53 protein-coding genes and 1 pseudogene (2 of these 54 cut by a window edge) are annotated in these 56,680 nt (G+C 71.3%); 10 read left to right on the top strand and 44 right to left on the bottom strand.

Going from position 1 to position 56,680, the window contains the following annotated elements:
- Nucleotides 1-389, bottom strand: partial view of a ribosomal protein S18-alanine N-acetyltransferase gene (rimI, locus tag ACIOD2_RS17335; protein ID WP_400538923.1) — the 5' portion only. Its footprint begins 91 nt before the window's first position; the window shows 389 of its 480 coding nt (coding positions 1-389); the start codon lies at nt 387-389; its stop codon lies beyond the left edge, outside the window.
- Nucleotides 386-1,051, bottom strand: a complete 666-nt coding sequence (tsaB, locus tag ACIOD2_RS17340) for a tRNA (adenosine(37)-N6)-threonylcarbamoyltransferase complex dimerization subunit type 1 TsaB (RefSeq protein ID WP_400538925.1) — start codon at nt 1,049-1,051, stop codon at nt 386-388. Before tsaB ends, rimI begins: the two co-directional genes overlap by 4 nt.
- Before the next feature lie 124 nt (nt 1,052-1,175).
- On the opposite strand from tsaB, the gene ACIOD2_RS17345 reads away from it, so the two are divergent.
- Both ACIOD2_RS17345 and ACIOD2_RS17350 read left to right on the top strand, forming a co-directional pair.
- Nucleotides 1,176-2,603, top strand: a complete 1,428-nt coding sequence (locus tag ACIOD2_RS17345; protein WP_400538927.1) for an acyl-CoA synthetase — start codon at nt 1,176-1,178, stop codon at nt 2,601-2,603.
- Nucleotides 2,596-3,924, top strand: coding sequence for a carboxyl transferase domain-containing protein (locus ACIOD2_RS17350; protein WP_400538929.1), 1,329 nt, complete (start codon nt 2,596-2,598; stop codon nt 3,922-3,924). Before ACIOD2_RS17345 ends, ACIOD2_RS17350 begins: the two co-directional genes overlap by 8 nt.
- On the opposite strand, the gene ACIOD2_RS17355 is transcribed toward ACIOD2_RS17350, so the two are convergent.
- The 9 genes from ACIOD2_RS17355 to glmS form a co-directional block, all read right to left on the bottom strand.
- Nucleotides 3,908-5,698: a P-loop NTPase fold protein gene (locus tag ACIOD2_RS17355; RefSeq protein ID WP_400538931.1), complete on the bottom strand. Its 1,791-nt coding sequence runs from the start codon at nt 5,696-5,698 to the stop codon at nt 3,908-3,910. The genes ACIOD2_RS17350 and ACIOD2_RS17355 overlap by 17 nt on opposite strands.
- On the bottom strand, nt 5,695-6,156 hold the full coding sequence (gene tsaE, locus ACIOD2_RS17360) for a tRNA (adenosine(37)-N6)-threonylcarbamoyltransferase complex ATPase subunit type 1 TsaE (RefSeq protein WP_400538933.1): 462 nt from the start codon (nt 6,154-6,156) through the stop codon (nt 5,695-5,697). Before tsaE ends, ACIOD2_RS17355 begins: the two co-directional genes overlap by 4 nt.
- The gene (locus tag ACIOD2_RS17365) at nt 6,153-7,250 is read right to left on the bottom strand and encodes an alpha/beta fold hydrolase (protein ID WP_400538935.1); all 1,098 of its coding nucleotides are present in this window, start codon (nt 7,248-7,250) and stop codon (nt 6,153-6,155) included. Before ACIOD2_RS17365 ends, tsaE begins: the two co-directional genes overlap by 4 nt.
- Nucleotides 7,247-8,365 (bottom strand): alanine racemase, encoded by a 1,119-nt coding sequence (gene alr / locus ACIOD2_RS17370; RefSeq protein WP_400538937.1) that lies wholly within the window; start codon nt 8,363-8,365, stop codon nt 7,247-7,249. Before alr ends, ACIOD2_RS17365 begins: the two co-directional genes overlap by 4 nt.
- A 29-nt stretch (nt 8,366-8,394) precedes the next feature.
- A complete protein-coding gene (locus ACIOD2_RS17375; protein WP_400538939.1) occupies nt 8,395-9,486 on the bottom strand; it encodes an ABC transporter ATP-binding protein in 1,092 nt (363 codons plus the stop codon).
- Between the two features lie 3 nt (nt 9,487-9,489).
- On the bottom strand, nt 9,490-10,920 hold the full coding sequence (xylB, locus tag ACIOD2_RS17380) for a xylulokinase (protein WP_400538941.1): 1,431 nt from the start codon (nt 10,918-10,920) through the stop codon (nt 9,490-9,492).
- Entirely contained in the window at nt 10,910-11,743 is an 834-nt protein-coding gene (locus ACIOD2_RS17385; RefSeq protein WP_400538943.1) for a DeoR/GlpR family DNA-binding transcription regulator, read from the bottom strand. The genes xylB and ACIOD2_RS17385 overlap by 11 nt, the downstream gene beginning before the upstream one ends.
- A 78-nt stretch (nt 11,744-11,821) precedes the next feature.
- Nucleotides 11,822-13,258, bottom strand: coding sequence for an NAD(P)H-hydrate dehydratase (locus ACIOD2_RS17390; protein WP_400538945.1), 1,437 nt, complete (start codon nt 13,256-13,258; stop codon nt 11,822-11,824).
- 15 nt (nt 13,259-13,273) lie between these two features.
- The gene (glmS, locus tag ACIOD2_RS17395) at nt 13,274-15,136 is read right to left on the bottom strand and encodes a glutamine--fructose-6-phosphate transaminase (isomerizing) (protein WP_400538947.1); all 1,863 of its coding nucleotides are present in this window, start codon (nt 15,134-15,136) and stop codon (nt 13,274-13,276) included.
- A gap of 208 nt (nt 15,137-15,344) precedes the next feature.
- On the opposite strand from glmS, the gene ACIOD2_RS17400 reads away from it, so the two are divergent.
- A complete protein-coding gene (locus tag ACIOD2_RS17400) occupies nt 15,345-16,169 on the top strand; it encodes a dienelactone hydrolase family protein (RefSeq protein ID WP_400538949.1) in 825 nt (274 codons plus the stop codon).
- Between the two features lie 493 nt (nt 16,170-16,662).
- Here ACIOD2_RS17400 and ACIOD2_RS17405 read toward each other — a convergent pair whose 3' ends face one another.
- The 5 genes from ACIOD2_RS17405 to ACIOD2_RS17425 form a co-directional block, all read right to left on the bottom strand.
- A complete protein-coding gene (locus ACIOD2_RS17405) occupies nt 16,663-17,124 on the bottom strand; it encodes a hypothetical protein (RefSeq protein ID WP_400538951.1) in 462 nt (153 codons plus the stop codon).
- Nucleotides 17,125-17,154: 30 nt separating this feature from the next.
- Complete coding sequence (locus ACIOD2_RS17410; RefSeq protein ID WP_400538953.1) at nt 17,155-19,707, bottom strand: hypothetical protein; 2,553 nt, start codon at nt 19,705-19,707, stop codon at nt 17,155-17,157.
- Nucleotides 19,707-20,018, bottom strand: coding sequence for a hypothetical protein (locus ACIOD2_RS17415; protein WP_400538955.1), 312 nt, complete (start codon nt 20,016-20,018; stop codon nt 19,707-19,709). The genes ACIOD2_RS17410 and ACIOD2_RS17415 overlap by 1 nt, the downstream gene beginning before the upstream one ends.
- A gap of 142 nt (nt 20,019-20,160) precedes the next feature.
- On the bottom strand, nt 20,161-20,421 hold the full coding sequence (locus tag ACIOD2_RS17420) for an acyl carrier protein (RefSeq protein ID WP_400538957.1): 261 nt from the start codon (nt 20,419-20,421) through the stop codon (nt 20,161-20,163).
- The gene (locus ACIOD2_RS17425) at nt 20,414-21,973 is read right to left on the bottom strand and encodes a fatty acyl-AMP ligase (protein ID WP_400538959.1); all 1,560 of its coding nucleotides are present in this window, start codon (nt 21,971-21,973) and stop codon (nt 20,414-20,416) included. The genes ACIOD2_RS17420 and ACIOD2_RS17425 overlap by 8 nt, the downstream gene beginning before the upstream one ends.
- 30 nt (nt 21,974-22,003) lie before the next feature.
- On the opposite strand from ACIOD2_RS17425, the gene ACIOD2_RS17430 reads away from it, so the two are divergent.
- The gene (locus ACIOD2_RS17430) at nt 22,004-22,882 is read left to right on the top strand and encodes a cytochrome P450 (RefSeq protein WP_400538961.1); all 879 of its coding nucleotides are present in this window, start codon (nt 22,004-22,006) and stop codon (nt 22,880-22,882) included.
- On the opposite strand, the gene glmM is transcribed toward ACIOD2_RS17430, so the two are convergent.
- From glmM to rplM, 3 genes are all read right to left on the bottom strand, one after another.
- Nucleotides 22,879-24,213 (bottom strand): phosphoglucosamine mutase, encoded by a 1,335-nt coding sequence (gene glmM, locus ACIOD2_RS17435; protein ID WP_400538963.1) that lies wholly within the window; start codon nt 24,211-24,213, stop codon nt 22,879-22,881. The two genes, ACIOD2_RS17430 and glmM, sit on opposite strands and share 4 nt — an antisense overlap.
- 188 nt (nt 24,214-24,401) lie before the next feature.
- Complete coding sequence (gene rpsI, locus ACIOD2_RS17440; protein ID WP_400538965.1) at nt 24,402-24,992, bottom strand: 30S ribosomal protein S9; 591 nt, start codon at nt 24,990-24,992, stop codon at nt 24,402-24,404.
- A gap of 14 nt (nt 24,993-25,006) precedes the next feature.
- Nucleotides 25,007-25,459 carry a 50S ribosomal protein L13 gene (rplM, locus tag ACIOD2_RS17445; RefSeq protein ID WP_284745421.1) on the bottom strand — a complete coding sequence of 151 codons (453 nt, stop codon included), beginning with the start codon at nt 25,457-25,459 and terminating at the stop codon, nt 25,007-25,009.
- 263 nt (nt 25,460-25,722) lie between these two features.
- Here rplM and ACIOD2_RS17450 point away from each other — a divergent pair, with 263 nt between their 5' ends.
- Both ACIOD2_RS17450 and ACIOD2_RS17455 read left to right on the top strand, forming a co-directional pair.
- On the top strand, nt 25,723-26,616 hold the full coding sequence (locus ACIOD2_RS17450) for a hypothetical protein (RefSeq protein WP_400538967.1): 894 nt from the start codon (nt 25,723-25,725) through the stop codon (nt 26,614-26,616).
- A gap of 42 nt (nt 26,617-26,658) precedes the next feature.
- Nucleotides 26,659-27,378 carry a DUF4333 domain-containing protein gene (locus tag ACIOD2_RS17455; RefSeq protein WP_400538969.1) on the top strand — a complete coding sequence of 240 codons (720 nt, stop codon included), beginning with the start codon at nt 26,659-26,661 and terminating at the stop codon, nt 27,376-27,378.
- An 81-nt stretch (nt 27,379-27,459) separates the two neighbouring features.
- Here the strand turns inward: ACIOD2_RS17455 and ACIOD2_RS17460 are convergent, their stop codons facing one another.
- The 5 genes from ACIOD2_RS17460 to eccCa form a co-directional block, all read right to left on the bottom strand.
- Nucleotides 27,460-27,750 carry a WXG100 family type VII secretion target gene (locus ACIOD2_RS17460; RefSeq protein WP_400538971.1) on the bottom strand — a complete coding sequence of 97 codons (291 nt, stop codon included), beginning with the start codon at nt 27,748-27,750 and terminating at the stop codon, nt 27,460-27,462.
- Nucleotides 27,751-27,806: 56 nt separating this feature from the next.
- On the bottom strand, nt 27,807-28,133 hold the full coding sequence (locus ACIOD2_RS17465) for a WXG100 family type VII secretion target (protein ID WP_400538973.1): 327 nt from the start codon (nt 28,131-28,133) through the stop codon (nt 27,807-27,809).
- A 254-nt stretch (nt 28,134-28,387) separates the two neighbouring features.
- Complete coding sequence (locus tag ACIOD2_RS17470) at nt 28,388-28,744, bottom strand: hypothetical protein (protein ID WP_400540381.1); 357 nt, start codon at nt 28,742-28,744, stop codon at nt 28,388-28,390.
- 14 nt (nt 28,745-28,758) lie between these two features.
- A complete protein-coding gene (locus ACIOD2_RS17475; protein ID WP_400538975.1) occupies nt 28,759-30,789 on the bottom strand; it encodes a type VII secretion-associated protein in 2,031 nt (676 codons plus the stop codon).
- 94 nt (nt 30,790-30,883) lie between these two features.
- The gene (gene eccCa, locus ACIOD2_RS17480) at nt 30,884-34,897 is read right to left on the bottom strand and encodes a type VII secretion protein EccCa (RefSeq protein WP_400538977.1); all 4,014 of its coding nucleotides are present in this window, start codon (nt 34,895-34,897) and stop codon (nt 30,884-30,886) included.
- A 393-nt stretch (nt 34,898-35,290) separates the two neighbouring features.
- Between eccCa and eccD the strand changes: the two genes are divergently transcribed.
- Both eccD and ACIOD2_RS17490 read left to right on the top strand, forming a co-directional pair.
- Nucleotides 35,291-36,655 carry a type VII secretion integral membrane protein EccD gene (gene eccD, locus ACIOD2_RS17485; protein WP_400538979.1) on the top strand — a complete coding sequence of 455 codons (1,365 nt, stop codon included), beginning with the start codon at nt 35,291-35,293 and terminating at the stop codon, nt 36,653-36,655.
- A 20-nt stretch (nt 36,656-36,675) separates the two neighbouring features.
- Entirely contained in the window at nt 36,676-38,310 is a 1,635-nt protein-coding gene (locus ACIOD2_RS17490; RefSeq protein ID WP_400538981.1) for a S8 family serine peptidase, read from the top strand.
- A 24-nt stretch (nt 38,311-38,334) separates the two neighbouring features.
- Here ACIOD2_RS17490 and ACIOD2_RS17495 read toward each other — a convergent pair whose 3' ends face one another.
- From ACIOD2_RS17495 to eccB, 3 genes are all read right to left on the bottom strand, one after another.
- Entirely contained in the window at nt 38,335-39,465 is a 1,131-nt protein-coding gene (locus ACIOD2_RS17495; RefSeq protein WP_400540383.1) for a WXG100 family type VII secretion target, read from the bottom strand.
- The gene (locus tag ACIOD2_RS17500) at nt 39,465-39,782 is read right to left on the bottom strand and encodes a hypothetical protein (protein ID WP_400538982.1); all 318 of its coding nucleotides are present in this window, start codon (nt 39,780-39,782) and stop codon (nt 39,465-39,467) included. Before ACIOD2_RS17500 ends, ACIOD2_RS17495 begins: the two co-directional genes overlap by 1 nt.
- 65 nt (nt 39,783-39,847) lie before the next feature.
- Nucleotides 39,848-41,500 (bottom strand): type VII secretion protein EccB, encoded by a 1,653-nt coding sequence (gene eccB, locus ACIOD2_RS17505; protein WP_400538984.1) that lies wholly within the window; start codon nt 41,498-41,500, stop codon nt 39,848-39,850.
- Between the two features lie 576 nt (nt 41,501-42,076).
- Here eccB and eccE point away from each other — a divergent pair.
- Complete coding sequence (gene eccE, locus ACIOD2_RS17510) at nt 42,077-43,312, top strand: type VII secretion protein EccE (protein ID WP_400538986.1); 1,236 nt, start codon at nt 42,077-42,079, stop codon at nt 43,310-43,312.
- A complete protein-coding gene (locus ACIOD2_RS17515; protein WP_400538988.1) occupies nt 43,309-44,034 on the top strand; it encodes a hypothetical protein in 726 nt (241 codons plus the stop codon). The genes eccE and ACIOD2_RS17515 overlap by 4 nt, the downstream gene beginning before the upstream one ends.
- 78 nt (nt 44,035-44,112) lie before the next feature.
- Here the strand turns inward: ACIOD2_RS17515 and ACIOD2_RS17520 are convergent, their stop codons facing one another.
- The 17 genes and pseudogenes from ACIOD2_RS17520 to ACIOD2_RS17600 all read right to left on the bottom strand — a co-directional run.
- Nucleotides 44,113-44,460 carry a DUF6355 family natural product biosynthesis protein gene (locus tag ACIOD2_RS17520; RefSeq protein ID WP_400538990.1) on the bottom strand — a complete coding sequence of 116 codons (348 nt, stop codon included), beginning with the start codon at nt 44,458-44,460 and terminating at the stop codon, nt 44,113-44,115.
- Between the two features lie 78 nt (nt 44,461-44,538).
- A complete protein-coding gene (gene truA / locus ACIOD2_RS17525; RefSeq protein WP_400540385.1) occupies nt 44,539-45,372 on the bottom strand; it encodes a tRNA pseudouridine(38-40) synthase TruA in 834 nt (277 codons plus the stop codon).
- 319 nt (nt 45,373-45,691) lie between these two features.
- A pseudogene (rplQ, locus tag ACIOD2_RS17530) lies at nt 45,692-46,115 on the bottom strand (50S ribosomal protein L17); the annotation flags it as partial.
- 44 nt (nt 46,116-46,159) lie between these two features.
- On the bottom strand, nt 46,160-47,230 hold the full coding sequence (locus tag ACIOD2_RS17535) for a DNA-directed RNA polymerase subunit alpha (RefSeq protein ID WP_004558887.1): 1,071 nt from the start codon (nt 47,228-47,230) through the stop codon (nt 46,160-46,162).
- A gap of 93 nt (nt 47,231-47,323) precedes the next feature.
- On the bottom strand, nt 47,324-47,929 hold the full coding sequence (rpsD, locus tag ACIOD2_RS17540; protein ID WP_284745404.1) for a 30S ribosomal protein S4: 606 nt from the start codon (nt 47,927-47,929) through the stop codon (nt 47,324-47,326).
- A 23-nt stretch (nt 47,930-47,952) separates the two neighbouring features.
- Nucleotides 47,953-48,360 carry a 30S ribosomal protein S11 gene (gene rpsK, locus ACIOD2_RS17545; protein WP_004558885.1) on the bottom strand — a complete coding sequence of 136 codons (408 nt, stop codon included), beginning with the start codon at nt 48,358-48,360 and terminating at the stop codon, nt 47,953-47,955.
- Nucleotides 48,361-48,378: 18 nt separating this feature from the next.
- Entirely contained in the window at nt 48,379-48,564 is a 186-nt protein-coding gene (locus ACIOD2_RS17550; protein WP_323329534.1) for a hypothetical protein, read from the bottom strand.
- Nucleotides 48,561-48,941: a 30S ribosomal protein S13 gene (rpsM, locus tag ACIOD2_RS17555; protein WP_004558883.1), complete on the bottom strand. Its 381-nt coding sequence runs from the start codon at nt 48,939-48,941 to the stop codon at nt 48,561-48,563. Before rpsM ends, ACIOD2_RS17550 begins: the two co-directional genes overlap by 4 nt.
- 205 nt (nt 48,942-49,146) lie before the next feature.
- A complete protein-coding gene (gene rpmJ / locus ACIOD2_RS17560; protein WP_004558882.1) occupies nt 49,147-49,260 on the bottom strand; it encodes a 50S ribosomal protein L36 in 114 nt (37 codons plus the stop codon).
- Nucleotides 49,261-49,294: 34 nt separating this feature from the next.
- Nucleotides 49,295-49,516 (bottom strand): translation initiation factor IF-1, encoded by a 222-nt coding sequence (gene infA, locus ACIOD2_RS17565; RefSeq protein WP_004558881.1) that lies wholly within the window; start codon nt 49,514-49,516, stop codon nt 49,295-49,297.
- Between the two features lie 264 nt (nt 49,517-49,780).
- On the bottom strand, nt 49,781-50,557 hold the full coding sequence (gene map, locus ACIOD2_RS17570; protein WP_400538997.1) for a type I methionyl aminopeptidase: 777 nt from the start codon (nt 50,555-50,557) through the stop codon (nt 49,781-49,783).
- Between the two features lie 44 nt (nt 50,558-50,601).
- A complete protein-coding gene (locus ACIOD2_RS17575) occupies nt 50,602-51,156 on the bottom strand; it encodes an adenylate kinase (RefSeq protein ID WP_323329532.1) in 555 nt (184 codons plus the stop codon).
- Nucleotides 51,153-52,460, bottom strand: a complete 1,308-nt coding sequence (secY, locus tag ACIOD2_RS17580; RefSeq protein WP_400538999.1) for a preprotein translocase subunit SecY — start codon at nt 52,458-52,460, stop codon at nt 51,153-51,155. The genes ACIOD2_RS17575 and secY overlap by 4 nt, the downstream gene beginning before the upstream one ends.
- 284 nt (nt 52,461-52,744) lie before the next feature.
- On the bottom strand, nt 52,745-53,374 hold the full coding sequence (locus ACIOD2_RS17585) for a LysE family translocator (RefSeq protein ID WP_400539001.1): 630 nt from the start codon (nt 53,372-53,374) through the stop codon (nt 52,745-52,747).
- Nucleotides 53,375-53,415: 41 nt separating this feature from the next.
- On the bottom strand, nt 53,416-54,198 hold the full coding sequence (locus ACIOD2_RS17590) for a hypothetical protein (protein ID WP_400539003.1): 783 nt from the start codon (nt 54,196-54,198) through the stop codon (nt 53,416-53,418).
- A 46-nt stretch (nt 54,199-54,244) separates the two neighbouring features.
- On the bottom strand, nt 54,245-54,970 hold the full coding sequence (locus ACIOD2_RS17595) for a hypothetical protein (protein ID WP_400539005.1): 726 nt from the start codon (nt 54,968-54,970) through the stop codon (nt 54,245-54,247).
- 1,087 nt (nt 54,971-56,057) lie between these two features.
- A protein-coding gene (locus ACIOD2_RS17600; protein ID WP_400539007.1) for a hypothetical protein crosses the window boundary here: on the bottom strand, nt 56,058-56,680 show its 3' portion. 10 nt of this gene lie beyond the right edge of the window; only the last 623 of its 633 coding nucleotides appear in the window; its start codon lies beyond the right edge, outside the window; the stop codon is at nt 56,058-56,060.

Below are 56,680 nucleotides of genomic sequence, written 5' to 3' on the forward strand. Positions count from 1 at the left end.
AGCCGTTCGAAGCCGTGCGTCTCGTACAAGCCGAGCGCGGTCGTGTTGTCCGTGCGGACCTCGAGGAACACCGGCGCCTCGAACTCGTCGGCGCGGTTCAGCAGGGCCCGCAGCAGCGCCTTGCCGATCCCCTGGCCCTGGTACTCGGGCGCGACGCCGATGGTGTGCACGGTCGCCTCGTACTCGCCGCGGCGCCGCCCGACGACGGCCAGCCCGCCGTAGCCGAGCACCTCGTCGCCGTCGTCCGGCCGGGCGGCCAGGTAGAAGTGGCCGATGTCCAGCTCGGAGTGGAACGCGCGGGCGTTCCACGGGTCGTCACCGGGGAAGAGGATCTTCTCGATCTCGACGCAGCGGGTGATGTCCTTGCGGCGCAGGGGATCGAGTCTCACGGCGTGGTCACCCGTTTCGGCGCCGCGGGCTCAGCGGCGTCGGGGCGCCGCAGGTACAACGGCGTCAGCGGAGCGGGCGTTTCCTTCGCGAGCAAGGCGCTACGAGCTGCCTTCACCAGCCCGGCGGGCGACGGGAAGCGCGGCTCGATCGGCTGGACGTCGAGCACCTCGCCGTACAGGATCGCGCCGTCGCCGGCCGCCGCCTTGACGTCGGTCTCGAGGTCGGCGGGGCGCTGGACGCCGGGGCCGTCCGTGCGGGCACCGGAACTGTCGTAGGCCGCCCAGTAGACCTCGCGCCGGCGAGCGTCGGTGAGCACGAGGAACGGCTTCGCACCCGGGACGACGTCGGCGGCGATCGCGTCGAGGCTGCAGACCGGGTACACCGGGAGGCCGAGCGCGTGGCCGAAGGCGGCCGCGGTGGCCATGCCGGCGCGCAGGCCGGTGAACGGCCCGGGGCCGACGCCGACGACGATCGCGTCGAGATCCTTGAGGGTGACGCCGGCGGCTTCGGCCGAGGCCAGCGCGTGCGGCGTGATCAGCTCGCCGTGGGCGCGCGGGTCGACCGTTACGCGGTCGCCGCGCGTCTCGACCCGGTCGCCGTCCAGTGCGACGACGCCCGCGGTGACCGCCGGGGTCGAGGTATCGATCGCCAGTACCAACACGGTGTCCCAGCCTACGACCAGGCCGGGAGGGCTGTGAAACCGGTCGCTGCGAGGGGTAGATCAGCACGGTAACGTGCGAATCGGGGTTCGCAGGAGCGAGTCCCCCGAGCTGGAGGTCCCCGCGGTGCCCGACCCGTTGTTCCCCGCCCTCACGTCAGCCTCGGGCAAAGAAGCCCTCCGCTTCGGCGATCAAGCCCTCACCTACGCCGAGCTCGCCGCCGTCGCCGGCAGCCTCGCCGCCGAGCTCCCCCGCGGCCGCGTCGCCGTCTGGGCGACACCGACCCTGCACACCAGCGTCGCCGTCGTGGCCGCGCTGCTGGCCGGCGTCCCCGCGGTGCCGGTCAACCCGAAGATCGGCGAGCGCGAACTCGCGCACATCGTCGCCGACAGCGAGCCGCAGCTGGTGCTGGCCGAGCCGGGCGTCGAGCTGCCCGCCGGGCTCGCCGGCCTGCCGCGGCGCGACATCCCGCTGACCGGCCCGGCTACGCCAGTGCAGGAAGAGCCGGACGCCGAAGCGCCCGCGCTGATCGTCTACACGTCGGGCACCACCGGGCCGCCCAAGGGGGTCGTGCTCCCCCGGCGCTCGATCGCGACCACGCTGGACGCCCTCAAGGACGCCTGGGCGTGGACCGCGGACGACGTCCTGGTGCACGCCCTGCCGCTGTTCCACGTGCACGGTCTGATCCTCGGCATCCTCGGCCCGCTGCGGCGCGGCGGCTCGGTCCGCCACCTCGGCCGGTTCTCGACCGACGGCGTCGCGCGTGAGCTGAAGGCCGGCGCGACCATGATGTTCGGCGTCCCGACGATGTACCACCGCATCGCCGGCGAGGTCGGCGGCGACGGCGCGCTGGCCGACGCCCTGCGCGGCGCGCGGCTGCTCGTCTCCGGCTCGGCGGCGCTGCCGGTGCACGACCACCAGCGGATCACCGAGGCGACCGGCCAGCAGGTCGTCGAGCGCTACGGCATGACCGAGACGCTGATGAACACGAGCGTCCGCGCGGACGGCGAGCGCAAGCCCGGCACGGTCGGCGTCCCGCTCGGCGGGGTCGGCCTGAGGCTGATCGGCGACGCCGGCGAGGTGATCAACGACGTCGAGACCGTCGGCGAGATCCAGGTGCGCGGGCCGAACCTGTTCACCGAGTACCTCAACCGCCCGGACGCCACCGCCGCCGCGCTGGCCGACGGCTGGTTCCGCACCGGCGACATGGCCACGCGCGACGCCGACGGGTACGTCAAGATCGTCGGGCGCAAGGCGACCGACCTGATCAAGAGCGGCGGCTACAAGATCGGCGCGGGTGAGATCGAGAACGCGCTGCTGGAGCACCCGGGCGTCGCCGAAGCGGCCGTCACCGGCGAACCGGACGACGACCTCGGCGAGCGGATCGTCGCCTGGATCGTGCCGGAGGGTTCGCCGCCGCCGTCGGCCGACGAGCTGGCCGACCACGTCGCCCGGCTGCTCGCGCCGCACAAGCGCCCGCGGGTCGTCCGGTACCTGGACGCGTTGCCGCGCAACGACATGGGCAAGGTCCTGAAGCGGGCGCTCGGTGACTAGGCGGCCGGCGCGCGAGGTCGTCGACGCGATTTCGACCGGCTTCGAGGAGTTCACGACGCCGCTGCGCGAGGAGCCCGCCGACGGGCCGATCGAGTGGCCGGGTTACCGCGAAGCACGCTCCGCCGCCGAAGAGCGCACCGGCGAGAAGGAGTCGGTCGTCTGCGGGACGGCGAAGATCGGCGAGGCCGAAGCCGTCGTCATCGCGTTCGAGTTCGGTTTCCTCGGCGGCTCGCTCGGCCAGCGCACCGGCGACCGGATCGAGGCCGCGTTCGCGCACGCCCGCGACGCGCGGCTGCCGGTGGTCTCGCTGGTCGCGACCGGCGGAAGCCGGATGCAGCAGGGGATGCGCGCGCTCATGCAGCTGCAACGGGTGGCCCGGGCAGCGGCCCGGACGCGGGCGGCGGGCGTCCCGCAGATCGCGGTGCTGCGCGACCCGACGACCGGCGGCGGCTGGGCGACGCTCGGCGCGGGCGCCGACGTCATCCTCGCGCTGCCCGAGGCCCAGGTCGGGTTCGCGGGCTCGCGGGTGCGTCCGTCCGGCTCGCCCGAGGCGTACACGGCGGAGGCGAAGCTCGCGTGGGGCCAGGTCGACGCCATCGTCGCGCCCGAGGACCTCGGGACGGCGCTGGAACGCTGGCTGCGGCTGCTGACGTCCCCGTCGAACGCCGCGGCGCCGCCTCCGGGTGCCCTGCGCGAGGCCGCGTTGCCGGACACGGGCTGGGAAGCGGTCCAGGCCGCGCGTTCCCCGCGCCGGGCCCGGGCCGTCGAGTACCTCGACGCGTACTTCGACTGGCGCGAGGACATCAGCGGCGACCGCTGCGGCGGTGTCGACCCCGGCGTCCGCTGCGGCTTCGGCTGGCGCAACGGCCGCACGATCGCGTACGCGGCCCAATGCGGCACACCGACGCTGCCCGCGGGCTTCCGCACGTCGGCCCGCCTGGTCCGGCTCGCGTCCCGGCTGGCGATCCCGGTGCTGACCCTGGTCGACACCCCGGGCGCGGCCAACGACGCGGCGGCCGAGCAAGCGGGCGCGGGTGGCGCGATCGCGGACCTGTTCGAGGCGGTCGCGACGGCCTCGGCCCCGGTGACGACGCTGGTGATCGGCGAGGGCGGCTCGGGCGGCGCACTGGCGTTCGCGGCCCCGGGCTCGACGTGGGTGACCCCGGACGCGTACTTCTCGGTGACGTCGCCGGAAGCCGCGGCGGCGATCCTGAAGCGGCCGGCGTCGGAGGTCCCGGGGCTGGCCAACCAGCTGCGGCTGCGGCCACAGGACCTGGTGCAGCTGGGCGTGGCGCGGGCGGTGGTCAGCCCGGCCGAGTAGCGACCAGCTCCGCCAGCCAGCGCACGACCTCGTTCTCGTCGTTCGTCGGACCGTCCGCACGCAGTTCGCGGATCCGGTTCTGCAGCGCCAAGCCCGGTATCTTCCCGGAGAAGAACAGCACCGGGCCTTCGTAGCCTTCGCGGCGGAAGCCGGCCAGGTCGTCGATGCCCGCGTCGTCGTCGGTACCGCGCCGGAAGTCCGACAGCAGCGCGTCCGGGGAGGACAGCCGGAACGCCGCCACGGCCTCCGCGGTGGTGGTGGCCAGATCGACGCGGACCCCGGACGACGAGAGGTACCTGGCCAGCTCCGTGTTGTTCGCCGGCTGGTCGTCGACCCACAGGATCCGGAGGCCGTCCAAGACCGGCCGGTCCGGCTCGCCCGCCGGCAGCCGGACGCGGATGGCCCGCCGGCCCCGCAGCGGCGGAACGAACGGGATCGGCTCCGGCGGCCGGTCCACCGGTGCCTGGGTCACGGCGAGCGGACGACGTTGCAGCTGCTCCATCAGGCTCTCGGTGGTCTCGCCGAAGCTCTCCAGCAAAGCCACGAAGTCCCGGTCGGTGGCGAGTGCCGGGTACTCGGCCGGCAGCTCTCCTTCCAGTTCGCGCAGCTCGTCCGCGCTCTGCGGCGGGCGCAACCCCTTCGAGGCGAAAAAGGCCGCCCAGTCGTCCGGCACCACCTGACCGCCCTGCTTCACCTCCGTGCGGAACCGGTGGTACACCAGGAACTCGCGGATCAGGTCGACGTTGCGGGGGTTGGTCAGCAGGCGGTAGAAGGCCGGGTAGAAGTGCTGCAGCATGATCACCTTGACCAGGTTCTCCAGGCCGATCGCGTCCCAGGAGCGGTTGAGGTGGTACTCCAGCACGAAGCTGTTGATCAGCCGCTTGATCCGGCGCGGGTTCCGGCCGGACCGCTCGATGATCAGGTCCTTCAACGGCTTGTCGAACAAGCCGCTCGTCTTCGACCGGTCCAGGTAGCCGTCCACCAGCTTCAGCGCCTGCTCCGGCGAGGGTGCCGGGATGCGGTAGCTGATCTGGACGATCTTCTCCAGGTACTCCACCGCCGCCGCGGGATCGCCGACACCGGCGGACTCCTGGACCGCTCGCCACAGCGCGCTCTGGTCGCAGGCCAGCACGAAGACGATGCCCGGCACGTCGAGGTAGAGCTTGATCGCCTCGCACACCTCGACGACGCGTTCGCTCGCGCAGCGGTCCAGGTCGTCGACGAACACCACCAGCAGCCGCCCGCCCGAGCTGCCGCCCTTCGCCAGCCACGCCCTGAAGGCGTCGCGCAGGACGCCCTTGATCTGGTTGCGGGCCTGCGCGTCCAGCGACATGCGCTGCCACACCTCGTCGACGACCCGGCCGAGCCCGAAGAAGCTGCCCACGAGCAGCGCGAGCCCGCGCACCCCGCCGAGCAGGTGGGCGCGCTTCGACATCGACCGCAGGACCCGCCGGATGATGTTGCGGTCGAAGCCCAGCAGCACCGACTTGATCAGGCCTTCCAGCGCACTGGCCTTGCCGGACGTCCACGCGTTGAACCACACCGTCGACACCGCGGGCTCGGCGGCCAGCGTCGTCTCCAGCCGGTGCAGGAGGCTGCTCTTGCCCATTCCCCACGCCGCGTCCACGGACAGGGTGAACGGCGCCGCATCCCGCGAATCGACGACGAGGTCGGCGAGGCCCTGCGCGACCTGGGTGATCTTGAGCAGGTCTTCGTCCGCGCCGTCCCCCAGCGGCGCGTCGTTGAGCACGACGAAACGCCGTGCCCGGCTCACGAGCGGGCCAGCTCCGGGACCCGGTCGGCCCACGAACCGTGCGGCTCCAAGGCCACCTCGCGGACGTCGTCCTCGCGGCGGTCCAGCCTGACCACCAGGTAGTCCGACGACAGGCGCTCCGCCGAGCCCTCGCCCCACTCGACGACGATCGCCGAGCGTTCCAGGTCCGTGTCCAGGTCCAGGTCGTCCAGCTGGGACAGGTCGCCGCCGAGGCGGTAGGCGTCCACGTGGACCAGGGGGACTCCCGCGGCGCCCGCCGGGTGGACGCGGGCCAGGACGAACGTCGGGCTGCTCACGCGGCCGCCGACGCCGAGGCCGTCCGCGATGCCGCGGGTCAACGTGGTCTTGCCCGCGCCGAGGGGGCCGGCGAGCAGGACCAGGTCACCCGCGCGCAGGGAACGGCCCAGGGACCGCCCGAACTCCATCGTGTCTTCGGGCGTCGGGAACACAAACGTCAACGCTGCCACCACCAGTTCCGCCGGGACGAGTCTTCGCCGTCCACACCGGAACAGCGTTGCAGTAAGTCGATCAGGTGGCTGGTCACCAGCTCGGGCTGCTCCAGCAGCACCATGTGCCCGGCACCGCGCACGCGCACCAGCTCCGCGTCGGGCAGCTCGGACGCGATCCGCTCGGCGTGCGCGAACGGCGTGAAGCGGTCCGAATCACCGCCGATGACCAGCACTTCCGCGTGCTTCAGCCCGGCCAGCGCCGCGTAGCGGTTGTGGCTGCCGAGCGTGTCGACGAAGTTCACCAGGCCGCGCACCGGCGTCACTTCCAGCATCTCGAGCATGAAGTCGACGAGCCGGGGCGCGACGTCACGGCTGCCGAACGCCAGCCGCCGCACGGCCTGCCGCGTCAGCTGGCCGCCCGCCGCGCGGACGAACTCCACCAGCCCAGGCTGCCACCCGGCGAGGCCGCCGGCGGCGCGGGTGAGCGGGTTGTACTTCGAGAGCAGCGAACGCGGCAGCCCGCGCGCGCCCACTTCGCCGGCCGCCGTCGCGATGAAGGCGACACCCTCGACGCGCTCTTCGAACAGCGAAGGGAACTCCGCGGCCAGCTCCATGATCACCATGCCGCCCATCGAGTGCCCGATCAGCACGATGGGCCCCTCCGGCACCACGGACCGCAGCACGACGTCGAGGTCGCGGGCCAGCTGCTCGATCGTCGAGTTCTCCGCCGACGCCGCGCCGGACAGGCCGTGGCCGCGGTGGTCGTAGTAGACCTGGCGCACGCGCGGCAGCCGGAGCGTCGCGAGGTCACGTCGTTGGAAGTGGAAGCAGCGCCGCGAAAGCGCGAAGCCGTGCACGCCCACGACGGTCAGGTCCGGTTTTCCGCCGTCCTCCGGGTCGATCTCCTCGACCGAAAGCGGCGTGCCGTCATCGGCCGCGACCGTGGACGCGCGGTCGGGCTTCAGCTCCCCCAGCGGCTCGTCCACGTACGGATCCTCACTGTGCCGCCGCTGCTGCGCGGCGACGATAGCGGCGGCGGCGGTCCCGGTGGCGATGGCCCCGACCCCGCCGGCGATGGCCAGCAGTCGACGTGAAGGTGTCACGAGCCCGCTCCCAGATACCGGCGCCGCACCCGCGGGCGGTACATCGACGTCACGATCTCGTAGTCGATCGTGCCGAGCTTGTCGGCCCATTCCCGGGCGGTCGGCTCGCCCTTCGTCCCCGGCCCGAACAGGACGACCTCGACGCCGACCTCGGGTTCGTCGTCACCGCAGTCCACGATCAGCTGGTCCATGCAGACGCGCCCGACGACCGGACGCCGCTGTCCGCCGAGCCAGACATCCATCCGGCCGGACAGCGACCGCGGCACGCCGTCGGCGTACCCCGCGGGCACCAGGGCCAGGTTCGTGTCGTGCGACGCCGTCCAGGTGTGCCCGTAGGACACCGATTCCCCGGCTTCGATCCGCTTGACGAGCGCGACGGCGGACCGGAACGTCATGGCCGGGCGCAGGTCTTCGGCCTGCGGCACCGGGTTGAGCCCGTACATCGCGATCCCGGGCCGGACGACGTCGAAGTGCAGGTCCGGCCGGGTCAGCACGGCCGCGGAGTTCGCCAGGTGCCGCTTCGGGTCGAGCCCGGCGGCGCGGGCGACGTCGTAGGCCTCGGCGAAGCGCTTCGCCTGGGCGTCGATCGAGGGGTGACCCGGCTCGTCGGCGCAGGCGAGGTGCGACCAGATCGCGACGACGTCGACGCGCGGCTCGGCGGCCGCCGCGGAGACCAGCTCCGCCCAGCCCGCCGGCGGGCAGCCGTTGCGCGAGAGGCCGGTGTCGATTTTGAGGTGCACACGGGCCCGGGTACCCGCGGGGACGGCGGCGGCGATGCGACGTAGCTCACCGACCGAGCTGGCGGCCAGGTCGACGTCGGCCTCGACGCCCGCGGCGAAGTCGACCTCCGGGACGTCCAGCCAGCTGAACAGCCGGGTCGTGATCCCGGCGCGGCGCAGGTCGAGGGCCTCGCCGAGGGAACAGGTGCCGAGCCAGCTCGCGCCGGCCTCGACCGCGGCGCGCGCCACCGGCAGCGCGCCGTGGCCGTAGGCGTCGGCCTTCACCACGGCCATCACTTCGGCGCCGGGCGCGCGGGCACCCAGCAGCGTGAGGTTGTGGCGGATGGCGTCGAGGTCGATGTCGACCCGGGCGCGGGGAGAACTGGAGGGCGTCATGACGCCCTCCAGTTTCCCATGACCCGAGGTCAGGACAGGCGCGCCCCGGACTTGGCGGAGAACACGTGCAGCTCGTCGGGCCGAATGCGCAGGTGCAGGGTGTCGCCCATGGCGGGCGGCGTGCGCGGGTCGACGCGGGCGACGATGTTGGACTTGGTGCCCTCGGCGTCGGTCTCGGCGAGCTTGCCGTAGACGTAGGCGTCCGAGCCCAGCTCCTCGACCAGTTCCACCTTGATCGGCACCGAACCCTCTTCGGTGGCCGACACCTCCAGCGACTCCGGCCGGAAGCCCACCGTCACGGTGTCGCCCTCGGCGGCGGCGATGATCTCGCGGGTCAGCGGCAGGCGCGCGCCACCCAGCTCGGCGCCGTCGTCGGTGAGCTTCGCCGTGACGAGGTTCATGGCCGGCGAGCCGATGAAGCCGGCGACGAAGGCGTTCGCGGGCCGGTCGTAGAGGGCGCGCGGGGTGTCGCACTGCTGCAGCAGGCCGTCCGACAGCACGGCGACGCGGTCACCCATCGTCATGGCCTCGACCTGGTCGTGCGTGACGTAGACGGTCGTGACGCCGAGGCGGCGCTGGAGCGCGGCGATCTGCGTACGGGTCGAGACGCGCAGCTTCGCGTCGAGGTTCGACAGCGGCTCGTCCATCAGGAAGACCTGCGGCTCACGCACGATCGCGCGGCCCATGGCGACCCGCTGGCGCTGACCACCGGAGAGCGCCTTCGGCTTGCGGTCGAGGTAGTCCTCGATGTCGAGCAGCTTGGCCGCGTCGAGCACCTTCTGCTTGATCTCGGACGCGGGGCGCCCGGCGATCTTCAGCGCGAAGCCCATGTTCTGCCCGACCGTCATGTGCGGGTAGAGCGCGTAGTTCTGGAACACCATCGCGATGTCGCGCGAGCGCGGCGGCAGCTGCGTGACGTCGCGGTCGCCGATCCAGACGGCTCCGTCGTCGATGTCCTCGAGCCCGGCGAGCATCCGCAGGCTGGTCGACTTGCCGCAGCCGGACGGGCCGACCAGCACCAGGAACTCGCCGTCGGCGATCTCCAGGTCCAGCGCGTCGACCGCGGGGCGGTCGGAACCGGCGTAGCGCCGGGTCGCCTTGTCGTAGGTGATGGAAGCCATCGGTCAGTCCTCTCCGAAAGTGCGCCTGACCCCGTACGCGGCTTCGCGCGCTTCGAGGTGGCGTTGCTGGATCCGGTGGCCCTCGGCGCGCTGCGCCTCGGTCGGCTCGTCCAGCTCGAGCCAAGCTTTCTTGTTTCCTTGCCAGGACGGGGGTTCCGCACTGGACGTCAGGGCCCACGCCGCCTGCCGCGCCGCGCCGATGGCGACGTACTCGGCGACTTCGGGCAGCTGCACGGGCACGCCGAACACGAGCGGCGCGACCGCGCGGACGGCGGCCGACTGCGCGCCACCGCCGATCAGCAGCACGCGGTGGACGTCGAGACCGTGCGCGCGGACGGCGTCGAGACCGGCGGCCAGGCCGCACAGCATGCCTTCGACGGCGCTTCGCGCGAGGTTTTCGGGCGTCATGTTCGCCCGGGTCAGACCGGACAGGGAGCCGGTGGCGTCAGGCAGGTTCGGGGTGCGTTCGCCGTCCAGGTAGGGCAGGAAGGTGAGGCCGCCGGCGCCGGGCTCGGCCCGCAGGGCGAGCCTATCGAACTCGCTCAGTGTCGCGCCGAGCATCGCGGCGGTCGAGGTGAGCACGCGGGCCGCGTTGAGCGTGCAGGCCAGCGGGAGGAAGCGGCCGGTGGCGTCGGCGAACCCGGCGACCTCGCCGCTGGCGTCGGCCGCGCCGGTCTCGGCGACGCCGAACACCGTGCCGCTGGTGCCGAGCGACACGACGACGTCACCCGGCTGCAGTTCGAGGGCGAGCGCGGCGGCCATGTTGTCGCCGGTGCCGGCCGAGACGAGCACGCCGTTCTTCGTGTGGCCGGCGGTGTCGGCCGGGCCGAGCACGGTCGGCAGCTCCGGTGTCCGGCCGCCGAAGGCGTGCGCGAGGACGTCGAGGCGGTAGGCGTTGTCGGACGGCGAGAAGTAGCCGGTGCCGGAGGCGTCACCACGGTCGGTGACCGGGTCGCCGCCGGTGAGCTTCCAGGTCAGCCAGTCGTGCGGCAGCATGACGCGGGCGACGCGGTCGGCCAGCTCCGGCTCGTGGTCGGCCAGCCAGCGCAGCTTCGTGACGGTGAAGCTGGCGACCGGCACCGAGCCGACGGACTTCGCCCAGACGGACGGCCCGCCGAGCTCGTCGATCAGGTCGAGCGCAGCCTGGGCCGAGCGGTTGTCGTTCCAGAGCAGCGCGGGCCGGACGACGTCGTCGTTCTCGTCCAGCGTCACCATGCCGTGCTGCTGGCCGCCGATGCCGATGGCCTTGACGTCGTCGAGCAGGCCGGTGGTCGCTTCTTGGAACGCTCCCCACCACTCGGCGGGGTCGACCTCGGTGCCGTCCGGGTGCGGCGCGCGGCCGGTGCGGACGATCTCGCCCGTCTCGGCGTCGCACACGACGACCTTGGTCGACTGCGTGGACGAATCGATGCCGGCCACCAGCTCAGCTGTCATACGGCTGCCCCTCCTCGACGTGTTCGACCATCTCGATCGCGGTTCCGGCGTTCAGCGCGGCCTCGATCTCCTCGGTCGGGGTGGTCTCCCCGGTGATGAGCAGGTCGTAGTCCCCGACGTCGCCGTGCGCGTAGGTCGCGGTCCGGCCGAACTTCGAGTGGTCGACGACGAGGACGGTGTGGTTCGCGACCTTCAGCGCGGCCTTCTTCAGCTCCGCGTAGTCGCGATCGGGGTGGTAGAGCCGCCCGACGGCGACGGCGGTGACCGAGACGAACGAGACGTCGGCGCGGATGCTGTCGAGCAGGTTGAGCACCTCGGGCCCGGCGCAGGAGTCGTACTCCTGGCTGTAGCGACCGCCGGCGAGCACGACGTCGACCTTCGGGCCGAGCAGGCGCGCGGCGTGCAGCGAGTTGGTGACGACGGTGAGCGCGTCGATCTCGGCGAGCCGCTTGACCAGCGGAAGCAGCGTCGTGGAGTCGTCCACGAAGACGGTCTGGCCGGGCTGGACGTGCTTCGCGGCGGCTTCGCCGAGAGCCTCTTTTTCGCCGTGGTGCAGGGTGTCGCGGAAACGGGCGGCGGTCTCGATGGTGACCGCCGGGTAGGCCTCGACCTTGCCGCGGAGCTTGCGCAGCAGCCGGCGTTCGGCCAGGTCGTCGAGGTCGCGGTGCATGGTCATCAGGCTGACCTTGAAGCGGACCGTGAGGTCGTCGATCCGGGCTTCGCCCTGCTCGATGACGTGGTCGAGGATGTCCTGCCGCCGCTGCTCGACGGCAGCATCGGACGGCCGGGTCTTCCGGTCTCCAGGTGCTGTGCCGCCGCTCACACGGCCTTCTTACCAGATTTATCGCCCGGAGTTAACAGGGAACTCGATAACTCTTCGCACGACGGTCGCCCGAGACGGTCAGGACAGCAGTGAGCGGATCGACCGCAGGGCCTCCGGGATCGCGTGGACCAAGGCCGACGACGAGGTCGGGGCGTTCTGGGCCGCGATCGCGCCCGCCAGGGAATGCACGTGGGCGGCCATCGCCGCCGCCAGCCAGGGGTCCAGGCCCGCCGCCAGCAGGGAGCCGAGCAGGCCCGAGAGCACGTCACCCGAGCCCGGCGTCGCGAGCCACGCGCCACGCGGGGTGTTGACCGCCGCGCGGCCGTCCGGGGCCGCCACGACCGTCACGTGCCCCTTCAGCAGCACCACCGCGTTGTACTTCTTCGCCGCTTCGCGCGCGGCCGTCACGCGGTCCGGGCCCGGCTTGCGGCCCATCAGGCGCTCGTACTCGCCCGCGTGCGGGGTCAGGACCAGCGGGGTGTCCGGGTCGCGGGCGTCGAGGACCTCCGGGGACTTCGCGATGATCGTCGTCGCGTCGGCGTCCGCACAGACCGGGAGGCCCTGGCCGAGGACGTACCGGACGACGTCGCGGCCCTCCGAGCCGGTGCCGATGCCCGGCCCGACCGCCCAGGCCTGCACGCGGCCGGCGTCGGCGACCGTGCCCGTCGCGATGACCTCCGGCCACTGCGCCCGGACGACGTCCGCCGCGTGGCCCGCGTAACGGACCATCCCGGCCGTCGCGCGCACCGCCGCGCCCGCGGTCAGCACCGCGGCGCCCGGGTAGGTCGCCGAGCCCGCCGCGACGCCGACCACACCCTGGCTGTACTTGTCGTCCTCCGGCCCGGGCACCGGCCAGGCCGCGGCGACATCGACGACGTCGAGCCGCTGGAGGTCGGGGTCCGTCAGCTCGAGGCCGATGTCGACGAGCACGACCTCGCCGCACCACGACGGCGCGAGCGCGTGCACCGGCTTGAGCGCGCCGAAGGTGACCGTCCGGGTCGCGCGGACCGCCGGGCCGTCGACGGCGCCGGTGTCCGGGTCGACGCCGCTGGGCAGGTCGACCGCGACGATCGGCGCCTCGACGAGGTCCACCAGCCGCGCGGCGTCCGGTCGCAACGAACCGCTGGCCGAGATGCCGACGATCCCGTCGACCACGACGTCCGCCCGGGCTATCCACTGTGGACCGTCCTCGGCGGACACCACCCGGCCGCCGGCGCGTTTCAAGGCCGCGAGCCCGGCTTCGTGCGCGCGCGACCCCAGCAGAACGGCCGTGACAGCGACACCGCGGCGCCGCAGGAAAGCCCCGGCCCACAACGCGTCACCGCCGTTGTCACCCGAGCCGACCAGCAGCACCACCCGGCGTCCGGACACGGTGCCGGCGTGCTCGGCGAGGAACTCCGCGATCCGCACCGCCAGCCCGAACGACGCGCGCCGCATCAGCTCGCCCTCGGGCGTGACGGCGAACGCCCGGCCCTCCGCCTCGCGAATCCGTTCCGTGGTCCAGATTCCCTGCACGGCGAAGGCCTCCCGCTACTCGACGGTGACAGACTTCGCCAGGTTACGCGGCTTGTCGACGTCGTACCCGCGAGTGCGGGCGATCTCCGCGGCCAGCACCTGCAGCGGCACGGTGGACACCAGCGGCTGCAGCAGCGTCGGGACCGCCGGGACCTCGATCAGCTCGTCCGCGAACGGCCGGACCGTCTCGTCACCCTCTTCGGCGATCACGATCGTGCGGGCGCCACGCGCCTGGATCTCGCTGATGTTCGACACCAGCTTCGAGTGCAGCACCGCGCGGCCCTTGGGCGAGGGCATCACGACGACGACCGGCAGGCCGTCCTCGATCAGCGCGATCGGGCCGTGCTTGAGCTCGCCGGCGGCGAAGCCCTCGGCGTGCATGTACGCGAGTTCCTTGAGCTTCAGCGCGCCTTCGAGGGCGACCGGGAAGCCGACGTGCCTGCCGAGGAACAGCACCGCCTTCGAGTCGGCGATCCGGCGGCCGAGGTCCCGCACCTGGTCCACAGTGGACAGCACCTTCTGGACGGCCGCGGGCATGGCCTCCAGCTCGGCGAACTCGCGGGCGACCTCGTCCGGGTACTTGGTGCCGCGGGCCTGCGCCAAGGCCAGGCCGACCAGGTAGTTGGCCGCGATCTGGGCGAGGAACGCCTTCGTCGAGGCGACGCCGATCTCGGGGCCGGCGTGGGTGTAGAGCACGGCGTCGGACTCGCGCGGGATCTGCGCGCCGTTGGTGTTGCAGACGGCCAGTACGCGCGCCTTCTGCTCCCGCGCGTGGCGCACGGCCTCCAGCGTGTCCGCCGTCTCGCCGGACTGCGACACGGCGACGACCAGCGTCGCGCGGTCGAGGACCGGGTCGCGGTAGCGGAACTCGCTGGCCAGCTCGACCTCCACCGGGAGGCGGCACCAGTGCTCGATGGCGTACTTCGCGACCAGGCCGGAGTGGTAGGCCGAACCGCAGGCGACGACGAAGACCTTGTCGACGTCCCGCAGGTCCTGGTCGGAGATGCGCTGCTCGTCGAGGATGATCCGGCCGTTGTCGAAGTGCCCGCGAAGGGTGTTCGCCAGCGCCTCCGGCTGCTCCTCGATCTCCTTGAGCATGAAGTACTCGTGGCCGCCCTTCTCGGCGGCCGAGAGGTCCCAGTCCACGGTGAACGGCTTCGCCTGGGCGGCGTCACCGTGGAAGTCGGTGACCTCGTAACCCTCGCGCGTGATCACGACGAGCTGGTCCTGCCCGAGCTCGACGGCCTCGCGGGTGTGCTCGATGAACGCCGAGACGTCGGAGGCGACGAAGTGCTCACCCTCCCCGACGCCGACGACCAGCGGCGACGACCGGCGGGCCGCGACGATGGTGTCCGAGTGGTCGGCGTGCGTCACGACCAGCGTGAACGCGCCTTCGAGGCGGCGGCAGACAGCGGCGACGCTGGCCGCGAAGTCCCCGGCGGTCTCACCACCGGTGTACGCCCGCGCGATGAGGTGCGCGGCGGTCTCGCTGTCGGTGTCGCTGGCCATCTCGACGCCGTCGGCCTCCAGCTCGGCGCGGAGGGCGGCGAAGTTCTCGATGATGCCGTTGTGCACGACCGCGACGCGTCCGGTGGCGTCGCGGTGCGGGTGCGAGTTGCGGTCCACCGGGGCACCGTGGGTGGCCCAGCGGGTGTGGCCCATGCCGGCGGTGCCGGCGAAGTTGTCCCGGCCGACCTTGTCGAGCTCGGCCTCCAAGTTGGCCAGCCGGCCCGCCTTGCGCTCGACGTTCAGCGCGCCGGCGCCGTCGAGGACCGCGACACCGGCCGAGTCGTAACCGCGGTACTCCATGCGCCGGAGCCCACCGAGAACGACGTCCAGGGCCGGGCGGTGCCCGACATATCCCACGATTCCACACACGCGCACCAGCCTAACGAGGGACATTCAGCCGATCGACGGGGCACGCGAACCGCTCCCGACCTGCTAAAACGTCGCCAAACATGGTCCGGACCAATCCACATCGAGTGACGTACGCTGCGTGAGCGCCCACTCCCGCTCCGCGCTCTCAGGGCCGGCCCCCGGGGCGGCGGACGAGCCGGGGAAGGGTGCGGGCAGTAGGGTTCCGGCCATGGCCAGCAAGCCCAAGCAGCTGCTCGCGGAGCTGAAGCACCCGGGTCCGCACGAGGTCCTTCGCGGCAACCTCGCCCTGGTCGGCCTGCCGGGCGTGGTGTACACGCCCCGCGCCGGCCTCGGCCTCCCCGCCGTCGCCTTCGGGCACGGCTGGCTGCAGCCGCCCGACCGGTACCGGCAGCTGCTGCACCACCTCGCCAGCTGGGGCATCGTCGCCGCGGCGCCGGCCACGCAGCGCGGGCCGCTGCCCTCGCACCGGCTGCTCGCCGCGGACCTGCTGACCACCCTCGACGTCATCACGACCGTGCGGCTCGGCCCGGACGGCATCAGCGTCGACCCGGCGAAGCTCGGCCTCACCGGGCACTCGGCCGGCGGCGGTTCGGCGGTGCTGGCCGCGGCGCAGGACGCGCAGGCCGAAAACCCGCGGATCCGCGCGGTCGCCACCATCACGGCCGCCCAGACGCTCCCGCCGGCGAGCGAGGCCGCACGCGCGATCACCGTCCCCGGCCTGCACCTGGCCGCCGAAGAGGACCTGGTCGCCCCGGCCGTCGGGCACGCACAGGCGATCGCGGACAACTGGGGCGGCGACGACGTCCAGCTGCGCACGCTCGGCAAGGCCTCGCACCTGGGTGTGACGGAAGGCCGGCACTGGTCGCAGCTGATCATGCACGGCAAGCCGCACCGCGGAACGCAGCAGCTCACCCGCGCGCTGTTCACGGCGTTCCTGCTGACCCACCTGACCGGCACCGACAAGTACCGGCCCCTGCTGGAGGCGGACGTCAAGCGCGCGACCATCGAGCGCGAGGACGAACCCGCCCACTGACGTGACACGAAGAGGGGGCCCGGCGAGTGCCGGGCCTCCTCTTTTTTTGCGCTGGCGAACCCGCCCACTCACACGGAAAGACCAGCGAGCACCAGGCCTTTCGCGGACCAGGACAGCCAGCTCGTGCTCCGGCGGCGGAATCGCTCCACGACCCAGATGCGCGAACCTGCCCGCTGACACGAGGGAAAACCGGCGAGCACCGCGCCCTTACACAGACAGACCGGCCAGCTCGCGCACCGGCGGCGGAATCGCCCCGCGCCCCGCTGGGCGTACCCGCCCGCGACGCGGAAAGGCCGGAACAGGCGGCTCGCGATCCAGCGGAGGAATCACTCCACAGCCCGAGGTGGACGAACCGCCCAGTGGCACAAAGAAAGACCCGGCGAGCACCGGCCAGCTCGCGCCCCGGCCGTGGAATCGCCCCCAGCTGAGCGAACCCGCTCACCAACGCGAGAAGGGCCCGGCAAGTGCCAGGCCCTTCTCACTGCGGCGAACCTCAGACCAGCCAGCTCGTGCTGGAGAAGTCGTCCTCGTCCTCGACCGGGCGTGCGTGCCGTCCGCGCGGGCGTTGCGGCTCGGGTGCCGGTGCGGGGGGCTCCGGGACCGGGACCGGCTCGGGACGCGGCTCCGCCGCGGACGGGGCCGGGTAGGCGGGGAAGCTGTTCGTCGGCGTCGAGTCCTCGTCCTCGGCGCCGAACTGCATCAGCGACTCGCGGCCCTTGTCGGCCAGGGTCTTCTCCGTCGCCCAGCCGCCCGCGCTCTGCTTGCGCTTGTTGAGCTCGTCCATGTGCTCGGCGTACTTCTGCGCGGCACCCAGCTCGTTCTTCAAGCCCTCACGCGCCTGCGCCTCGGCCTCCGCGACGCGCCGTTCCCGCAGCCCCCGCTGCTCGTCCTGCTCGCGCGCCGCGGCGTCCATCGTGGAGACCGCCGCGCGGTACCTCTCTTCGGCGCTGCTCATCGCCCCTCCTCAGACCTCAACCGAAAGCCCTCACCGGTCGTACCGGATCGAGCGCTCACCCTCGTCGTCCAGCGAGCCGCTGATCCGGCCCTTCGCGCCGCTCGTCTCGAAGACGCCGCCCTCGATGCGGTACTGGCTGGGCCCGCGCTGCTGGTCACCGCCGCCACCACCGGGCGAGCCGCCCATGCCGCCCATCATCCCGCCCATGCCACCCATACCGCTCATGCCACTGGCCGAGCCGCTCGCGGCCGCCTGGTGCGCACCGGGGTCGACCGGCGTCGCGCCGAGCCCGCCCCCGTCGGACGAGGGCAACGACGCGTCGCTGCCGGTCTGGGCGCCCGGCTCCAGGGACACGGCGCCGGCGAAGTCGGCCGTCTGACCGCCCGTGATGGCGGAGCCGAAGTCGCTGGCCCCGGCGGTCGTCGTGGAGTCGCCGCCACCACCGGCGTCGGCCACGGCCACCGCGGGTTCGGCCGTCGCGTCGGTACCGAGGTCACCCGAGAAGTCCATGCCACCCGGCGTGCTGAACCCGCCGCCACCGTTACCGGCCGCCGCACCCTGCGTCATGCCCGGGTCCGGGTTGTCCGGCGCGGGGTCCTTCGTCAGGGGCGACTCGGCGTCCGCGTCGTGCTGAACGGCGGAGGACGCGCTGTCGGACCCGCCGGGCGTACCGGGCGTGCCGGAGGTGCCGGTGTCGGACGCCGCACCGGTGCCGTCGGCCTTGAGGTCGTCGGCCTTGGGGCCGTCCTTCGAGTCCAGCGTGTAGGTGGTCGGCTCGCCCTTGCCGTCGTCGACGGTGACGACCGTCGGGCCGCCGGGGCCCTCCGGACGCTCGGCGGTGATCTTCAGGTTGCCGTCCTGGATGTGGATCTTGCCGTCCGCGCCCGGCTTGTAGCTGCCGTCGGCCGACGGCTGCCCGTCCTTGACGGCCTGGCTGCCCTGCGGACCGAAGGAGGCGTCCTTGCCGTCGGCACCCTTGCCGTCCGCGCCCTTGGCATCGGCCTTGTCGTCGTCGCCCCAGTCGAGGGCGTAGTCCTTCTTGTGGCCCTGGCCGTCGTCGACCGTGATGTCCATCTTGCCCTGCTTGTCGGGCTCGGACATCTCGATCGTGTTGTCGCCCTTCTTGACCGACACGGTCTCCGTGTCGTCGGCGTCCTTGATCGCTTCGCCGGTCTTCGGGTCGATCGGGTACGGCTCACCAGTCGCCGGGTCGACCTCGAGGGGCTTGCCGGTCACCGGGTTCGTGCCGGCGTCGTCCGGCTTCGGGGTGTCCTCCGGCTTCGGCGTCTCGACCGCGGACGGCGTCGTGGTGCCGCCACCGGTGCCACCGCCGGTACCCCCGCCCGTGCCGCCACCGGTGCCGCCACCGGTGTTGCCGCCCTTGTCGCCACCTTTGTCGCCGCCCTTGTCACCACCGCCCTGGTCACCGCCGCCGGTGCCCTTGGCCTCGGTCAGCTGGTTGGTGTAGCCGGACATGTACTGGTCGAGCGCGCCCCACTGCTGGTCGATCGTGTCCTTGGCGGACTTGCAGGAGCCGTTGAACGCGTTGATCAGGCCCTGGTACTCGGTGGTGAACGCGCCGTCGCGCCAGTAGCGGCAGACCTGGCGGCCGTAGTCCTTGTTCTCGTCGTTGAAACCGCAGTCGTCGTTCTGCAGCCGCTCGGCGAGGTTCGTCTGGTTGCCGTTCTTCGCGTTGACGGCGTCGACCCAGCCGGCGACCTTCATGAAGTCGTCGAACTCGTCGGTTTCGCCGTTCGCGATCTTGAGGACGTCGCGGGCCATGTTGATGTCGGCCTGGGCGATCGTCGTGCGGTGCAGCGCGAGGACCTCGTCGACCTTCTTCTTGACCGCGTCGAAGACGTGCCCCACGGTCTCCGGGATCAGCTTCGCGGCGCCGTCGATCTGCTGGGAGAGCTCCTTGGCGTGCGGCTTGAGCGTCTCGTCGTACTTGATCTCCGCCGCGTTGGCGCCCTTGCCCTTCCACTCGCCGAAGAGGGTCTGGAGCTCGGTGTCGCTCTTGGAGAGCGTGTCTTCGACGACCTTGTGCGCCTTGCCGAGGTCGTCGGCGTCGGTGAGGAACTTCTGGTACTGGATCCCGCGGTTCTCGTGGAACTTGTCCTTGAGGTCCTTCTGCGGGTCGAGCTGGCCGGTGCCGCCCTTGATCTTGTTCCAGATGTCGGTGGTCCACAGCACCAGGAAGTCGACCGTGACGTTGCCCTGGTCGAGCTGCTCGTCGGAGCTCCTCGCGCCCGCGTTGAGGGTGGGCTTCGCGATTCCGTCGAGGTTCTTCTTCGCCTGGTTCTTGCGGTCGGTCTGGGCCTGCTGTTCCTTGCCCTTGGCCTGCGATTCCTGCTGGGCTTCCTTCAGCCGGTCGTCGACCTCGCCGTCCGAGCCGGTGGGATAAAGCGGCGTGGTGGCCCAGTTCCGGTCGGAATACCCGTCGATGTATTCCTTGGCGTACTTTTCTTCCTCGTCGTTGAAGTTCCAGGTGTCCTTGTCGTACGCCTCCATCAGCGCCGACTTCTTTTCCACGGAGACGTTCGGGTCGTCGAGGACCTTCTTGATGTCAGCCCATTCGGCCATTACTTGCTCCCCGCCGCGTTGGCCTGCGCACTCGCGTCCGCTTCCTGCGCGGAGTACTTCCCGCCGGCGGTGCCGATGCCGCTGCCGAGGTTCATCAGCGCGTTCGACAGCCCGGTCATACCCGCGCCGATTTCGTCGATCCCGGCCTTGTACTTGCCGAAACCCTCCTGGTGGACGCGGCCGAAGTCCGCGGCGACGATCGCCGTCGGCGCGACTTTCTTGGCTTCGCCCGCCGGGTCGTCGGCGACGTCGTTGAGGCGGACCTGCGCCCGCGTCATCGCCTCCGAACTCGCGGTATAACCGTCTGGCATGGTGGCTGCCCCCTTCGATCCCACAGTCCCTGGCACCTGTTCGGAGACTGTGACGCGCCCGGACGCCGATCGGTGCCGTCGCAGATGCACACAGAGTCTAGCGTTCGGCCGACTGGCCAGCGGAGACTTCGGAAAAGTGCACTCACCCAGTGGTGCGCTGGGCCTCGACGGCTTCCGCAATGACCTCGGCCACCCCGCGGACGTCGACCAGCCGGTCGAGCTCGTCCAAATTCACGGAGACGCCGTAACGCACCTCGACGCGCGAAAGCAGCTGGATCCGCTGCCGGGACGTCAGGCCGATGTCGTCGAACGGCGTCGAGTCGGCAAGCTGTTCCGGCGGGATCTCCAGCGCCGAGCAGACGATCTTCCGGATCTCGTCGGCGTAGGCACCCGCGTCAGTCATGGTGCCCATTCTCGCCCCACCAGCGATCACGGGCCGCGGCGCGGGACACCTTGCCGCTGGACGTCCGCGGCACCGCGCCCGGCCGGACCAGCCACAGGCCGCGCAGCGGGAGGTCGTGGCCCGCCGACACCGCGCGGCGCACGGCGGCGGCCACGGAGTCGTCGTGGTCCGCGGTGCCGACCACCGCCGCCACGCCCTCGCCGCGGGCGTCCCGCACCGCGAACGCCGCGACCCGGCCCGCCCGGACGGCGGGGTGCGCGGCCTCGATCGTGGCCTCGATGTCCTGCGGGTGGTGGTTGCGGCCGTCGACGATGATCAGGTCCTTCAGCCGCCCGGTGACGTACAGCTGGCCGTCGTGGAGGAAGCCGAGGTCGCCCGTGCGCAGCCAGCCGTCCGCGGTGAAGGCGTCACCGCGGTCCGGGCTTCCCCAGTAGCCGTCGGCGACGTTGGGCCCGGACACCCAGATCTCTTTGTCGACAATCTGGACGCGCTGGCCGTACGGCCGTCCCGACGACACCAGGGCCTCGCGGTCGAACGCCGTGACCGTCGGGCCCTCGTCCCCCGCGCTGGCGACGAACACCGTCGCCTCCGCCAGCCCGTAACACGGCTTGTGCGCCGCGCGCGGCAGCCCGAACGGCGCGAAGGCCCGGTCGAACGCCTCGACGGTGGCCGCGCGGACCGGCTCGCTGCCGTTGAGCACCGAGTTCACGTGCGACAGGTCGACGTCTTCGAGGTCGGCGGCGGCTTCGGCGGCCAGGTCGAAGGCGAAGTTCGGCGCGGCGGTGACCGCGCCCGGGTGGTCGGCGAGCAGCCGGATCCAGCGGAGCGGGTCACGCACGAACTCCATCGGCGTGAAGAACACCGAGCGCGCGCCCAGGAAGACCGGGGTGCCGATGAGCAGGACCAGGCCCATGTCGTGGAAGAACGGCACCCAGCCGGCGAGCGGGGTCGACGCGTCGGCGTGGTAGCAGTCCGTGGTCTGCCAGCAGCTGGCCACCAGCGCGCGGTGCGAGATCACGGCGCCGGCCGGGCGGCTCGTCGAGCCCGAGGTGTACTGCAGGTAGGCGGGGTCGGTCATGGCGACCGCGGCGGGCGGCTCGGCGTCGTCGGACGCGATGTCGTCGACCGCCAGCAGGACCTCCGGCCGGGACGCCAGGCCGTCCAGGAAGTCCTTGGACGTCAGGATGACCGACGGCGTGGCGTCGGCGAGGGCCGACTCGAGCCGGGTGCGGTGCGTGCGCCCGGCCGGCACGGACAGCGGGACCGCGACGAGTCCCGCGTACAGCGTCCCGAGGAAACCCACGACGTACCCGAGGTCCTGGCGGGCGACGATCGCCACCCGATCGCCCGGCTCGGTGTGGCGGCGCAGCTCGCGGGCGACCCCGCGGACCCGGTCGAGCAGCTGCGGCCACGTCAGTGTGTGGTCGGTGTGGTTGACAGGGCCTGGGAAGACCCGGCAGGTGAACGCGGGCCGGTCTTCGGCCGCGTTGCGGACCAGGAGGTCCGTGAGCGGCGTGGTGAGGACCTCTTCCGGGACGTCTGCGGGCGGCACGGCCTCATCCTGCCCTACCGTCTGCAGGCGATGGACGAGTTCGAACGACACGGGATCGTGATGGTCGAGGGCCGTGACGCGGCCGCGCGGGCGCTGCGGTCGCCGGAGCTGACGTCGGATCCCGGCGCCGGTTCACCCAGCGTGCTGCTGCGCGACGGGGAAGGTCACACCCGGGTGCGCGGGGTGCTGCGGGAGATCATCGGCCGGCTGGAGCCGTTCCCCGACTCGGTGCGCACGGAGATCGAGGCGGTCGTCGGCGGGCTGGGGACGTCGTTCGACCTGGTGCGTGATTTCGCGCGGCCGGTCGCGGGCCTGGTGACGGCCGCGGTCCTGGGCGTGTCACTCGACGACGTCTTCCTGGACCACCTGGAGCGGACGACGGCGAACCTCGACGTCTTCGGCGGCACCGACCGCGCGGCCCAGGCGTCGGCGTTCCGGCTGTCGGTGCAGCTCGGCCGGGCTCCGGCCGAGCCGGGCAGCGGCCTGGCGGGGTTGCGCGCGGCGCACGCCGAGGGCCGGCTCGACGACGACGAGCTGGCGATCAACCCGGTGGTACTGGCGCACGCGGCGTACGAGAACTCGCTGAACTTCCTGGCGTCGGCCGGGCTGCAGCTGGCGTCCGCGGCGGAGACGCGCAGTGTGCGCGAGCTGGCGGCGGAGATCTGCCCGGCCCGCTACGTCCTGCGCTTCGGCGCCGAAGGCCCGGTCGCGATCTCGCTGGCCGACGGTCTCCCGTTCGGCCTCGGCCGCCACGCCTGCCCGGGGTCGGGAGTGGCGCTGGCCGAAGCCGAGATCGCGCTCCGGGCGCTGTCCGCGGTCCTCAGCGGCGGTTGCCAGGTCGGCGAAGTCCGGTGGAAGACCCACCCGGTGTTCCACGGCCTGGCTCAGGCCGTGGTCACCCTCGGCTAGGAAACCGCCGACACCACGCCGGCCAGACGGTCGGCCGCGGCCTGGGCGGTGGCCTGGGCCGGAGCCTCGACCATCACGCGGACCAGCTGCTCGGTGCCGGACGGGCGCAGCAGCACCCGGCCCTCCTCGCCCAGCTCGGCCTCGACCTCGCCGACCGCGTCGCGGACCTCGGTCGAGCCCGCGACCGCCGCCTTGTCGGCGACCGGGACGTTCACCAGCACCTGCGGCAGGCGGTTCATCACGGCGGCCAGGTCGGCGAGGGACTTGCCCGTGTCGGCCATGCGGCTCATCAGGCGCAACGCCGTCAGCAGGCCGTCACCCGTGGTGGCGTGCGCCGGGAGCACGACGTGGCCGGACTGCTCGCCGCCGAGGGCGAAGCCGCTGGAACGCAGCTCCTCCAGGACGTAGCGGTCGCCGACCGCGGTGGTGACCACGGTGATGCCGTGGGCGCGCATCGCCAGGTGCAGGCCGAGGTTGCTCATCACGGTCGCGACCAGCGTGTCCTTGGCCAGCTCGCCGGACTCGGCCAGCGCGAGCGCCAGCACCGCCATGATCTGGTCACCGTCGATCAGCTCGCCGGCGGAGTCGACGGCCACACAGCGGTCGGCGTCACCGTCGTGCGCGATGCCGAGGTCGGCGCCGTGCTTGACGACCGCCTCGCGCAGCCGCTCCGGGTGGTTGGAGCCGCAGTGCTCGTTGATGTTGACGCCGTCGGGCTCCGAGTACAGCGCGACGACCTCGGCGCCGGCACGGCGGTAGATCTCGGGGGCCGCGGCGGACGACGCGCCGTTGGCGCAGTCGACGACGACCTTCAGGCCGTCGAGCGAATGCGGGGTCACCGCGAGCAGGTGCTCGGCGTAGCGGTCCAGGGCGTCCTCGACGTCCGTGACACGACCCACACCGGCACCGGTCGGGCGGACGGCGTTCGAGGCCAGGCCGGCTTCGATCTCGTCCTCGATGCCGTCGGGGAGCTTGTGCCCGCCCGCGGCGAAGAGCTTGATGCCGTTGTCGGGCATCGGGTTGTGCGACGCGGAGATCATCACGCCCAGGTCGGCCTCGAGCGAGCCGACCAGGTAGGCGACGGCCGGGGTCGGCAGGACGCCGACCCGGCGGACGTCCGCGCCGGCGGAGGTGAGCCCGGCCACGACGGCGGCTTCGAGCATCTCACCGCTGGCCCGCGGGTCCCGGCCGACGACTGCGACCGGCCGGTGCGAGCGGTCGTGGGCGGCGAGCACCCGGGCGGCGCTGGCCGCCAGCGCCAGGGCCAGCTCCGGCGTCAGCTCGGCGTTGGCCAGACCACGTACCCCGTCGGTACCGAACAGGCGTGCCATCGATCGACCTCCTCAGAGCGGCTGCGACAGCGCAACCACCACGACAACCTAGCGACCGTCCCCGGGCGCGCTCCCCCACCCCCGAATGTCGCTCCGAGCTCCGGAAATGCGACACCGATCAGTGAAAACGCCGAAGCGCCCATCCGATGGACGGATGGGCGCTCCGGTGGGTTGCGCCAGAGGCGCGATCAGCGCTTGCTGTACTGCGGGGCCTTACGGGCCTTCTTGAGGCCGTACTTCTTCCGCTCCGTGGCGCGCGCGTCACGGGTCAGGAAGCCGGCCTTCTTCAGGGCCGGGCGGTCGTCCGGGTCGACCTCGATGAGCGCACGGGCGATCGCCAGGCGCAGCGCGCCCGCCTGACCCGAGACGCCGCCACCGTGGAGGTTGGCGAAGATGTCGAACGCGTCCGGCTTCTCGACCAGGACCAGCGGGTCACGGATGAGCTGCTGGTGCACCTTGTTCGGGAAGTACTGCTCGAGGGTGCGGCCGTTGAGCTTGAACTCGCCGGTGCCCGGGACGACACGCACGCGAACGACGGCCTCCTTGCGGCGGCCGACGGTCTGGGCGTTGCCGCCCGCGGCCCGCGACGGGCGCGGGGCGGTGGCGGACTCGCTGGTCGCCACCGGGGTCTCGCTGGTGGCCACCGGGGTCTCGCTCGTCGCGACCGGCGTTTCGCTGGTGGCGGCGGGAGCCTCGGCGGCGGTCTCGCTGGTCTCGACGGCGCCGGTCTCGGTCGCCTCGGTGGTGACCTCGGCGGTCTCGGGCTCGGTGCTGGTCACAGACTGTTCCTCACTCACTGCGCGACCTGCGCGATCTTGGTGATCTCGCGCACCTGCGGCTGCTGCGCGGTGTGCGGGTGCTGCGGGCCGGCGTAGACCTTCAGCTTCTTGGCCTGGGCGCGGCCGAGCTTGTTCTTCGGCAGCATGCCCTTGACGACCTTCTCGAGAAGGTGCTCGGGCTTGGTGTCGAGCAGCTCACCGAAGGACCGCTTCCGCAGGCCGCCGGGGTAACCGCTGTGCCGGTACGCGAACTTCTGCTCGCGCTTGTTTCCGGTGAGCGCGACCTTCTCGGCGTTGACGATGATGACGAAGTCACCGGTGTCCACGTGCGGGGCGTAGGTCGGCTTGTGCTTGCCGCGCAGCAGCGTGGCGACCTCGGTCGCGAGCCGGCCGAGCACGACATCCTCGGCGTCGATCACGTGCCAGGCACGAGTGACGTCGCCGGGCTTGGGGCTGTACGTGGGCAAGGGTCTACCTCGTCGTCAACATTGCGTGTGGGTTCTGTGCGGGCCTAGCGCGCTGATGCGCCGCAACGCACAACGACATATGAAGATACCCCCACGCTCGCCGCAGCCACGCATCGGGGGTGGGTGGAAGCGCCGGTACAGGTCCGGCTGGTGCGGACTCTACCCGGTTTTCGGGCCGAAGTACCTGCACGTGCGGCCCCGACACGCGAGGATGAGACGATCCGGGCGGCCGGAGCACCGGCACAGTCGAGCAGGGGACGGCGATGAGGAAACGACCGACGGCGATCTTCGTCCTGGGAGCCCTCCTGGCGCTCGTCAGCGCGTGCGGCCAGGCCAAGGCCGGCACGCCGCTGCCGAAGGGCGACGACGCGGCGGACTACGTCGGCGGCAAGTTCGAGCAGATCATCGGCAAGCTCGAGGACAGCATCACCGACTCGCGCGACGTCACCAACTCGCTGGACGCCTACTTCAAGTTCGACGACAAGTGGGTCCACAGCGGCGTGACGTCGGCCCGCGCCGGCAACCCGGAGAGCCGGGCCGTGCGGCACCGCTCGCTGAAGAACCCCGACGAGATCATCGACACGTACACCCCGGCCGACGGCGCCGTCGAGTACACCTACCTCGGCCCGCTGTACGTGCAGAAGGGCGTCTCGCCGACGGCGTGGGTGTCGATGCCGAAGCCCGAGACCGGCCTGGTCCAGCCGTGCGTCTGGGGCGGCGTGCTGACCCCGTGCCGGATGGCCGACTCGACGGTGGACGCCTACAAGGCCGACAAGCGCGCGGTCCGCGGGGCGAAGAGCCTCGGAGACGGCCGGACGGCGCTGACCGTCAACGTGCCGTTCGACGTCTTCGTCAAGAACAAGGTCGAGATCCTGCCGCCCAGCATCACCGACCAGGTCGGGCCGGAGCTGAAGAAGGCCATGGTGCCGACCACGATCACGCTGAACCCGGACGGCAGCCTGGTCTCGTTCGTCATGGAGGCCAAGTTCGGCGGTGACGGCCACCAGGTCGAGCTCAAGTACGAGTTCAAGTTCACCGGCAAGGCGAGCCAGCAGGACATGCCGCGGGTCCCCGACGCGTCGCAGATCACCGTGCTGCCCGACCGGGCGGCGATGGACGACTTCTACCGCCGGCTCGGCGAAGCGCAGGGCAGCTGACCCCATGGCCGTTCCCCACCGCCCGACCCGAGGTGATCTCCGATGACCCAGCCGCCCGAGCAGCAGCCGCAGTGGTGGCAACCGCCGGCCAGCCCGCAGGCACCCGGCACCCCGCCGGCGTGGCAGCCGGAGCAGCAGGCGACCGGCCCGCACCCCGGGCAGTGGCAGCAGAACGACGGCCAGGGCGCGGCCACCGGCTCCTACACCGGCCAGTGGGCCCCGCAGCAGCACCAGCAGCAGCCCGGCACGAGCGGGTCGTTCTCCGGGCCGTGGCAAGGACAGCAGCCTCCCGCCGCCCCGTGGCAGCAGCAACCGCAGGCAGGCACCCCGAGTGGCGGCTGGCCCGCGCAGCAGCCGGGTCAGGTACCCCCGCAGCAGTTCGGTGGCGGGTTCCAGCCGGCGCAGTACGGCGGCCTCGGCGCGTTCGCCGCGGCGCCCGAGAAGAAGCCGAAGTCGAAAAAGCCGTTGCTGATCGGCGGAATCGCCGTCCTGGTGCTCGTGCTCGGCGGCGGTGCCGCGTGGCTGCTCGGCGCGTTCCGCGGTGACGTCCTGGACCAGCAGTCCCTTCAGGACGGTGTGGTCAAGGTCCTCAACGAGAACTACGGCGAGCCGGACGTGAAGAACGCGCAGTGCCCGTCGAACGAAGCCGCGCAGAACGGCACGACCTTCGACTGCACCGTGCAGGTCGGCGGCCAGGCCAAGAAGGTCACCGTGCGGGTGCTCAACGACCGTCCCGAGTACGAGGTCGGCGCGCCGCACTGACGGTTTTTCCTTACCCGCGAACGGAAAACGGCGGGCCCCGCACCGAAGTGCGGGCCCGCCGTGGTTCCCGGGGCTAGCGGCTCAGAACAGGCCTTCGACGGCGTTGTCCGTCGACTGGTAGCCGTCGGCGATCTGCGGCAGGGCGGCGGCGATCTGCGCCAGAACCTGCTTCAGGTCCTCGAACTTCTGGTCCCAGGTGCGCTGGGCCTGGTCGTACTGCTCCTTGGCGGAACCGGTCCAGGTGGTGACCAGCGGCTTGAGGTCGTCCTTCAGGCGGTCGAACGCCTGCTGCAGTTCACCACCGGTGGACTTGCAGTCATCGGCTGCCGCGTGGATGGTGGCGTAATTGACGACAATTCCGGGCTGAGACATCGGATGCTCCCTTGAGGGTCGAAGAAGTCGGTGGGTGGGAAAGGTTCGGTACCAGGTCAGCCGAGCGCGTCGAAGCCCTTGTTGACGGCCGACAGGATCTCCTGCTGCTGCTGCTCGGAACGCTCGTACTTCGAGCCGGCTTCGCGAAGCAGGTCACCGATGCGCTGCAGGGCCTGGTTCATCTGACGGGCGTCGTCGTCGAAGCGCATCATGACGTTGTCGAACGCCTTCTGGGCCTCACCCTGCCAGCCGGCGCGGGTGGCCTCGATGCGGTCGCGCAGCGTGACGAGGTTGTTGTCCATGCCGGCGCGCACCTCGGTGACACGACCTTCGGCCTCGGTGAACTGCTGGACTGTTCCCTGGAATCCGGATCCGGCGCTCATACCGGTACCCCCTTCTTAAGTGTGATGGCTGGCCGTACCAAGCTCGTTCGTTTGTACGGCCCTACGACGCAGACCCTGCCACGTCCGGTTCCCCCTTGTCGTGCTTTGCCGACAAGTAGTTGCTTGCGTGAACGCCCGCATCGGGAACCGATTGCCGCGGGTATCCCCGCAACCCCCCGAACCGGCGACACGTCACCCGGAAATGCGTTCCCCACCAGCAGGATTAGCACACGCACAGCAAACGCCGAGCTCGCTCAGTCGTCGCGTTTCATGATTCGCATTTGGGAAAAGTCTTCGTCGTCTTCACTCGTTCGAGCGGTACGAGCCGGAGGTTGCGAAAGCGAAGGAACCGAATCGGCCGGATCGGGAACCGCCGGGACGGACAGCCCGCGGGCGCGGCGGAACCGTTCGGCGGCCGCGCGCAGCGTGCCGGGCGTCGGATCCCCGGACTTCGCGCCACGTCCCGTTCGCTTCAGCAGTTCGACGTTTTCGCTGTGGTGGCGCCGGCTGCGCGCCTTCGCGTTCCCGGCGACGCGCCGGGCGTGCGTCACGGCGTCCTGGCCGATCCGCCGGAAGGACGACGCGGCACTCTCGAATTCTTCGGACGGCACCGCGTGCCCGCCTCTCAGTTGAGGATTTCGACCGTGCGCACGGCCTGCGTGCAAGCGGTGGAGACCCGGTCCCGCAACTCGGCCTTCGCGTACTGGCAGCCGACGTGGACCCGGATCCGGCCCTTCGCGATGACGTACCAGTCGACCTGGAGGTCGGGCCGGTCCTTCTTGCTCTCGTGGTAGCCGATCACGGTCCGGCCCGCGTACGACAGGGCCGGGTTGAACGCACTGTACTGGTCGGGTTTCTCGTCCGCGCCGTCCTTGAGGAAGTCGACGAGCTTCTGCGGGTCCGCGGTGGCGTCGTAGTCCATGACGAACTCCTGCGCGACGAGCAGGTCGTTGCCGTCCGCCGACTCCTGGGGGTGGACGACGACCTGACGGTCGGCGACCCGGTCGTCGGTCTGCACCCAGTCGTTCGGGACGACGAACTTGAAGTCGTACTGCGAGAGCGTCCGGCCGGTCTCGGCCTGGGTGTCGTCGTGGGAGAAGAGGACCACCCCGCCGACGACGAGCGCGGCCACGACGACCACGGCGCCGGCCACGAGGCCCCACAGCTTCTTGCGGTTCTTCGCGGGCGGTTCGGGCGCGGACGCGCCACCGGGACGGGCACCGGGCGGGCCACCAGGGCCGCCCTGGGCGGGCTGGCCCGCCGCCGGCGTCCACGGGCGGGCCACCGGCTGGCCGTGGGGCGGCGAGGGCGGCGGCCCGGGACGGTTCGCGTTCGGCGGGCTGAACGACGGGGGCGGCGTGCGCGGCGGCGCCGGGCGCGGGGCGACCTCGCCGGGGCGGACGACCTCGGTGCGCTGCGCCGCGGGGCTCTGCGCGCCACCCGGCACCGCGCCCATCCGGGCCATCGCCTCGCCGGGCAGGGCACCGGTGCGGTCCGGGTCGACCAGCACCGCGCGCAGCGCGCCCCGCGCGACCACCGTCTCCGGCTGGTCGAGGCTCGTCGGCACGACACCGGTGCGCTCGTGCACCAGCCGGGAGATCATCGGGATCCGGCTCGACCCGCCGACCAGGAAGATCGCGGTGAGCTGCTTCGGGCGCAGGCCGGCGTCGCCGATCGCGGCGACGGTCAGCTCCACCGCGCGGCCCAGCGGCGCCGCGATCAGCCGTTCGAGGTCCTCACGGGTGACGTGCGCGTCGGCGAACGGCGGGGGCATCGGCACGTCGGTGTAGGCGTGCCGCGACAGCGTCTCCTTCGCGCCGCGGACGTCCTGGCGCAGGACACGGCGACGACGCCGGTCGACCATCTCCCGGCCTTCGACGAGCTGGCGCCAGGCGTCCTGCTCCGCACCCGCGACGAGCTCGCCGACGTGCTCCAGCAGCGCCTGGTCGATGTCCGCGCCGCCGAAGGCGGGGTCGCCCCGGGTGGCGAGCACCTGGAAACCACCGCGTTGCGGCCGGCCGGCCCGGTCCCGCGCGGTGTCCGGCGGGAGCCGCCGGACGACGCTGACGTCGACCGTGCCGCCTCCTAGGTCCAGCACCGCCAGCGCGTCCCCCGGGCGGCCGCTGAACTCCACCGTGCGGTCGTTGGTCACGTCCTGCGGAGCGAACGTCGCCGCGTGGTAGACGGCCGCGGCGACCGGCTCGGGCACCAGCGCGACCTCGCGCGCCAGCCCGCCCGCGGCCTGGCGCAGCAGGCGGGTGCGGATGGCGCCCCAGTCCGCGGGGTGGGTCAGCACGAGCAGGTCGACCTCGGCCTCACCCGCCAGGCGCCGCGCTTCGGCGACCGCCCGGCCCAGCACGGCGTGCACGACGTCGGTGACGCGCAGGACGCTGTCGCCGAGCAGCAGCTCGCCCTCGTCGATCCGGCGCTTGGGATTCGGCTCGTAGCGCGACGGGTCGACCGCCGCCTGCCGCTCGGCCTCCTGGCCGACGAACAGCGTGCCGTCCGCCGCCGCGAAGACCGCCGAGGACATCAGTGGCTGGCCGTCGATCACCACGACCTGCGGGTCGCGCCCGTTCACCGAGGCGACGACGCAGGTGCTCGACGTCCCGAAGTCCACCGCAACCCGGACCGTCACCAGCAGCTCCCGCACCATTCGTCGCGATCCCCCGCGCCACCGCGGCCGAGCCGGCGGGGCGCACCCTCGGGGAGGAACCTACCCTCCGCCGCGGTGCGCTCCGAAGCCGTACTCAGTCGGGCTGGATCCACGACACCTGGACAAGCTGCTTACCCGCCTTGCGGGTCAGCATGTTGCCTCGGCCCGGGGGCATCGAACTCGCCTTGATGTTGCCGACCAGCGCACCTTCGTCGCGCGAACCGTTCATCACCATGCCCGGCGCCGCGATCTCCTTGAGCTTGCCGATGATCGGGTCGTACATCGCCTTCGACGCACCACCGGTGCGCCGCACGACCACCAGGTGCAGGCCGACGTCCTTGGCCTGCGGCAGGAAGTCGGAGATCTTCCGCAGCGGGTTGTTGGTCGAGGTGGCCACCAGGTCGTAGTCGTCGACCAGGATGAACAGCTCCGGGCCCTTCCACCACGACCGCGTCTTCAGCTGCTCCTGCGTCACGTCCGGGCCGGGCAGGCGGCGGGTCATCGAGTTGAACACGTCGGTGACCATGCTCTCCAGCTGCGCGGCCGACACCGCGTAGCCGAGCAGCGAGTCGCCTTGGACGAACCCGAGCATGCTGCGCCGGTAGTCGACCAGCAGGATCAGCGCTTCCTTCGAGGTGAACCGCTCCGAAATACCGCGGGCGATCTGGCGCAGCAGATTCGTCTTCCCCGACTCGCCGTCGGCGAAGGCGTAGAAGTGCGGCTCCGCGTTGAAGTCCAGGTAGATCGGCTGCAGATCCTCCTCGTTGACCCCGATCGGGATCAGCTTCGAATCCCGGTGCTGGTCGAGCTTCAGCACCTCCTCGTAGGTGATCATGTCCGGCAGCAACCGGACCTGCGGCGCCTCCCGGCCACGCCAGGCCGCCCGGATCTTCGCCACCGCGTCGGCCACGCCGGACGCGACCGTCTCCGGATCACTCGACCCGTCGATCCGCGGCAGCCCGCCGAGCAGGTGCAGCTTCTCCCGCGTCAGACCGCGGCCGGGCCGCCCGGCCGGGATGTTGACCGCGACGCGGCGGTCGATGTCGGACTCGGTCGGGTCACCCAGGCGCAGCTCGAACCGGGTCCCGATCATGTCCTTGATCGCCGGGCGGATGTCCGCCCAGCGGTTGGCGGAGATGACGACGTGGACGCCGTAGGACAGACCCTGGGTCGCGATGCGGGTGATCGTGGTTTCGAGCTCTTCGAAGTCGTCGCGCAGGGCCCGCCAGCCGTCGACGACGAGGAACGCGTCGCCGAACGGGTCCTGGTCCGGCCGGATCTCGCCGCGGCGCTTGCGGTTGCGGAACTCGGTCATCGAGTCGATGCCCATCGCCCCGAACCGGCCTTCCCGCTCGGTGAGCAGGGTGGTCAGCTCGGCCACGATCCGCCGCGCCTTGTCCGGCTCGCGCCGGGCCACGGCCACGCCACCGACGTGCGGCAGGTCGGCCAGACCGGCCAGGGTGCCACCACCGAGGTCGAGGCAGTAGAACTGCGCCTCTTCCGGCGTGTGCGTCAGCGCCATCGACATGATCAGCGTGCGGAGCATCGTCGACTTGCCCGACTGCGGACCGCCGACGATCACGCCATGCCCGGCCGCGCCGGAGAAGTCCGCCCACAGCGGGTCACGCCGCTGCTCGTACGGCCGGTCGACGATGCCGAGCGGGATCTGCAGCCGGCTGTTGCCGAAGAAACCGACCGGGGACAGCCCGCGGTCGTCGGTCGGGTTCAGGTTCGGCAGCAGCGTGTCGAGCGAGTTCGGGTCCTTCAGCGGCGGCAGCCACACCTCGTGCGCCGGCGGGCCCTGCCCGATCAGCCGCGAGACGATCACGTCCAGCTCGGACGGCTCCACCGCCTCTTCGGGCTGCGCGCGCTCTTCCACCTTGGGCGCCTCGAGCAGCTCCGGTTCCGGTTCCTTCGGCAGTTCGACGAAGTCCGGGACGAACAGCTGCGGGCGCTTGTCGGCGCGGACCACGGTCGCGGCCGGGCCGGCGGCCTGGATGCCGGCCGGGCGGTAGGGGCCCGAGACGTAGGAGGCCTTGAACCGCACCAGGGTGGAGGTGTCGAACTTGAGGTAACCGCCACCGGGGACCGAGGGCAGCTCGAACGCGTCCGGCACGCCGATCGCGGCGCGGGACTCCGCGGCCGAGAACGTCTTCAGGCCGATCCGGTAGGACAGGTGCGAGTCGAGGCCGCGCAGCTTGCCCTCTTCCAGGCGCTGGGAGGCGAGCAGCATGTGCATCTGCAGCGACCGGCCCAGCCGGCCGATCGCGACGAACAGGTCGATGAAGTCCGGCTTCGCCGCGAGCAGTTCGGAGAACTCGTCACAGACGATGAACAGGGCGGGCAGCGGGTCGAGGTCGGCGCCGTTCTCGCGGGCTTTCTCGTACTCCCAGACGTTCTTGAAGTTACCGCCGTTCTTCAACGCTTCCTGCCGGCGGTTCATCTCCCCGGCCAGGGCGTCCTTCATGCGGTCGACCAGCGTGACCTCGTCCGCGAGGTTGGTGATGACCGCGGAGACGTGCGGGGCCTTGTCCAGGCCGAGGAAGGTCGCGCCACCCTTGAAGTCGACGAGGACGAAGTTGAGCGTGCTCGAGGAGTGCGTGGCGAGCATGCCCAGCACCAGCGTGCGGAGGAACTCCGACTTACCGGAACCGGTCGCGCCGATGCACAGCCCGTGCGGGCCCATGCCTTCGGCGGCGGCTTCCTTGATGTCGAGCTCGACGGGCTGGCCGTATTCGCCGACGCCGAAGGGGACGCGGTAGCGGTCGCGGATCGGGCGGGGCCGCCACGCCTGCTGCACGTCGAAGGTCATCGGGTCGCCCGGGATGCCGAGCAGTTCCAGCAGCGACGGGTTGGACAGCAGCGGCTCTTCGTCGCTGACGTCCTGCCCCGCCGCGCCACCGACGCGGTAGGGGGCGATGAGCCGCGCCAGCGACTCGGTCTCGACCACGCTCAACGTGTCGGGCCGGCCGAACCACTCGACGCCGCCGGCGCTGCGCGCACCGAGCCGGTCGGCTTCCACGACCAGGCGCAGGCCGCGGCGGGCGGCGAGGTTGCCGATCGAGTCGGACAGGTCGATCAGGGTGACGCCGACCAGGCCCTCTTCGAGGATGATCTGCTCTTCGCGGGTCACTTCGGCGTCGTCGACGATGATCACGACGTGCGGCTGGTCCGGCGCGGGGGTCGCGTTGCGGGAGAACCGCTGGCGGTCACGCAGTTCTTCGTCGAGCCAGTTTTCGATCTGGGCCAGCGAACCGGCCATCATGCGAAGCTGGCCGATGCCGTCGGACATCGTGGGGTGCTGGGCGTGCGGCAGCCACTTCGCCCACTCCCACTCCTCCTTCGCGCGGCCGGCGGTGGCCACCGCGACCAGCACGTCGTCGGGGCTGTGGAAGGTGACCATCTGCGCGAGCATCGCGCGGGTCAGGCCACGGGTCAGCGCCCGGTCGCCCTGCATGCTCACCGCGGCGAACCCGCGCAGCGTGATCTGGGTGGGCAGGTCCGGCACGATCGAGTGCGCGCGCACGAACCGGCGCAGCGCGAGGGTGGCGATCGGCTCCAGCTCGTCGACCGGCCCGGTCTGCGGCGGGACCAGCCGCGTCGCGAGGCGGTGCGAGCTGCGCCCGACGCGCAGGTGCAGGAAGTCCTGGTCGTTCTGGCGGCGTTCCCACATCCGGCGGCTCGCCGCGAGCGACCAGAGGGACTGGGGGTCGGGGTGCACCCACTCGAGTGCGGCCCGCTGGTCGACCATCGCCTCGCGGGCGCGGTCACGCATCTGGCCCAGGTAACGCAGGTAGTCCTTGCGGTCTTCGTCCATCTCGGCGCGCTTGGCGCCGCCGCCCTTGCCACCGCCGCCGGCCATCATCCCGAGCGTGCCGACGACCATCATGCCGCCCATGGCCATCATCATCGGGTTCCGGTTGCTGGCCTGGAACATGAAGACCATCATCCCGAGCGACGCGACGATCATGACGATCGGAAGCGCCTTCATGACGATGTTGCCGGGGATGACCCGGGGCACCTCGGGCGGCGGCTCGAGGTGCACCTCGCCGCCCGGCGGGCGCGGTGCCGCCAGCCGCGGCGACTTCTTGAACTGCAGCGTGCTCATCGAAGGACCCCTCATTCAAACTCGACGATGGCGGCCACCGTTTAGTGCGCAAGGTGCGGGGAACAACCTATCGAACGCCGTGGGGTAATTCCGCCGGATACCGGAACTGGCCCGCGTGAGCACGTCCCGGCCCTCGCCAGCCGAGTGTACGGCCCGCCACCGACAGTCATGCCCGGTCGCGGAAGATCAACTTCCGCACTCCCGGTCACAGCCGGTTCACCGTCGGCGACAAGTGTGCTGGTCGTGAGCTGCCGGCCCGGGCCGGCCGCGGCCGTCGGTGAATTTCGGACGTTCGATGATGTCCGCACCCGCGTCCGGTATAAGTTCCCCCGGGAGCAGTCTCGATCGAGCGGGGGCAGTGCAGTGGCTACGGGCACGACAGTTTTCAGCAGGGTGACGGTGGTCGCGCCGTCCACCCGGATCGACGTGGCGTTGCCCGCCGACGTCGCGGTGGCCGATCTCCTCCCGATGCTGCTCGACATGGCGAAGGAGTCGTCGCCCGACGGCGGCGCCCGCCACGGCGGCTGGGCGCTGGCGAAACTCGGCGACGCCCCGCTGGACCCGAGCCGCACGCTCGCCTCGCTCGGCGTCGTCGACGGTGAGCTGCTGCAGCTGCGCAAGCGCAACGAGAACCCGCCGCCGCCGCTGTACGACGACGTCGTCGACGCGATCGCCGAGTCGTCACCGGACAGCTTCCGGCCGTGGACGAAGGAAACGGCCAACCGCTTCGGGCACGTCGCGGGCGGGCTGGCGCTGATCGCCGCCGCCGTCGCGCTGTTCCTGAGCGGCTCGTTCTACGGCGGCAGCGCGCTCGGCGCGGCCATCGCGGGCGGCATCGGCGCGATCGCGTGCGTCGCGGTCGGCGCGACCCTCGCCAAGGCCTACCAGGCCGAGTCGACCGGGGTGCTGGTCGCCGCGGCGGGCGGCCTGCCGCTGGCGTTCGTCAGCGGTTTCTACATCGTGCCAGGGCTGTCGCTGCGGGCGAACCTGCTGCTCGGCGCGGTCCTCGTCATCATCGTCGCCTCGGTCTGCATCATGGTCATCGGCGCCGGTATCACGACGTTCATCGCGGCCGCCACCGCGGGCACCTTCGGGGCGCTGGCGTTCCTGTTCGGCACGCTCATCGCGCACCCGGCCGCCGGCATCGCGGCCGGCACCATCGCGGTCACCCTCGCCTGCATCTCGATCCTGCCCCGCGCCACGATCTGGCTCGCGAAACTGCCGCTGCCGCACGTCCCGGGCAGCGCGGAGGAGCTCAAGGAGGACTCGGGCTTCCCCGACTACCGGGCGATCGAGCGCCGCACGGCGATCGCGCACAACTACATGACCGGCCTGATGATCGGCTGCGGCGCCACGGTCGCGGTGTCCGCGGTCATCGCCGCCACCGCGCCCGGCGTGTTCGGGATCATCCTGAGCGTCGTCGCGACGCTCGTGCTGCTGCTGCGTGCCCGCGCCTACGCGAACGGCAGCCAGGCCATCGCCCTGCTCACCACGGGCCTGGTCTCGGCGACCGGCATCGCGATCGGCTGGCTGACCACGTCGAGCCCGCAGAACCGCCTGCTGATCGTGTTCGGCGTGCTGATCGTGCTGGCCGCGGGCGCGCTCGTGGTCGGCGTGATCTTCCCGAACCAGCGGTTCTCCCCGCCGCTGCGCCGGACCGTGGAGATCATCGAGGCGCTCTGCATCGCGTCCGTGCTCCCGCTCGCCCTGGGTGTGATGGACCTCTACACCACCCTGCGGCACCTGAACTTCAAGTGACCGGGCCAGGTGAATCTCGGATGGCTGTAGGACACCGCTTCGGCCCGGCCCGGCGGACCACGACCGCGTTGCTGGCCGGCACGATCGGCCTCCTGACCCCGCTGGCCGTGGCGCTGCCGGGCTGGGCGCAGACCGCACCCGCCGACGGCTACTTCGCGACCCCGCCGCCGGTGGACATGAGCAAGCTCATCCCGGATTCGGGCCAGCCGGACAAGAAGTACAAGCAGTCGAAGGGTTGCGTCCAGCGCGCCGTCCTCGGCCAGAACATCGTCCTGAAGAACCGGCCGTGGGGTCAGGACTACCTGCAGATCTCCAAGGCGCAGGAGATCGTCAAGGCGGCCACCCCCGACCACTCCGCCGGCGGCGGCGTGCGGGTCGCGGTGGTCGACACCGGCGTGACACCGCACCCCTGGTTCCAGGACCGGCTCAAGTCCGGCGGCGAGTACGTCTCGACGCCCCAGAAGGCCCAGCCGGGTCTTGAGGACTGCGACGGCCACGGCACCGAGGTGGCCGGCATCATCGCCGGCAAGCCGGACAACCCCGAGGTCGGTTTCGTCGGCGTCGCACCGGACGCCACCATCGTGTCCTACCGCCAGCTGAGCGAGAACTACGAGCCCGACACCTCGACGTCGACCCCGCCGGCGAGCAACACCGCCGGCGGCACGCCGTCGTCCAGCACCACTCCGCCCTCCGGCTCCGAGTCGTCACTGCCGCCGTCCGGCAACGGCGGTGGCGGAAGCGGCTCCGGTGACGGCGACCAGACCTCACCCGGGCAGAGCAACAGCGGACGCCAGCTGGAGAAGGCCGGTACGGCGGGCACGTTGAAGACGCTGGCCGAGATCATCCGCGGCATCGCCGACCGCAAGTCGGCCGACGTCATCAACATGTCGGTCGACAACTGCCGCCCGGCAACGGGGTCGATCACCGAGGGCGAGCAGCAGGTCCAGGCCGCCGTGCACTACGCGGCGTCGGCGGGCATCGTGATCGTGGCCGCCGCCGGCAACGCGACGGACACCTGCCCGCAGAACGACCAGCCGGACGCGAAGAAGCCCAAGACGATCGTGACGCCGCCGTGGTTCGCCGACGACGTGCTGTCCGTCGGCGCGATCGACGAATTCGGCAGCGTGGCTCCGTTCAGCGTGCACGGCCCGTGGGTCGGCGTCGCGGCGCCGGGAACGAAGATCGTCTCGCTCGACCCCGCCGAGGGGTCCGCGGGCCTGGCGAACCTGACGTTCGAAAGCGGTGACAAGGCCAGCGAAATCCAGGGAACGAGCTTCGCCGCGCCGTACGTGGCCGGCCTCGCGGCCTTGGTCAAGGCCAAGTTCCCGCAGCTCGACGGCAAGGGCATCGTCAACCGCATCAAGGAGACCGCCCAGCACCCGGCGGCACCGGGCGGCCGCGACAACTTCGTCGGCTACGGCGTGATCGACCCGGTGGCCGCGCTGACGCAGAGCCTGCCGTCCGAAATCGGGAACCAGGCACCGATCCCGGGCCCGCAGATGGCGCAGCTCCCCCCGGCCAGCGACCACAGCTCGACCCCGATGATCGTGGCGCTGGCCGGCACCGGCGGCGGGCTCGTGGCCCTGCTGATCACGCTCTTCGTGATGCGCACGATCCGCCGCAACCGCCCGGCCGAGACCGGTCCCGGCCGCTGACCCCCGGCCGCCGGCCCGCGTCCGCTACTGCGGCGCGGGCGGCGCCGGCGGCTTCTTCGGCTTCGGCTGCGGGTTTTCGTCCTCGCCGATGACCGGGGGCGCGACCAAGCCGGGCTCTCCCAGCAACTCCGACGACTTGATCATCGGCCGGTTCTTCGACGGGCGGCGGCCCTGGCCGCCGCCACCGAAGGAACCGAAGCCCATCATCGGCATCATCGGCATGCCCGACGCGCTGGTGTTCGCCGAGCTGTCCGGGGCCGGAGCGGGCTCGGGCGCGGCGGCGGCGGGCTGCTGCGTGTCGTCCGGCGTCCCCGCCCCCGTGTGCTTCGGCTCGGCCGCCGACGGGGTCAGCACGTCGTCCGAACCCGAACCCGGCTCGGCCGCGGACGGCGTTGTCGCGGCACCCTCTTCGGCGGAGTTGTCGGCGAGGGCCTCGTCGTGCAGCTTGAACCGTTCCTGCGGGTACCGGTGGTTGATCTCGACGCTCCGGGAAGCCGCGTCGGGATCGTCGACCCCGTCACAAAGCCGGTCGAACGCCTCCAGGACGTCCCGCGCGGTCTCGTACAGCGCCTTCGCCGACTCCTGCGTCTCCTGCAGCTGCGACCGCGCCCGGCGGGTGCCGCCGTTGGGGAGCGTCATCGACTCCGACGCCAGATCCGCCGCGTCCACCAGCACTTCGACGAGATCGACGGCGACGTGGCGCAGGGTCGTCACCAGCTCGTCGAGCGCGCCGGCCAGGACCTCGAGTGCCTCCCGGAGGTCGCCGCCCGCCGCGCCGACTTCCCGGATGTAGGCGACGAACGCGTCCGCGTCCCGCCCTTCCCAGCCGCCGTCGAGGCGGCCGAGCCGGTCGTCGAGCCGGGCGGACACCTCGGCGGCCGTGGCTGCGGCCTGGCGAAGCCGGCCGGCTTCGGCACCGAGCTCGCTCCACCGGCCGATCAGCGGGCGGAAGTACGTCTCGACCGGGTCGATCAGCCCGAGCCGTCCCGAAAGGTCCGTGAGGTAGGACAGGTACGGCTCGGCCGTGGCGGCGATCTCGTCGCCGTCCGCGTCCGGCCCGAACACCAGGGCCGGCACCACCGGGGCCGCGGCGGTGGCCCGCTTGGACAGCGGGTGCGGGATGGAGTCGGTGGAGCCCTCCGGTTCGGCGAACATCATTCGAGCCTCCCGGCGCGCTTGATCAGGTCCGCGGCTTCGGCGTCCTGGTTGCTGTGGCGCGTCGCGACGTGCTCGAGGGCCTCGGCGGCCGACCGCAACGCCTCCGCGCCGTCGGCCAGCTGCTGCCGCAGGGCGCCCGACGCGCGGCCGTACGACGCACCGAGGCCGATCCGGGCCCCCAGCGCGCCGTAGGACTCGTCGGAGACGCCTCCCCCGCCGACCTCGGCCGCGGCCGAATCCAGGTCGGCAGCGGCCTCCTCGGCCGTCTTGGCGTACTCGGCGACGGCAACGCCGTCCATCCTCAAGCCGGCCACGGCACCCTCCGCTCGCACAACAGACTCGTCGAGCGTGTGACGCGCACCGTGGCCCGGTGGTTCCCTCAGCCGCCCGCTTGCTGCGTCTGCGTCGGGAACGAGCCGGCGTTCGGGTCGATCGGCACCGAGTCGAACTGCTTGAGCACGTCCTGGGTGTTCAGCGAAGCCCCGGTCGGCAGCAGTCCGATGATCGACTCGGGCGCCGGCTGCCGGTTGTTCAGGCCGATCGCGTCCGCGGTCGCGGCGTCCGGGACGCTGTAGCGGATGCCGCGGTCCGAGATCAGCTGGATCGCGCCCTTGCCGAAGCTGTCCTTGCCGGTGGCGGACTGCACCACCGCGCCGTAGCCGGGCTGCAGGTAGAAACCGTTGATCGGCACGCGGTTCGGGCCGGGCGTCGTGACCGTCGTCGGGGTGAACTTGTCGCCGGTCGCCTTCGCACCCGGCAGCTGCGTGTCGATGTACACCGAGGTGTGCGCGTCCTGGCCGGTGCCCGAACCCACCAGCGACCAGCCCAGGCACGCGACCGACGAGTTCTTCGTCGCGTCGAGGATCGTCGGGACCGAGCGCGGGAAGTCGTCGACCGCGATGTAGCCGGGGTCGCCGGGCAGCAGGGTCTTGACGCCGGCCAGCTTGTCGAGGCCCAGGATCTGGAGCCGGCTCGCGCTGCCGTGCTTCGCGACGCGCATGACGTCGGCGACCGCGTTCGACACCTGCTGGATGCCGGTCGTCGTGATGGCCCAGTACTTCGGCTGGTCACCGGTCGGCTGCGTGGAGAAGACGTCACCCACGCCCAGCCCGTCGAAGTCACCGGGCGGCGGGCCGTCCGGGATCTGCGGCGGGGTCAGCTTGGCGACCTCGGGGATCGCGTTCAGCAGGCCCTGCGTGATCTTCCGCGCCGGCTTCTGCAGCCCCAGCGCCGTGCGGACGGCGTCGTTCGTGTTGTCTTCGTCGATCTCGGCGCGGACGGTGTTCGCGTTCGGCCGGTTCTGCGAGCTCGGCAGCCGGTAGATCAGGTACTTCTTGCCGTTGTCGGCGGACGCCAGGAGCGCCTCGTTCTCGCGCAGTTCCGTGCCGAGGCCGGTCGGCGCGACGCCGCCGAAGACGTAGGTGTTGGTCTTGCCCGTATCGGGGTTCGGCAGGGTCGGGTCGAGCTGAACCTGGTCACACACCGCCCAATTCGCGGAAATCCGCTGGGAGTCCCCCGGGATCAACTGCGGTCCGTCCGGAATTCCGGTCAGCTTTCCGCGTGGAATGTTCTTCAGCTGTTCATCCGAAACGACGGTGGGATTCTTCACACTCGCCGGGCTGGCCGCCGCCGCGGGCGCGGCCGGGGCCTCCGCGGCGCCGGCACCGGCACCCGAGGCGCCCGCGCTCGTCTGCTTCTGCTGCGCGAGCAGGAGAAGCCGCGCGGACGCGAGGTTGAAGGTCGGCACGAGCGTCTTCGGGTTCCCCATCACCACGTAGACCGTGCCGGACTGCTCGCCGATGACGATGTTGCCGGCTTCGGGCACCGACGGCGCCGGGCTGAGCAGGCCCCAGACGACGAACACGATCGCGACGAGGGCGCCGAGCACCACCCCGACGATCGTCGCCCTCGTGTGGGTGCGCATCGGGTCGTGCAACATCACGGCGTCCCGCCGGACCAGTGCCGACTGCATCCGGCGCAGGACGAACTTGTACGCCTGAACCTGAGACTTAGTCGTGGGTGTTGATGGCATTCTCGACCTACAGCTCTCCCCGTCGCGGTACGGTTCCGCAGGATAGCCGTACGGGGACCGTCTGGTGTGGGGTTTCTACCAACTCAAGCTAGGGTCGGACACCCCGGGACCCGGCTTCTGGGTACGCAGCAAGCACGAGGGGAAGAGAAAGCGCGGATGTCCGTCACCAACCCTCCACGTCCGCCAGGTCCGCCTGGGCCCCCGCCGCCCGGCCGTCAGCCGGGCCCGCCGCCTCGTCCCGGGAGACCCATGGGCCCGGGAGGTCCCGGAGGACCTGGAGGCGTACCGGGTGGTCCCGGTGGCGGACCCGGAGGCCCCGGCGGCATGCCCGGCGGACCCGGTGTCCCCACGATGCCTCCGCGCGGCCCCGGCGGACCCGGTCCTGGTTCCACCGGACCCCGGCCCATACCCGGTGGTCCTGGTGGGCCCGGCGGCCCGAACGGTCCCGGTGGACCTGGCGGCCCCGGTGGACCCGGCGGCCCCGGCGGCCCGGGTGGGCCCGGCGGTGGTGGTCCGCAGGGATCCGGCGCCGGTGACTCCGAGGGTCCCGCTCCTTCCGCACCCGCCCCGGCCCGGATGGCCCCGCCCGCGCGGCGCCGGTCCGCCGGGGTGAACCTCGGCCCGCTCCCCGTGGCGAACCTCGTCGTGCTCGAGGTCGGCCTCGCGATCGGGCTGGTCCTGCTCGCTATCGACATGTCGCTGAAGTACGTGGGGATCGGCATCCTCGGGTTCGCGTTGATCGTCGCGCTGCTGCGGTGGCGCGGCCGCTGGTTCACCCAGTGGTTCGGCCTGACGATGCGGTACTCCTTCCGGTCCCACGACCGGGTCGCCGAGCCGCTGCCGCCGAGCTCCGTCGAGGCGATGGCGGCCGAGGAGACCGCGGTGACCGGCGCGGACGACGCGCGGGTGAACCTGCTCCGCATCGCCGTCCCGGACCTCGTCGTCGCGCACGGCGTCGACCACGAGCGCCAGCAGGTCGGCCTCGCCTGGCACGACGGCACGTGGACGGCGGTGCTGCTCGTCGAGCCGACCCCGGCGATGATCACCCAGGCCGGTGACGCGCCGAGCCTGCCGCTCTCGGCCCTGGCGCCGTGCCTCGAAGACCGCGGCGTGGTCCTCGACTCCATCCAGATGATCTGGCACAGCTACCCGGGCAGCGCGGCGCTGCCGTCGGACTCGCCGGCCCTGAGCTCCTACATGGAGGTGCTCGGCCCGCTGCCCGCGGCGGCGCGGCGGACGACGTGGGTCGCGATCCGGCTGGACCCGAAGCGGTGCCCGGCGGCGATCCGGGAACGCGGCGGCGGCGTCGTCGGCGCCCACCGCGCGCTGATCGGCGCGCTTTCCCGGGTGCGCAACGCCCTCGAGTCCCAGGGCGTGCCGACCCGGCCCCTCGACCCGGACGAGCTGCTGCGGGCGAGCATTTCCGCCGCGGAGCTCACGTCGGTCGCGGGCTCGCCCACCCGGGTCACGTTGCAGGAGCGGTGGTCCGGCGTGACCGCGGCCGGCATCGGCCACGCGAGCTACGCGATCACCGGCTGGCCGAAGGGCAAGATCACCGGCAGCCTGAACGCGCTGACGAGCGTCCGCGCGCTGTCCGCCTCGGTCGCGATGTCGATCTCGCCGGCGTCGGACGACGGCAAGATCGGGCTGCGCGGCGTGGTCCGGCTGAGCGCGCGCAACCCGCGTGAGCTCGACGCCGCGGACCAGCGCCTGAAGGGGCTGTCCGAGCGGCTGGGGGTGGACCTGACGCCGCTGCGCGGGCTGCAGGTCTCCGCGCTCGCCGCGACGCTGCCGATCGGAGGTACGGCATGACTTCCCGCGTCCGCGACGCCGGGCACAACACCGGTGTGGCGCCGGAGTACACCGTCGACCCCGCGATGCTCGACGCGATCAGCCCCTCAGGCGACCGCGGCGGCATCGTGCTCGGCTCGGGCCTCAAGGGCGAGCCGCTGACGATCTCGGCACTGCGCTCGACGCCGACCCGCATCGTGCTGGTGGGCGGGCTGTACCTGGCCCGCCAGGTGGCGATGCGCGCGATGGCGGTCGGCGCGTGGGTCGTGGTCGCGACCGGGCGCCCGACGGAGTGGCAGGTCCTGTCCCGCGCGGCCGGCAGCGGCGGCGGTGACGGACGGCCGTCCCCGCTGGTGCAGATCCGCCGGCTTTCGCCGGTCGAGCTGCCGCGCCCGTCGGAGGACGCCCCGCTGCTGGTGGTCACCGACGGCGGCCCGACCCCGCAGGACCTGTTCCCGCCCCGCTCGCCGTGGCAGACCACGGTCTACGTCCTGCCGTACCTGCACCCGCAGGCGGGCGCGACGGCCAACGCGGCGGACCTGGTGCTGATGCAGCGCCTCCCGGCCGGCCAGGCCGAGCTGGCGGCCCGCATCTGGCGCCTGCCGCCCCAGATGATGCGCCAGCTGACGACGCTGAAGGACGACCAGGTCGTGGCTCTGGGCCGCAACCTGTGGCGGCCGCTGCGGCTCGTGACGACGGGCAAGGAGCAGCAGCTCCTGGGCCCCGTCCGCCGCGGCGACTGAGTTTCCCGCTCCTGGCAAAGCCGTGAGGGGCACCTTCAGGGACTACGTATCCCTGAAGGTGCCCCTCACGGCTTTGCGCTAGGCGTCCGGCTGGGAGGCACTGCAGATCAGCTGGCCGGAGGCGTTCTTCAGCAGCCTCGGCGGTGTGTTCACGAAGTACGCGTTGACCTGGCGGTGGTTGCCGTCGTGCCAGAGCGTCGTCTCGTCCCAGGGGCCGAGGCAGGTCGTGTAGTGGTTGCCGTTGTCCCAGTCGACGTGGATCAGGGCGAAAGTGTTGGCGCAGTGGCGGTAGTGCGCGTCCATGCCCTGCGAGCTGTACCCGCAGGGGAACGGAACCGGCGCCGCCACGGCGGTCGCGGGAGTCACCACGACCGCACCCAGGATCGCGGCGAGGCCCGCGGCGACCCGGCGAAGACTTGTCGACATCAGCTGAACCCTCCGTGACCAGGATGTTCCAAGATCATCTGGAGCTAAGCACACCCGGCGCCGACGTCTCCGCCGTTGTCACTCGATCGAGGTGCGGACGTTCCTGGTCTGCTCGGCCCTCGCGGCCAGCTCCGCGTCCGGCGGGTAGTCCACCGCCGTCAGGGTCAGGCCGTGGGCCGGGGCCACCGCGCTGTCGCGCACGCCGCTCGCCAGGACCTCGCCCGGCCAGTCCCGCGCACGGCGGCCGTCACCCACCAGGAGCAGGGCGCCGACCAGGCTGCGGACCATCGAGTGGCAGAACGCGTCCGCCGAGACCTCGACCTCCAGCAGGTGCTCGTCGAGCCGGCGCCAGACCAGGCGCTGCAGCTCGCGGATCGTCGTGCCCGTGTCGCGCTGCTTGCAGTACGCCGCGAAGTCCTGCAGCCCCAGCAGCGACTCCGCCGCGGAGTTCATCGCATCCGTCGACAGTGGACGGTTCCAGGCCAGGGTGTCGTTGCGGCGCAACGGGTCCACGCCCCACGGGGCGTCCGAGACGCGGTAGCGGTAGTGCCGGCGGATCGCCGAGAACCGGGCGTCGAAGCCCGGCGGGGCCACCCCGGCGCCCAGGACACGCACATCGCCCGGCAGGAGGCGGTTCCAGCGGCCCGCCATGCGGGTCAGGTCCGGGACGCCCTCGGCGGAGATCGGGATCCGGCTCGAAGAGGAAGGGGCCAGCGGCACGACGTCGACGTGCACCACCTGGCCGGCCGCGTGCACCCCGGCGTCCGTACGGCCCGCGACGACCACCGACTTCGGCACCGAGGCTCCCGGCGGCTGGCGCTGCAGGGCCTCCTCCAGCACCCCCTGGACCGTGCGGCGGCCCGGCTGGCGAGCCCAGCCCGAGAAGTCCGTGCCGTCGTAGGAGACGTCCAGGCGCAGACGAACGAGCCCGCCGTCCCCAGTGGGGATGGCGGGCTCGTCCGGAACGGCTTCCGTCGTCAGGACTCGTCGTCCTGCTGCGACGGCGGCAGCGAGAAGCCCGCGGCTTCCGCGGCCTCGGCGGTGGCGAACCACACCTCGGCCTTGGTCTGCTCGTAGTACGGGCTTTCCTCGGTGTGGTAGTACTTCGACTCGTCGTTGCCCTTGATCGGGAAGCCCTCGGGCTGCGTCCCGTCCTCGAGCGGAGCGTGGCTGCCCTCACCGTAGGGAGCCTCCGAAGCGGCTTCCTCGGCGGCCGGGGCGGCCTCGACAGCGGCGGCCGGCTTCTCGTCCTTGGCGAACTTGGTCTTGCGCGCGCGCTCGGCCTCGCTCGTCACGGTCTTCTCGTTCACCAGCTCGATGACGGCCATCTTGGCGTTGTCGCCCTTGCGGGCCATCGTCTTGGTGATCCGGGTGTAACCACCGGGACGCTCCGCGAAGTGCGGACCGATCTCGGCGAACAGCTTGTGGACGACGTCCTTGTCACGGACGACGCGCTGAACCTGACGGCGGTTGTGCAGGTCGCCCCGCTTCGCCTTCGAGATCAGCTTCTCGGCCAGCGGGCGGACCCGCTTGGCCTTCGCCTCGGTGGTGGTGATCTTGCCGTGCTCGAACAGCTGCGTGGCCAAGTTGGCCAGGATCAGCCGCTCGTGCGCGGCTGATCCGCCGAGCCGGGCTCCCTTGGTAGGGGTGGGCATTGGTTCTCCTACTAGTTCAGCTCGCAGCGTCCAGGCACAGAGCCCTAGAGCTGCTCGGTCTCTGCGTAGTCCTGGCCATCGTCGTGGCCGTCCGAAATCCCGTCGGCGATGCCACCGACACCCTCCGACCAGCCTTCACCGTCGTAGCTGGCGGCAGCCGCGGTCGGGTCGAACCCGGGCGGGCTGTCCTTCAGCGCGAGGCCGAGACCGACGAGCTTCAGCTTGACCTCGTCGATCGACTTGGCGCCGAAGTTGCGGATGTCGAGCAGGTCCGCCTCGCTGCGCGAGACCAGCTCGCCCACCGTGTGGATGCCCTCGCGCTTGAGGCAGTTGTACGACCGGACGGTGAGGTCCAGGTCCTCGATCGGCATCGCGTAGGCGGCGATGGTGTCCGCTTCCTGCGGCGACGGGCCGATCTCGATGCCCTCGGCGTCGACGTTCAGCTCGCGGGCGAGGCCGAACAGCTCCACCAGCGTCTTGCCGGCCGACGCGACCGCGTCGCGCGGCGTGATCGACGGCTTGGTCTCGACGTCCAGGATCAGCTTGTCGAAGTCGGTGCGCTGCTCGACACGGGTGGCCTCGACCTTGTAGGTCACCTTCAGCACCGGCGAGTAGATCGAGTCGACCGGGATCCGGCCGATCTCCGCGCCCGCCTGCTTGTTCTGCAGGGCCGGAACGTAACCGCGGCCGCGCTCGACGACGAGCTCGATCTCGAGCTTGCCCTTGCCGTTCAGCGACGCGATGTGCAGATCCGGGTTGTGCACGGTGACACCCGCCGGCGGCACGATGTCGGCCGCCGTGACCTCACCGGGGCCCTGCTTGCGCAGGTACATGGTGACCGGCTCGTCCTCTTCCGAGGACACCACGAGCTCCTTGAGGTTCAGGATGATGTCGGTGACGTCTTCCTTCACCCCCGGAACGGTGGTGAACTCGTGCAGCACGCCGTCGATGCGGATGCTCGTCACGGCCGCGCCCGGGATGGACGACAGCAGCGTGCGACGCAGCGAGTTGCCGAGCGTGTAGCCGAAGCCGGGCTCCAGCGGTTCGATGGTGAACCGGGAGCGGGTCTCGTTGACCGTCTCTTCGCCGAGAGCCGGCCGCTGGGAAATCAGCATTCTTCCTAATTCCTTTCCAGACGACGCCCGCCATATGACGTCGAAGGGATGGCGCGTCGGCGGCGCCCGGAGGGCGCCGCCGACGTAACTCGATTACTTCGAGTAGAGCTCGACGATCAGCTGTTCCTGAACCGGAACGTCGATCTGCGCACGCTCCGGCAGCTGGTGGACCAGCACGCGGAGGTTGGACTGGACGACCTGCAGCCACGCCGGGATCGGGCGGTCGCCGTAGGACTCCTTGGCCACGACCAGGGGCAGCATCGTGAACGACTTCGGCCGCACGTCGATGATGTCCCACTTCGAGACCTGGTAGGACGGGACGTTGACCTTGACGCCGTTGACCAGGAAGTGGCCGTGGCTCACCAGCTGACGCGCCTGACGGCGGGTGCGGGCGATGCCGGCGCGGTAGATCACGTTGTCCAGGCGGGACTCGAGGATCTGCAGCAGGTTCTCACCGGTCTTACCGGGACGCCGGACGGCCTCCTTGTAGTACCGGACGAACTGACGCTCGAGAACGCCGTAGGTGTAGCGAGCCTTCTGCTTCTCCTGCGACTGCAGGAGGTACTCGGACTCCTTGATGCGCCCGCGGCCGTGCTGGCCCGGCGGGTAGGGGCGACGCTCGAAAGCCTGGTCGCCGCCGATGAGGTCAACCTTGAGGCGACGCGAAATACGCGTCGCGGGGCCGGTGTAACGAGCCATTTCTTCTTACTCCTCCCCGTTCCTCAGACCCGGCGCCGCTTGGGCGGGCGGCAGCCGTTGTGAGGCTGCGGGGTCACGTCCTGGATGGTGCCGACCTCGAGGCCGGCTGCCTGCAGCGAGCGGATCGCCGTCTCGCGGCCCGAACCCGGGCCCTTCACGAAGACGTCGACCTTCTTCATGCCGTGCTCGGCAGCCTTGCGGGCAGCGTTCTCGGCGGCCATCTGCGCGGCGAACGGGGTGGACTTGCGCGAGCCCTTGAAGCCCACGTGACCACTCGACGCCCACGCGATCACGGCACCGGTCGGGTCCGTGATCGAGACGATGGTGTTGTTGAAGGTGCTCTTGATGTGCGCGTGGCCGTGCGCGACATTCTTCTTTTCCTTGCGGCGGACCTTCTTGGCCCCCGCCGCGGTACGAGACTTCGGTGGCATGTTCTGAGGGTTCTCCTGTTAGCGCGCGTTCTCTTGGTGAGCGGCGACCGCTTCGGCCTGTCCGCGCCGGATGATCGAACCGGCGTCGGTGTACAGGTTGCGGAGCGCCATCGGGCGGGCGTAGAGCGCCTTGGGCGAAACGCAAGCCGTGCCACGGCGCTGGGCGCCGCCCATCTGCACGACCTTCTTGCCCTGGACGCTCACTTCTTGCCAGCCTTCTTCTTGCCGGCGACCGTCTTCTTCGGACCCTTGCGGGTACGGGCGTTGGTCTTCGTGCGCTGACCGCGGACGGGCAGTCCGCGACGCCAGCGAAGGCCCTCGTAGCACCCGATCTCGATCTTCCGACGGATGTCGGCGTTCACCTCGCGGCGAAGGTCACCCTCGACCTTGAAGTTCTCTTCGATGTACGTACGCAGCTTCGCGAGGTCGTCATCGCTGAGGTCTTTGACGCGGGTGTCCGCGTTGAGCTCGGCAGCCTTGATCAGCTGCTTCGAGCGGGTACGGCCGATGCCGTAGATGTAGGTAAGCGCGATCTCCAACCGCTTTTCGCGGGGGAGGTCTACGCCAGCGAGTCGTGCCATTGGCGTTGATGCTCCTTCATTGAATTCATCTTCAGGTCTGCTCCCCGTCCGGTTCCGGGACCGACTCGCCTGTCGTGCCCTCGGCTCGCGCTTCGGGTGTCCCGGCCCCGGCCTGAAGCCCGGGGGTGAACCAGGTCACTCGCGTGACCCGGCAGGTGCGGGGAGGTTGTGTAGCCGTCAATCCACTCTGGTCGAGTGCGAGTGATCAGCCCTGCCGCTGCTTGTGCCGCAGGTTTTCGCAGATCACCATGATCCGGCCGTGACGGCGGATCACCTTGCACTTGTCGCAGATCTTCTTGACGCTCGGCTGGACCTTCACGTCTTCTGCTCTCCTGCTTCTGAGCTGCTCGTGATCACTTGTAGCGGTAGACGATGCGACCACGAGAGAGGTCGTAGGGCGAGAGCTCCACGACAACCCTGTCCTCGGGCAGGATGCGGATGTAGTGCTGCCGCATCTTGCCGCTGATGTGTGCCAGGACCTTGTGACCGTTCTCCAACTCGACGCGGAACATCGCGTTGGGGAGCGGCTCGACTACGCGGCCTTCGACCTCGATGGCCCCGTCTTTCTTCGCCATGTCCTCCGCATTTCCTTTGTCGGCATTGCCTGTCGCCACACCTGATCAACTCGAGCACTAGTGCTGGGCTGGGTGGTGCGTGGCACACTGGTGCCCGAGTCCCATGATCGTGAATTCACGAGCGCGCAGGATCCGGGCGCGATAAGTGCGCCGACTTGACAGTGTACGCAACCCGTGTCGCGACCCCCAAACCGGGGGTAACCATGCTAGAAGGACACGCAGGAAGACCGGTCGATGATCAACACCAACGGGTGAACGTGCAGGTCAGGCGTCTTCGGGAGCCGTGAGAACCCAGGGGCCGTCTTCGGTGATCGCCACCGTGTGCTCCCAGTGGGCCGCGCGGGAGCCGTCGGCCGTGACCACGGTCCAGCCGTCGTCCAGCTCGCGGGTCTCGCCGCCACCGCCGGTCAGCATCGGCTCGATCGCCAGCGCCATGCCGGCCTTCAGCCGCGGGCCCTTGCCGGGCTTGCCGACGTTCGGCAGGAACGGGTCCATGTGCATCTGGCGGCCGATGCCGTGGCCGCCGTACTCGACGATCATCCCGTAGTCGACGCCGTCGTCCTTGGCCGCACGTTCGGCGGCCGACTGGACGGCGTAGGAGATGTCGGTGAGCCGGCCGCCGGCGCTGACCGCCTCGATCCCGGCCCACATCGCCGCTTCGGTCGCCGCGGACAGCGCCAGGTCGGCCTCGGCGACCTCCCCGATGGCCAGCGTGACGGCGGAGTCGCCGTGCCAGCCGTCGAGGATCGCGCCGCAGTCGACCGAGATCAGGTCACCGTCGGCGAGGACCTGGGTCTTCGCCGGGATGCCGTGGACGATCTGCTCGTTCACCGACGCGCAGATGGACGCCGGGAAGCCGTGGTAGCCCTTGAAGGACGGCACCGCACCGGCGTCGCGGATGGTCTGCTCGGCCAGCTCGTCGAGCTCGGCGGTGCTGACCCCCGGGACCGCGGCGGCGCGAACGGCCGCCAGCGTACGGGCGACGACGAGCCCCGCGGCCCGCATCGCCTGCAGCTCGTCCGCGGTCTTGACCTCGATCATGCGCCCACGCCGGAGCACTTGCAGTACACGCAATCCTCCGAGATTCACGTGCGGTCGCGCAGCGCTTTCAGCACGCGGTCGGAGATCTCTTCGACGCTGCCGACGCCGTCGACGGTCACGAGGATGTCGGCGTAGTACTCGAGCAGCGGCGCGGTGTCCGACACGTAGATCTGCTGACGGCGGCGGATGACGTCCTCGGTGTCGTCCGCGCGGCCCCGCGACATGAGGCGGCCGACGACGACGTCCTCCGGCACCTGCAGCTGGATGACCGCGGTGAGCGACGCGTCCGCGTCACCCAGGATCTCGCCGAGGACCTCGGCCTGCTTGGTGTTGCGGGGAAAGCCGTCGAGCAGGAAGCCGATCTTCGCGTCCGGCTCCGCGAGCCGCTCGCGGACCATCTCGTTCGTCACGGAGTCGGGCACGAGCTCGCCCGAGTCCAGGTAGCGCTTGGCTTCCTGGCCGAGCGGGGTCTCCTGGCCGACGTGCGCGCGGAACAGGTCGCCGGTCGAGATGTGCGGAATCCGCAACTGCTCGGACAGCGCCACCGCCTGCGTACCCTTGCCCGCGCCGGGCGGACCCACGAGAACCAGCCGCGTCACTTCAAGAACCCTTCGTAGTTGCGCTGCATCAGCTGGCTTTCGATCTGCTTCACGGTGTCGAGCCCGACACCGACCATGATCAGCACAGCCGTGCCACCGAACGGGAAGTTCTGGTTGTTCCCGCTACCGGTCAACGACAGGAAGAAGTTCGGGAGGATCGCGATGATGCCCAGGTACAGCGAACCCGGCAGGGTGATCCGGCCGAGCACGTAGCTCAGGTACTCCGCGGTGGGACGGCCCGGGCGGATGCCCGGGATGAACCCGCCGAACTTCTTCATCTCATCCGCACGCTCGTCCACGTTGAACGTGATCGTGATGTAGAAGTACGTGAAGAAGATGATCAGTGCGAAGTACAGCGCGATGTGCACCCAGCTGGACTGGTTCACGATGTAGTTCTTGATGAAGACCTGCCAGCCGGAGTTGGCGTTCTGGTCGCCGACGAGGCGGCTGATCAGGTCCGGCAGGTACAGCAGGGAAGACGCGAAGATGACCGGGATGACGCCGGCCTGGTTCACCTTGATCGGCAGGTAGGTCGACGTGCCGCCGTACATCCGGCGGCCGATCATGCGCTTGGCGTACTGCACCGGGATCCGGCGCTGCCCCTGCTCGACGAAGATGACGCTGGCGATGATCACCAGGCCGAAGACGCAGATCATCGTCAGCGCGATGCCACCACCGTTGCTGAGGATGTTGCCGCCCTCGACCGGGATGCGCGCCGCGATGTTCAGGAAGATCAGGACGGACATGCCGTTGCCGACACCGCGTTCGGTGATCAGCTCACCCAGCCACATCATGACGGCGGTGCCCGCGGTCATGGTGATGACGATGATCGCCAGCGAGTAGACGCTGTTGTCCGGGATGATCGGCGAGTCGCAGTCCGGGAAGAGCTGCTTGCGGTCCGCGAGCGCGACCACACCCGTGGCCTGCAGGATCGCCAGCGCGACCGTCAGGTACCGGGTGTACTGGGTCAGCTTGCCCTGGCCGGACTGCCCTTCCTTCTTCAGCTCCTCGAACCGCGGGATGACCACGGTCAGCAGCTGGATGATGATGCTCGCCGTGATGTACGGCATGATGCCGGTCGAGAAGAGCGACAGCTGCAGCAGCGCACCACCGCTGAACAGGTTCAGCAGCTGGTAGACGCCCTCCTGCTGCGCCTGGGAGCTGCACGCCTGGACGGCTCCGTACGAGATCCCGGGGGCCGGAATGGTCGCACCGATTCGGTAGACCGCGACGATGGCTAGCGTGAACAGGATCTTCTTGCGTAGATCCGGCGTCGCGAGAGCCGAGCGGAAGGCGCTGAGCACGCGGGGGACCTCCTCGGCGTCGTCGGCTGTCCTAACCGACGATCGGCTTGGCCGGCACGGGTGGCCGGCGGGAACACAGCACTACTGGCACGCAAGCCAGGAACGCTTCGGGGCACACTCGTCCCGAAGCGTGTCGCCGACTCTAACAGCTTCACAGGGCGTGTCCGCAGTCCGTGTGCGTTTTCCGTACCAAGGTTGCTCCGGCGGGTTGATCCACTTCCCGGACTTGGCTGTATTCCTTGACACACGGGCCCGTGATCATGGTGAATCCGGGCCCCGCGGGGTCACGCGTTCGACGTCGCGAGGACACCCGCGAGGCCGACCAGGACCACCCCGGTGCCGCGGTCCACGTTGCGCCGGGCCCGCCGCGAAAGCTTGATCGACTTCACGGCCGCGCCGGCGCCGACGTAGGCCGACCCGGCCAGGAACTCGGCCAGCAGGTAGACCGCGCCGAGCAGCGCGATCTGCGCCGGAAAGGGCCCGTGAGCTGGGTCGATGAACTGCGGGACGAACGCCGTGAAGATGAGGATGGCCTTCGGGTTCGTGATCGCGACGCCGAACTCCTTGCGCGCGACCCGCCACGCGGACAGCGGCACGACCGGCGTTTCGACGGCCTCGGCGTCTTCGCCGCGGCGGATCGTGGACCACAGGACGCGCAGTCCGAGGTAGAGCAGGTAGGCCGCGCCGGCCCACTTGATGATCGTCAGCGCCGTCTCCGACGCGGCGAGCAGCTGCCCCAGCCCGGCCGCCACGGCCGTGATCATCAGCGTGAACGCGACCAGCCGGCCCACCAGTCCGGCGAGCCCGCGGCGAACACCGTGCGTCATGCCGTGGTGCAGGCCGAGCAGGTTGTTCGCCCCTGGCGTAAGGGCGATGAGGACCGACGCACCGAAGAAGACCAGCACCCAGGACACGGGACCACCTCCACGTCCACGGTAACGGCGGCCGCGAGCGGTTATCCGCGTTCCTCCGGCGGCAGCACCGTGATCGCGACGCCGGAGGGCGGGGTCGGGGTGTCCGCGTAGGCGGCGCCGGGGTCCGCCCAGGCCGGGCGGGGGCCCGGAGGCGCCAGGTGGTTCAGCACCGTGGCCGCCACGGCGGCGGCCACCGCGAGGAAGAGCAGCCACATCCCGGCCTCCAGGCTCGTCTCGAACCGGACGCGGCCGCTGTCGACGGGCGCCGGGATGCCCGCCATCGTCGTCGCGAGGACCACGCCCGCCAGGAAGGTCGTGGCGCCGAGCGCCACGCCCCGCGCGGCCGCGCTCGCCCGGCCGAGCACGACCTGGCGGATCACGAAGACGAGGGCGGCCAGCAGGACCGCGCCGGCCGCGAGCAGCGCGATCCCGAGCGGTTCGGACGGCTGGCTGCTCACGTCGTCGCCGGGGAAGCCGAAGACGGTCGACCAGCCGGTCTGGACGTAGCTCAGCACGCCGCGGGCGGCGTCCTCGCTGCCCAGGGTCTGCTCGGTGCGGAAGAGCGGCAGGAACCCGGCGGAGAGCGTCGCCACGGCGGCCAGCGTGACCAGGAGGACGGGCAGGAAGTCGCGGATGCGCCGCGGCGGCCGGAGTGCGGCGGCGGGTGGTGCTTCGGTCCGGAACTGCCGGAACTGCTGCGGGTGGGGTTGGTGCTGGGGCGCTCCGGGCAGGATCGCGACCGGAACCGGCGCTGGTGATCGTGGTGGCTCTTGCCGTTCCGCGTTGCCGACGGGCGGGGCCGGGTCCTGCGACGATTCGTCCACCTTTGTGATCCTCCAGGCGGATTCCGGCCACGGCAAGGATTCCCGCTCAGCGTCCGGGTGGTTCCGGTGCTTCCGGCGCTTGCGGTGGTTCGGGTCGTTCGGGTGGGAGGACCGTGATGGCGACCCCGTCGGCGTCTTCGACCGTCGGCAGCGCGAACCCGGCGGGCGGGGTCGGGGTGTCCGCGTAGGCCAGGGCGGGATCGGACCAGTCGTCCGGCGCCCGGGCCGGCAGGTACCCGAGCACCACGGCCACGACGACCACCACGACCCCGGCGATCAGCGACCACAGGCCGAGGCCGAGGCTGACGTCCAGGCCCTCGTCGCCGAGACCGGACGTCCAGCCGAAGCCACTCATCCCGATGGTGAAGGCGATCCCGGCGGCGAAGCTCGCGCCGATCACGGCGAGCCGGTGCCCGAGCCGCCCCCACCGGGAGAACCCGAAGGCCGCCGCGGCCCCCAGCACCACGACGGCGATCACCAGCGGAACCCCGACGGGCGCGGCGGGCTGCTCGACCGGGTCGTTCCCTTCCGCCGAGACCTGGCTGCTCCAGGCGGACTCGGTGAAGATCAGCTTGGGGGTGAAGAAGGTCTGCTGCGCGGTGACGTGCTGCTCGATCCGGAACAACGGCAGGAAGCACGCCCCGAGCACGAGCAGAGCACCGAAGGCCACGAGGACGGGCACCAGCGCCCGCGACGGTCCAGCGGCCGGTTCCTGAGGTGCGGCGATCGGCTGGGCCGCTGCTGGAACTCGTCGCGGAGGGTTGACGGGCATGCCGGGCAGGATCGCAACCGGAACCGGCTCGGTGGGCGGGCTTCCATCGCCATCGGTCAGGGGCTGCTGGGTGGGGCTTGGCCCTGTCACACCGGGTTCTACCGGCCCTGCGGGCCGCTGTGGCTCGGCCTGGAACGCCAGCAGCCCGTCCTCGGGCCGCGCCACGTCGGGCTCCACCGGGGCGAAAAACTCCTCCGCCGTGGGTTGCGGCGCCTCCACCGGCAACGACGGTGTGTCGCCCTCCGGCCGCACCACGTCGGATTCCCCCGGGGCGAAGGGCTCCCCCGCCGTGGGCCGGGGAGCCTCCACTGGGAAGGCCAGCAGCGCATCCCGCGGTTGCGCGACGCTGGGTTCCGCCTTCGCAGCGGACTCCCCCGCGGGCCGCGATGCCTCGGCCGGCCGCGCCATATCGGGCTCTACTTGCGCAGAAGACTCGCCCGCCGTGAACCCTGGCGACTCCGCTGGAAACGCCAGCAGGTCATCCCCCGGTCGCACATCGGACTCCCCTGCAGTCAGCGGCGCCTCCGCTGGAAACGCCAGCGGGGCATCCCCCGACCGCACATCCGGCTCCACCTGGGCGGCGGACTCCCCCGCGGGCCGCGCCGACTCCGCCGGGAAAGCCAGCGGGGCGGCGCCCGGCCGCACCACATCGGACTCCACCTGCGCAGCGGACTCGCCCGCCGTGAACCCTGGCGACTCCGCCGGAAACGCCAGCAGGGCATCCCCCGGCCGCACATCCGGCTCCGCCTGGCCGGCGGACTCCCCCGCAGTCAGCGGCGCCTCGACCGGGAAAGCCAGCGGGGCGGCACCGGGCCGCACCACATCGGGCCCCGCCTGGGCGGCGGACTCGCCCGCCGTGGACCCTGGCGCCTCCGCCGGGAAGACCAGCGGGGCATCCCCCTGCCGCACATCGGGCTCCGCCTGAGCGGCGGACTCCCCCGCAGTCAGCGGCGCCTCCGCCGGGAAGGCCAGCGGTGACTCCCCGGTGGCCGGCCGCTCGGGCTCGGCCGGCGGGTTCGGCTCCTTCGACGGTTCGTCCACCCTGTGATCTTCCGCGCGGAATCCGGTATCGGCAAGAAACTCCGGTTCAGCGGCCGGGCTGGTCCGGTGGCAGGACCGTGATCGCGACCTCGCCCGGTGCCGGCGCTCCCGGCATGGCGAACCCGGACGGCGGGGTTTCCGTGTCGGCGTAGGCCACCGCCGGGTCGGCCCAATCCTCGGTGGCCGTCGCTCGGTGGGCGACCACCGCTGCGGCCGCGGCCACCAGCGTGCCGCCGATGAGCAGCCACATGCCTGGCTCCGTGGTGAGGTCGACGCGGTCGGTCTGCTCGTTCGCCCCCTGCCCCAGGCCGTACATCTCGATGGTGAGGACGACGCCGGCGGCGAAGACCGTGCCCAGCTGCCCCAGCCACGCGCCCGGGCGCCGGCGGGCCAGGAGCAAGCCCGCCGCGGCGGCCAGCAGCACCATCGTGACGATGATCGGGATGCCGAACGGCGCGCCGGGCCGCTCGAGGATGTCGTCGGTGGTGATCTGGAACCGGGTGCTCCACGCCGACGTCGTGATGACGGCCAAGGCGCCGGCCTGCATCTGGGAGAAGGTGTGGACGGCCCGGAAGAGCGGCAGGACCAGGCCGCCGGCCATCAGCACGGCGGCCAGCGCGTAGAGCCCTGGTGCGAGGAGCCGCCGTGTCGGAACCGGTGGCGAGGGAG

Source organism: Amycolatopsis sp. NPDC088138 (assembly GCF_044741685.1).
GTDB lineage: Bacteria > Actinomycetota > Actinomycetes > Mycobacteriales > Pseudonocardiaceae > Amycolatopsis.

What these genes read in the sequence shown, in the direction of transcription:
- alr (WP_400538937.1), bottom strand. Translation starts at nt 8,365, where the DNA reads ATGACGCCCTCCAGTTCTCCCCGCGCCCGGGTCGACATCGACCTCGAC.
- ACIOD2_RS17375 (WP_400538939.1), bottom strand. Translation starts at nt 9,486, where the DNA reads ATGGCTTCCATCACCTACGACAAGGCGACCCGGCGCTACGCCGGTTCC.
- xylB (WP_400538941.1), bottom strand. Translation starts at nt 10,920, where the DNA reads ATGACAGCTGAGCTGGTGGCCGGCATCGATTCGTCCACGCAGTCGACC.
- ACIOD2_RS17400 (WP_400538949.1), top strand. Translation starts at nt 15,345, where the DNA reads ATGGCCAGCAAGCCCAAGCAGCTGCTCGCGGAGCTGAAGCACCCGGGT.
- ACIOD2_RS17405 (WP_400538951.1), bottom strand. Translation starts at nt 17,124, where the DNA reads ATGAGCAGCGCCGAAGAGAGGTACCGCGCGGCGGTCTCCACGATGGAC.
- ACIOD2_RS17410 (WP_400538953.1), bottom strand. Translation starts at nt 19,707, where the DNA reads ATGGCCGAATGGGCTGACATCAAGAAGGTCCTCGACGACCCGAACGTC.
- ACIOD2_RS17415 (WP_400538955.1), bottom strand. Translation starts at nt 20,018, where the DNA reads ATGCCAGACGGTTATACCGCGAGTTCGGAGGCGATGACGCGGGCGCAG.
- ACIOD2_RS17420 (WP_400538957.1), bottom strand. Translation starts at nt 20,421, where the DNA reads ATGACTGACGCGGGTGCCTACGCCGACGAGATCCGGAAGATCGTCTGC.
- ACIOD2_RS17430 (WP_400538961.1), top strand. Translation starts at nt 22,004, where the DNA reads ATGGACGAGTTCGAACGACACGGGATCGTGATGGTCGAGGGCCGTGAC.
- glmM (WP_400538963.1), bottom strand. Translation starts at nt 24,213, where the DNA reads ATGGCACGCCTGTTCGGTACCGACGGGGTACGTGGTCTGGCCAACGCC.
- ACIOD2_RS17450 (WP_400538967.1), top strand. Translation starts at nt 25,723, where the DNA reads ATGAGGAAACGACCGACGGCGATCTTCGTCCTGGGAGCCCTCCTGGCG.
- ACIOD2_RS17455 (WP_400538969.1), top strand. Translation starts at nt 26,659, where the DNA reads ATGACCCAGCCGCCCGAGCAGCAGCCGCAGTGGTGGCAACCGCCGGCC.
- ACIOD2_RS17460 (WP_400538971.1), bottom strand. Translation starts at nt 27,750, where the DNA reads ATGTCTCAGCCCGGAATTGTCGTCAATTACGCCACCATCCACGCGGCA.
- ACIOD2_RS17465 (WP_400538973.1), bottom strand. Translation starts at nt 28,133, where the DNA reads ATGAGCGCCGGATCCGGATTCCAGGGAACAGTCCAGCAGTTCACCGAG.
- ACIOD2_RS17475 (WP_400538975.1), bottom strand. Translation starts at nt 30,789, where the DNA reads ATGGTGCGGGAGCTGCTGGTGACGGTCCGGGTTGCGGTGGACTTCGGG.
- eccCa (WP_400538977.1), bottom strand. Translation starts at nt 34,897, where the DNA reads ATGAGCACGCTGCAGTTCAAGAAGTCGCCGCGGCTGGCGGCACCGCGC.
- ACIOD2_RS17490 (WP_400538981.1), top strand. Translation starts at nt 36,676, where the DNA reads ATGGCTGTAGGACACCGCTTCGGCCCGGCCCGGCGGACCACGACCGCG.
- ACIOD2_RS17495 (WP_400540383.1), bottom strand. Translation starts at nt 39,465, where the DNA reads ATGTTCGCCGAACCGGAGGGCTCCACCGACTCCATCCCGCACCCGCTG.
- eccB (WP_400538984.1), bottom strand. Translation starts at nt 41,500, where the DNA reads ATGCCATCAACACCCACGACTAAGTCTCAGGTTCAGGCGTACAAGTTC.
- eccE (WP_400538986.1), top strand. Translation starts at nt 42,077, where the DNA reads ATGGCCCCGCCCGCGCGGCGCCGGTCCGCCGGGGTGAACCTCGGCCCG.
- ACIOD2_RS17515 (WP_400538988.1), top strand. Translation starts at nt 43,309, where the DNA reads ATGACTTCCCGCGTCCGCGACGCCGGGCACAACACCGGTGTGGCGCCG.
- ACIOD2_RS17520 (WP_400538990.1), bottom strand. Translation starts at nt 44,460, where the DNA reads ATGTCGACAAGTCTTCGCCGGGTCGCCGCGGGCCTCGCCGCGATCCTG.
- ACIOD2_RS17535 (WP_004558887.1), bottom strand. Translation starts at nt 47,230, where the DNA reads ATGCTGATTTCCCAGCGGCCGGCTCTCGGCGAAGAGACGGTCAACGAG.
- rpsD (WP_284745404.1), bottom strand. Translation starts at nt 47,929, where the DNA reads ATGGCTCGTTACACCGGCCCCGCGACGCGTATTTCGCGTCGCCTCAAG.
- rpsK (WP_004558885.1), bottom strand. Translation starts at nt 48,360, where the DNA reads ATGCCACCGAAGTCTCGTACCGCGGCGGGGGCCAAGAAGGTCCGCCGC.
- rpsM (WP_004558883.1), bottom strand. Translation starts at nt 48,941, where the DNA reads ATGGCACGACTCGCTGGCGTAGACCTCCCCCGCGAAAAGCGGTTGGAG.
- infA (WP_004558881.1), bottom strand. Translation starts at nt 49,516, where the DNA reads ATGGCGAAGAAAGACGGGGCCATCGAGGTCGAAGGCCGCGTAGTCGAG.
- map (WP_400538997.1), bottom strand. Translation starts at nt 50,557, where the DNA reads ATGATCGAGGTCAAGACCGCGGACGAGCTGCAGGCGATGCGGGCCGCG.
- ACIOD2_RS17595 (WP_400539005.1), bottom strand. Translation starts at nt 54,970, where the DNA reads ATGCCCGTCAACCCTCCGCGACGAGTTCCAGCAGCGGCCCAGCCGATC.